This window comes from Microbacterium jepli, assembly GCF_047237905.1.
Taxonomy (GTDB): domain Bacteria; phylum Actinomycetota; class Actinomycetes; order Actinomycetales; family Microbacteriaceae; genus Microbacterium.
Window position 1 is genome coordinate 394,491 of record NZ_JBDFLW010000003.1, and the last position, 57,671, is coordinate 452,161.

A 57,671-nucleotide genomic window follows, 5' to 3' on the forward strand; every position below is an offset into this window, starting at 1 on the left:
TCGAGGCTGGAGGTCGCGACCACGCAGCGCAGCAGGCCGGCCTTCAGCTCCTCCTCCACGAGGGCACGCTGCTCCTTCGACACCGAGCCGTGGTGGGCCTTGGCGAGCACGGGCTCCGCTCCGGCGGTGGAGCCGGCCTGCGCCATCATCGCAGCGGGAACCGTCGCGTCGGGCACCTCGAGGCCGAGGCGGTCGGCGTAGATCTCATTCAGGCGACCGGTGAGGCGCTCGGCCAGCCGGCGGGAGTTCGAGAAGACGATCGTCGACCGGTGCGCGAGGATGCGGTCGACGATCGCCTCCTCGACGTGCGGCCAGACGGACCCCGTGACCTCGGTGTTCTCGGAGCGGATGCGGGAGTCGCCGCCGAACCAGTCGCCGTCGCCGTCGTCCGCCGCCGGCTCGGCCGCCGCAGGAGCCGCCTGTCCGGGTGCAGGGGGAGGGTTCAGCATGTCGTCGACGGGCACGACGACCTGGAGGTCGAACGCCTTCGTCGCCTTCGGTGCGACGATCTCGACGGGAGCGGATCCTCCGAGGAACCGCGCCACCTCATCGATCGGCCGCACCGTGGCGGACAGGCCGATGCGCTGGGCGGGCGCCGTGCTCGGACCGAGCTGGGCGCGCAGGTCGTCGAGGCGCTCGAGGCTCACCGCGAGGTGCGCGCCGCGCTTGGTGGCCGCGACGGCGTGCACCTCGTCGATGATCACCGTGTGCACGCCGGCGAGCGTCTCGCCCGCCGCGCTGGTGAGCATGAGGTAAAGCGACTCGGGGGTCGTGATGAGGATGTCGGGCGGATCGGCCACGAGCTTGCGGCGGTCGGACGACGTGGTGTCGCCCGAGCGCACGCCCACCGTCACCTGCGGGACGGGGATGCCGAGGCGGCGGGCGGACTGCCCGATGCCGACCAGCGGTGAGCGGAGGTTGCGCTCGACGTCGACGCCGAGGGCCTTGAGCGGCGAGATGTAGAGGATGCGCGTGGCCGGCGGGGGCGGGGGAGGCTTCGGCGCGCCGCGCTTGCGACGCACCGGAGCGGGAGCCGCGGCATCCGTCGTCGGCTCCTTCTCGCGGAAGACCCGGTCGATCGCCCAGAGGAACGCCGACAGCGTCTTTCCCGAGCCGGTCGGAGCGACCACGAGTGCGTGCTTGCCCGATGAGATGGCCGTCCAGGCGCCCTCCTGCGCGGTCGTGGGCGCGCGGAACGCGCCGCGGAACCAGTCCGCCGTCGCCGCTCCGAAACGCTCGAGCACATCGGCCATCTCTCTATCTTGGTCGCCCCCTCCGACATCGGGGCGGTGAGAGGACATCGGGGCGGTGAGAGGACGTCGGCGCGTTCGGGCCGCGTCGGGCGCTGGGACGACGCCCCCGTGAGGTCACACGGCCCGCTCCGTCAGCGCGCCGTCCCGCTCCAGGCGCAGCCGGAGATCCAGGCCGAGTCGGTTCAGGAACACGTCGTCGTGGCTGACGACGATCACGGCGCCCCGGTACGCCTCGAGCGCCTCGACCAGCCGGTCGACCGTGTCGAGGTCGAGGCTGTTCGTCGGCTCGTCGAGCACGAGCAGCTGCGGCGGCGGATCGGCCAGCAGCAGCCGGGCCAGGGCGACGCGGAACCTCTCGCCGCCGGAGAGGGTCGACACCGTCCGGTCGACGACGTCGCCGCGCAGGAGGAATCGCGCGAGACGGTTGCGCACGTCGCCGGCGGGCACCTCCGGCGCCGCGGCGCGGACGTTCTCGAGGACGGACGCGCCGTCGTCGAGCCCGTCCCTGCGCTGCGGGAGGTAGCCGACCCGGTCGGTGTGCAGCACCGTGCCGCACGCGTTCCGCCCCGCCACCAGATGCTCGAGCAGCGTCGTCTTGCCCGCGCCGTTCGGCCCGGTCACCGCCACTCTCTCGGGCCCCTGCACGACCCACTCCCGCGTGCCGTCGCCGATCGTGGCGATGCGGCGGCCGGCCGCGACGTCCGGGTCGGGAAGGTCGATGCGGATGCGCGCGTCGTCGCGCACGCGCCGCTCGGCGACGTCGAGAGCGCGCTGCGCCGCCGCCTCGCGGTCGGCCTTCTCTCCGCGCAGCCGTCCCGCCGACACCTGGGCCGCCCCGCGGCGCGCGTTCATCACGATGCGCGGCTCCCGCTTCTCCGCGTAGGCCGTGGCGCCCATCTGTCGGCGGCGGGCCAGCGTCGTCTCGGCCTCGACGCGCTCGCGCTTCTCACGCTTCAGCGTCTGCCGGGCCGCCTTCTCTGCCTGCCGGGCCGCCGCCTGCTCGCCGTCCATCCACGCCCGCCACTGGCTGTACGGACCGCCGAACACGCTCACGGCGTTCTCGTGCAGCTCGGCGGTGGCGTCCATGACGTCCAGGAGCGCGACGTCGTGGCTGACGACCACGAGCGCGCCGCGCCATCCTGAGACCATCCCGGCGAGGCGTGCGCGGGCGTCGCCGTCGAGGTTGTTGGTCGGCTCGTCCAGCAGGGTGATCGGGGCCGCGCGCAGCCGGATGCCGGCCAGCGCCACGAGCACCGCCTCGCCGCCCGAGAGCGAGCCGATGGGGCGGTCCAGCGCGTCGGGCGGGAGTCCGGCGTCGACGAGGGCGGCCGCGGCGCGCGCCTCCACGTCCCACTGCGTGCCGATGACGTCGAAGTGTCCGGGGTCGACGTCGCCGGACTCCACGGCGCGCACGGCGCGGAGCACCTCCTCGATGCCGAGCAGCGCGGCGACCGGGCGACCGACGTCGAGCGTCAGGTGTTGCGGCAGCACGGCGACCTCGCCGGACGCGGCGACCGTGCCCGACGTGGGCTGCAGCTCGCCGGCGATGAGGCGCAGAAGCGTGGTCTTGCCCGAGCCGTTGCGGCCGATGAGCCCCGTGCGGCCGGCGCCGAGCGCCCCCGACACGGAGGTCAGCGCGGCGGAGCCGTCAGGCCAGCGGTACGAGAGCCGGTCGAAGACGATGGACGGGCGAGGTGAGGAATGCGACATGAGTGCTCCGAGGGTTCGCGGGCACTGACGACATCGGGGTCGCGGCTCACCGGCACGACGAAGAGCCGTGGCAGCCGGAGGCGGCGGGATCGACGGTCAGCGCGGGAAGGGGCGCAGACGCGTCGGGATCGACGATCAACGCGTGGTCACTGCGCGTTCGCGACGATCAGAGTCACTGTCATTCCTCACACTCGGGACAGGAGCGAGGCCACGATACCCGAGGTGGGCGCCGCATTCCAGGGCGGGATGCCGCGGCATCCGCTTCAGGCGACCGTGCCGCCGCCCTCCCGGGCCTCGTCGAGGCGCTTGCGCAGGAAGACGTTGACGTCGTCGATCTCCTGGTCGGAGACGCTGTGGGTGAGGCCGGGATAGACCCGGCCGCTGAGGTCGACCCGGCTCGGCAGCCACTGGGCCGTGTGGTCCACCAGCGCGAGCGGGATCACGTCGTCGGCGGTGCCGCGGCCCCAGAAGACCGGCGGACGCCGCTCGGCGAGAGCGCCGTCGCCGGCGAGGTCGCCGGGCGCGACATAGCCGCTGAAGTTGACGACGAAGTCGATGCGCTCGGGCTCGAGGCGGAGCGCCTGCAGCGCGACGGCGGCGCCCTGCGAGAACCCGAGGAGTCCGACGCGAGAACCGGATGCCGCGGCATCCAGCCACTGCAGAACCCCGCGTGCGGCGGCGGTGACCCTCCCGGGGTCGCGTCCGTCGAGGCCCTCGATCGGATACCAGGAGTGCCCCGGCGACGGCCACGGCGGCGCGAGCGGCGCCCGCGGCGCGGCGAGGACGAACTCCTCCGGAAGCAGCCGCGCGAGGGCGAACAGGTCGCGCTCGTCGGCGCCGTAGCCGTGCAGCAGCACGAGCAGCGGACGCCCGGCGCGCTCGCCGGGTCCGGCGGACCAGAGGACGGCGGACGGATCCAGGGGAGCGGTGTCGGAGTCGGCGGCCATGCACCCATCCTCCCAGCCGCCGCCGACGTCCGATCGGGGCCGTGAGGTATACAAGAGGCATGCCGGTGCGCACACCCGATCCCGACCCGAACGACCGCGACGACGAGGGCGCCCGCCGTGATCCGCTCTCGGGTATGAGGGCTGGTCAGGGCCCCCGTGATCTCAACGACGGCGGGTTCGGCTCGCCCGATCGCGGGAGCGCGGCCAACCCCGGGTGGCTCAGCGAGGTGGAGCTCGCCGAGGCGCGCCGGCGCCTCCCGATGCTCTACGTCGAGGCGATCCCCGTGCGCACCGACGGCATGGGCGCCGTCACCGACGTGGGCATCCTGCTCCGCGCGACCCCGATGGGCGAGATCACGCGCACCATCGTCAGCGGACGCGTGCGCTACGGCGAGTCGATCCGCGATGCTCTCTTCCGCCACCTCGAGAACGACCTCGGGCCCATGGCCTTCCCGCTGCTGCCGCCGCAGCCGAACCCGTTCACCGTCGCCGAGTACTTCCCGCTCCCCGGCATGAGCGCCTTCCACGACGACCGTCAGCACGCGGTGTCGCTCGCGTTCGTCGTGCCGGTCACCGGCACGTGCGAACCGCGCCAGGACGCGCTGGAGGTCACCTGGATGTCACCGCAGGAGGCGGCATCCGACACCCTCTCCGCCGAGATGGAGGGCGGCAGGGGCACGCTCGTGCGGCTGGCGCTGGCCAGCGTCGGCGCCCTGCGCTGACACGCGTTCCCCGCCCGGCTGTGTGTTGGGTGTGATCGCGGACACCGGGCCGGCACCGGCGTAGCCTGAACGCATGAGTCCTGCCCGCCGAGCCGCCCGCCGCCGCGCCTTGACCTGGACCGCCGCCGTCGGCGTCCCGGTGCTCGTGGGCGCCGCCATCCTCGTCCCGGTCGCCGCGAGCGGCGCGACGGACCTTCCCGACAAGACGCCGGCCGAGCTGCTCGCCTTCGCCGCGGACAGCGACGTGACCGCGCTGAGCGGCACCGTCGAGCAGTCCTCCGACCTGGGCCTGCCCGACCTGGGTGCGCTGGCCGGCTCCACCGGCGACGACGGCTCCGCGGCCGACGTCGACGACCTGCTCGAGCTGGTCACCGGCTCGCACACCGCAAAGGTCTATCTCGACGGCGACAGCGCCCGCGTGCAGGTGCTCGACCAGCTCGGGGAGCGCAACGTCTACGTGGACGGCGCCTCCGACCAGGCCTGGTTCGTCGACAGCGAGACCCAGACGGCGACGCAGCTCTCCTTCCCCTCCGACGCGAAGCAACACGAGTCGGCTCCGTCCGACACGACACTGCCCACGCCCGAGGCGATGCTCGACCAGGCTCTGGCGCGACTCGATGAGACGACCGACGTCACCGTCGGCACCGACGGGCGGGTCGCCGGCCGCGACGTGTACGAGCTCGTCCTCACGCCGCGCAGCCAGGACACGCTCGTCGGCGAGCTGCGGTTCGCCATCGACGGCGAGACCGGTGCGGCTCTGAGCGCGTCCGTCACCGCCCGCGGCGCCTCCGACCCGGCCTTCGCCGTGGGGTTCACGCAGGTCGACTTCTCTGCTCCGGATGCCTCCGTGTTCGCCTTCACCCCCGGCGACGGCTTCCAGGTCACGCAGAAGGACATCGCACCGCCCGAGGGCGACCACGCGAAGAAGCCGGCGGATGCCGCGGCCCCGACCGTCTACGGCGAGGGCTGGTCGACGGTCGCCGAGCTCCCCTCCCGCGGGTCCGGCGCACTGACCGACCTCGACCCCTCGGAGAGCGCGTTGCTCGACAGCCTCACGACGGCGGTCGACGGCGGTCGCGTCCTGCAGACGTCGCTCCTCAGCGTCATGATCACCGATGACGGACGCGTGCTCGTCGGGGCCGTCCCGACCGACCGTCTCGTCGAGGCCGCCCAGACCGGCAGCTGAGTCCGTGACGACCGCCGACACGGCCGGCTCGCCGGACGACGGACTGGCCGTGCAGACCGTCGGGCTGACCAAGCGCTTCGGCGCGCAGACGGCCGTCGACGGCATCGACCTGGCCGTTCCGCGCGGCTCCGTGTTCGGCTTCCTCGGACCCAACGGATCGGGCAAGACGACGACGATCCGGATGCTGCTCGGCCTGCTCCGCTCGACGTCGGGCCAGGCGCGGGTGCTGGGGGAGGACATGCCGACGTCGCTCGACGCGGTGCTGCCGCGCGTGGGCGCGCTCGTGGAGGGGCCCGCGTTCGCGCCCTTCCTGACCGGCGAGCAGAACCTCCGCCGCTTCGACGCGGCCGACAGGCACTCCGCCGCCCGCACTCGCGACGCGCGGGTCGCCGCGGCGCTCGAGCGGGTCGGCCTCACGCACGCCGCGAAGAAGAAGGCGCACGCCTACTCGCTCGGCATGAAGCAGCGCCTCGGACTCGCGAATGCCCTGCTCATGCCGCGCGAGCTCCTCGTGCTGGACGAGCCGACGAACGGTCTCGACCCGCAGGGCACGCGCGAGGTGCGGGCGCTCATCCGCTCCTTCGCCGCCGACGGCACCACGGTGTTCGTCTCGAGCCACCTGCTCGCCGAGATCGAGCAGCTGTGCACGCACGTCGGGGTGATGAGCGGCGGCCGGCTCGTCGCGCAGGGCACGCTGGACGATTTCCGCGGCGCCGGTGCACTGCCGCGCGTGCGCGTGCGCACCCCCGATGTCGATGCGGCGCGGGCCGTGCTCTCGGAGCGGGGCGTGACGACCGACGCCGGGGACGCGGCATCCGATCTCGACGTCGTCACCGGCACGCTCACGGCCGACACGGTCGCCGAGCACCTCGTCGCCGCGCTCGTCGAGCGCGGTGTGCGCGTGCGCGGCTTCGAACTGCTGGGGCAGAGCCTGGAGCAGCGGTTCGTGCAGCTGACCGGGGAGGGCTTCGATGTCGTCGCCTGAGGCCGGCCGAGGCGGCGGGTCGGGCGGCTCGGGCACGCTCCGGCTGCTCGGAAACGAGCTCTCGACGCAGTTCCGGCGCTGGCGGACGTGGGCCATGCTCGCCGCGCTCGCGCTCATCCCGATCCTCATCGGCGTCGCGCTGAAGCTCGTGGGCGGCTCGTCGCCGGGCCGCGGCCCGGCGTTCCTCGACCAGATCACGAACAACGGCCTGTTCGTCGGACTCGCCGCGGTGACCGTCGCGATCCCGCTGTTCCTGCCGCTGACGGTCAGCGTCGCAGCCGGCGACGCGATCGCGGGCGAGGCGAGCCACGGCACGCTCCGGTATCTGCTGATCGCCCCGGCCGGCCGCGTGCGGCTGCTGATCGTCAAGTACCTCGCCGCGGCGGTGTTCTGCATCGTCGCGGCCCTCACGGTCGTGCTGGTCGGCACGCTCGTCGGCCTCGCGCTGTTCCCGATCGGACCCGTCACGCTGCTGTCCGGCGCCCAGGTCCCGATCGGCGAGGGACTGCTGCGGCTGCTGGCCATCGCCGCGTACGTCGCGGTGTCGCTCCTGGGTCTGTCCGCGATCGGGCTGTTCTTCTCCACGCTGACCTCGGTGCCGATCGGCGCCATGGCCGCGACGGCGATCCTCGCGGTGACGGCGCAGATCGTCGGGGCGATCCCGCAGCTCGACGCGCTGCATCCCTGGCTCTTCACCGACCGCTGGCTCGACTTCGCCGACCTGCTGCGGGCGCCGGTGGTCTGGGACTCGTTCGTCTCGAACGCGCTGCTACAGGGCGCCTACATCGTCGTGTTCGGAGCGGCCGCGATGCTGCGCCTGTCGCGCAAGGACATCCTGAGCTGACGGATGCCGCGGCTGCGGCTCCGGAGGGATCCGGTCGCGGCGAACCGGCTTCAGCCTCCGGTCGCACCCCCGCGCGCACCGGTGGTGAGGCGCCCCAGCTCGGCGACGAACGCGTCGACGTCGTCCTCGGAGGTGTCGAACGAGCACATCCAGCGCACCTCGTTGCGCGCGGCGTCCCAGTCGTAGAAGCGGAAGCGCTCGCGCAGGCGATCGGCGACGCCGTCGGGCAGGGTCGCGAAGACGCCGTTGGACTGCGTCGGCTGCGTGAACGAGACACCGGCGATCGAGCCGTCGGCCAGGCCCGCCTCGACAGCGGTGCGGAGGCGTTTGGCCATGGCGTTCGAGTGCGTGGCGTTGCGCAGCCACAGGTCGTTCTCGAGCAGCGCGATGAGCTGCGCCGAGACGAACCGCATCTTGCTCGACAGCTGCATGTTGAGCTTGCGGAGGAAGGTGAGCCCGGTGGATGCCTCGGGGTCGAGCACCACGATGGCCTCGCCCAGCATCGCGCCGTTCTTGGTGCCGCCGAAGCTCAGCACGTCGACGCCCGCGTCGCGCGTGAAGGCGCGCAGCGGCACGCCCAGCGAGGCCGCGGCGTTGGAGATCCGCGCGCCGTCGAGGTGGAGGCGCATGCCGAGGCTGTGCACGTGGTCGGCGATCGCGCGGATCTCCTCGACCGTGTAGACGGTGCCGAGCTCGGTCGACTGGGTGATGGAGGCCACCAGCGGCTGCGCCCGGTGCTCGTCCCCCCAGCCCCAGGCCTCGCGGTCGATGAGCTCGGGGGTGAGCTTGCCGTCCTCGGCGGGCACGGTGAGCAGCTTGATGCCGGCGACCCGCTCGGGCGCGCCGCCCTCGTCGACGTTGATGTGCGCGGTGGAGGCTGCGACCACGGCGCCCCACCGGGGGAGCATCGACTGCAGGCCCACGACGTTGGCGCCGGTGCCGTTGAAGACGGGGAAGGCCTCGACGCCGTCGCCGAAGTGCTGCGCCATGACCTCCTGCAGGCGGGCGGTGTAGACGTCCTCGCCGTACGCGATCTGGTGGCCGCCGACGGCTGCCGAGATGGCCTCGAGCACCTCGGGGTGGATGCCGGAGTAGTTGTCGGAGGCGAAGCCGCGGACGGCGGTGTCATGGAGGGGCGAGTGCGTCACGCACCCAGCCTAGATCGCCCTCCCCGGCCGCCGTCCCGCCCGCCCGCCCGCCCCGGCCCGCCGCGTGCACAAGTCAGGCATTTCGGTCGCGACGACGGTGACATCCGCCCTGACGGACGATCGGGGGCCGGTTCTGCCTGCGATGTGCACGCTGAGCACGGGGTGGGCAGCCTGCACCAGCCGCGACGGTGGGGGTTTCGCGTGTCGGGGGTTCATGGTTGCCTACCGGTATGAGCAGCGCCGACGACGTCGCAGCGGCCCGACCGGCACCCACTGCGCCCGGGCCGCCGGGCGGCATGCGCACGTTCTTCCACGTCCTCGTCAACACGATGATCGCCAACGTGACGACGAGCTTCCTGTGGTTCGGGCTCACGTTCTGGGCCTACCTCGAGACCCAGTCGGTGCTCGCCACCGGGCTCATCGGCGGCGCCTACATGCTGTTCATCGCGGTGCTCTCGATCTTCTTCGGCACCATCGTCGATCGCCACCGCAAGCACCGCGTCATGGTCATCTCCAGCGTCGTCACGCTCGCGTCGTTCCTCGCGGCGGGCGCGCTGTGGCTGTCCTTCCCCGAGGCCGACATGGCCGACCTGGGTCAGCCGTGGTTCTGGCTGTTCTCGGTGATCATCCTGTTCGGCGCGGTCATCGAGAACATGCGCAACATCGCGCTGTCCACGACGGTCACCCTCCTCGTCCCGGTCGAGCGGCACGCGAACGCCAACGGCCTCGTGGGCACGGTGCAGGGCATGGCCTTCATCGTCACGAGCGTCTTCAGCGGCCTCGCGATCGGCTTGGCCGGCATGGGGTGGACGCTGGCGATCGCCGTGGCCTTCACGCTCGTCGCGCTCGTCCACCTCGTCTTCGTGCGCATCCCCGAAGACAAGCCCGCAGCCGCCGACGGCCGGGCCCCGGCCATCGACCTCCGCGGCAGCATCACCGCGATCCGCGCGGCGACGGGGCTGTTCGCGCTGATCATCTTCTCGACCTTTAACAACCTCATCGGCGGCCTCTACATGGCGCTGATGGACCCCTACGGGCTGACGCTCTTCCCCGTCGAGATCTGGGGTGTCGTGCTCGGCATCAGCGCCACCGGCTTCATCGTCGGCGGACTCGCCATCGCCAGGTTCGGTCTCGGGCGCAACCCGATCCGCACGATGCTTTTCCTCGTCGTCGTGATGGGGGTGCTCGGCGCGCTCTTCACCATCCGCGAGTGGCCCTGGCTGTACCTCGTCGGCATCTGGCTGTACATGTGCCTGATCCCGGGCGTCGAGGCGGCCGAGCAGACGGTGATCCAGAAGGTCGTGCCCTTCGAGCGGCAGGGGCGGGTGTTCGGCTTCGCTCAGGCGTTCGAGGCGGCCGCGGCCCCGATCACCGCGTTCCTCATCGCGCCGATCGCGCAGTTCTGGATCATCCCCTACATGGACTCCGCCGACGGCCGCAGCACCTGGGGGTGGCTGCTCGGAGACGGCGCGGCGCGCGGCATCGCCCTCGTGTTCCTCTTCGGCGGCATCCTGACCGTGCTGCTCGCGGTGCTGGCGTTCCGCACGCGTGCCTACCGGCACCTGTCCGCGCTCTACCAGGACGAAAGTGGATCAGTCCCCGCCGCCGAGGGTGACGACGGTGCCGTTGACGTCGGCAGCATCCGACCGCCACAGTCCGACGAACGCGTCGGAGAGCGTCGACTCGAGACCTGACAGCGCCTTCACGCGGAAGACGACGGATGCTGCGGCCAGCGGCTCTCCGGCATCTCGAGCCGCCTTCGCGAAGCCCTGCCCGACCGCGCGCGCCCAGGCCTCCGAGGCGGCCTTCACCGCCGCGTAGTTCGCGCCCCCGGCCAGTGGCCGCTCGACCGCGGTGGACGAGACGATCGCCTCGCGCGCGCCCGTGGATGCGCGGAGATCGGCGTCGAAGGCGCGGCTGACGTGACGGAGAGCGGTGAGCGACTGCTCCAGCGCGCGGTAGTCGTCGTCGCTCTGACCGGCGAGTCCGCCGCCGCCGCGCCATCCGCCGACGAGGTGGAGTACGCCGTCCACGCGCACGCCGTCCGCCTGCAGCCGGGCGGCGAGGTCGACGACCGACTCCTCCAGCCCGAGGTCGGCCACCTCGACGCGGATGCCGGGCACTGATCGCGCCAGATCGTCCAGCTTCGATCGGTCGCGGCCGACGGCGATGACGTCGGCGCCCGCATCGGTCAGCGCGCGTGCGGCCGCGAGACCGCTCGCGCTCGTCGCGCCCGCGATGAGCACCGTGCGACCGGCGACGCCGCCCGACGCGACGCCGGTCGCGGCATCAGCCGCCGCGGTGACCGCGTCGTCGATCTCAGGCATCGCCGGCGCGGATCCCGGCCGTGGACTCGATCACCGGGCGCATCTTCTTCTCGAGCGCCTCGAAGAACATCGACAGTGGGAACTCGTCGTCGCGCACCTGGTCGGTGAACCCCTTCGGCGGGCCGGACAGCACCTCGTCCGACAGGCCGCGCGCCCACGCCGAGGCCGGGTGCGGGGTTAACGTCGACGACACGAGGTCGTAGGCGGCCAGCCAGTGCGAGGTCTTCGGCCGGTCGATCGACTTCCAGTACAGCTCGTCGATCGCATCGCCCAGGGCCACGACCGCGGCGGGCACGGCGTCCCAGTCGAAGGCGAGGGCGGTGTCGGTCCAGTGCAGCACGCCGCGCTGGTGCAGCCAGGCGAACAGCAGCTGGCCGCCGACGCCGTCGTAGTTGCGCGTGCGCGTGCCGGTGATGGCGAAGCGGAAGATGCGGTCGAAGATCACCGCGTACTGCACCAGTCCGGCGTGCTCGAGCGTCTCCGCCTCGACGGCCGACAGCTCCTCGCCGCCGTCGCGACGCGCGCGCAGGCGCTGCTGGATGGCGACGCTCTCGCGGAAGGCGGTGAGGTCGCAGCGCAGCTCCTCGAGCGAATACAGGAAGTACGGCATCCGCTGCTTGATCATGAACGGGTCGAACGGCAGGTCTCCGCGCATGTGCGTGCGGTCGTGGATGATGTCCCACATCACGAACGTCTTCTCCGTGAGCGCCTGGTCGTCGAGCATGCGCGCGGCGTCGGCCGGCAGGTCGAGCTTCGTGATCTCGGCCGCTGCGCGCACGACGCGACGGTACCGCGCGGCCTCGCGGTCCTGGAAGATGGCGCCCCAGGTGAACGACGGGATCTCGCGCATCGCGACTGTCTCGGGGAAGAGCACCGCGGAGTTGGTGTCGTAGCCGGGCGTGAAGTCGATCAGGCGCAGCGAGACGAACAGCTTGTTGCCGTAGTCGCCGGCCTCGAGCTGGGCGATGAACTCCGGCCAGATGACCTCGACCAGCAGTGCCTCGACCAGGCGGCTCGACGATCCGTTCTGCGTGTACATCGGGAAGACGACGAGGTGGCGGGTGCCGTCGACGCGCTGACGCTGCGGCTGGAACGCGAGGAGCGACTCGTAGAAGTCGGGGATGCCGAACCCCGCGGCATCCCACCACCGGAAGTCCTCCACCAGCGCCTCGAGGTAGGCCGCGTCGTGCGGGAAGGCGGGAGCCAGCGCGCGCACGGAGGCGACGATGGTCGCGACGTGCGTGCGGGCGGCATCGTGATCGGATGCCTCGGGCACCGACCCGTCCGTGGTCTGGAGAGCCTGCAGCGCCGTGGCCGCCACCTTGAGCCCAACCCACGCCGCGGAGGTCTCCGCGAGCGCGGCGTCCTCGACGACCTCGGGCTCTCCGACGATCGAGTGAGCGGCACCGAGGGGCTGCGTCTGGCTGAAGGACATGGGGAACCTCCGATCAGGAAGGGTCGGCCGCGGGCGCGGCGAGGCGGAAGCGCGGGTGCGCAGGATCCATTCTGAGGGAAACGCGTCTGAAAAGGAATTCTTCCGGCTGAAGCGTCGATCGCTGGATATCCTTACGGCCATGGTGGATCACAGCGGCCCGGTGCCCGAAAGACTCGATGCCGTCGACGTCCGCATCGTCGGGGCCATCTCCGAGGACGCGCGGGCGACGCTCGCGCACCTCTCGGCGCGGGTCGGCCTCTCCGTCTCCGCCGTGCAGTCGCGGCTGCGGCGCCTGGAGTCCCGGGGCGTCATCACCGGCTACCGCCCCGTGCTCGACGCGGAGGCGGTGGGTCGCCCCCTGTCCGCCTTCGTCGAGATCACGCCGCTCGATCCCGGGCAGCCCGACACCGCCCCCGAGCTCCTGGAACACCTCGACGCGATCGAGGCCTGCCACTCGATCGCCGGTGACGCCAGCTACATGCTGTTCGTGCGCGTCCCGACGCCGCGTGCGCTGGAGGAGCTCATCCGCGACATCCGCGCAGCGGCCGCGGTCAACACCCGGACGACGATCGTCCTGCAGACCTATTTCGAGAACAGGTCGATCGTGCCGGCGCCCGCCGCCTGACGGAGCCCGCGGCCAGGGCTCGATATACCTCTGGAGACGGATGCCGCGGCCCGGCGTGCTCGCGTAGCGTGACACCGTGTTCCGCCCCCTGACCCCGACGCGCCTGACCGTCGACATCGTCGTGGCCGCGGTGTTCTTCGCGGTCACGAGCTGGTTCCACACGCCGGGATCCGGCACGGTGGAGATCGCGCTGGGGCTGGTCGTCTCGGCGATGATGGCGGCCGCCGTCGGCCTGCGCCGCCTGTCTCCCGTCCTCGCGCTGAGCGTCGCGTGGGTCGGCGCCGGAGTGCAGATGGCGGGCGGGCTCAGCCCGATGCCCAGCAACCTGGCCGTGCTGGCGGTGCTCTACACGACGGCGGCATACGGCACGCGGGCGGTCTTCTGGGTCGGCTTCGCATCGTCGCTCGTGGGTGCGGCGGTCATCACCGTGTACCTCTTCGCCTCCTCGCTCAGCTTCTCGTTCGGCGTCGACGACGCGGTGCTGTCGCTCGCCTTCGTCACCTACGTCGCGGCGACGTTCGGGCTGCTCCTCGCCTGGACGGCCGGCGCGCTCGTGCGCACCGCACTGCGCGCACGCACCACGCGCCGGGCGCAGCAGCGGGCCGAGGCGGAGGCGATGGCCGAGCAGGAGCGGGTCGCGATCGCGCGCGACATGCACGACGTCGTCGCCCACTCGCTGGCGGTCGTGATCGCACAGGCCGACGGGGCGCGGTACGCGGCATCCTCCGACCCGTCGGCGGCACCCGCCGCGCTCGCGACGATCTCGTCGACCGCCCGTGCGGCGCTCGCCGACGTGCGGCTGCTGCTCACCCAGCTCCGTCACCGGGAGGGGGACGGTCCGCAGCCGACGATCGCGGATCTCGAGGAGCTCTACGCCCAGGTGCGCGGCGCCGGTGTGGCCCTCCGTGTCGACGTCGACCCCGCGCCGCCGGGTGAGCCGCCCGCCGCGGTGCAGCTCGCGGTGTACCGCATCCTGCAGGAGGCGCTCACGAACGCCCTGCGGCACGGCACCGGCGAGCCCGTGCTCGTCGGGCTCGCGTGGCATCCCGACCGGGTGCAGCTGACCGTGACCAACCCGGTGCGCCCCGCCGGCCGGCGCGCGGAGGCAGGACACGGCCTGATCGGCATGCGGGAGCGGGCGTCGCTCGTCGGCGGCACCCTCACCGCGGCGGAATCCGACGGCCGGTTCACCGTGACGGCGACCCTTCCGGTCGGCGGACCCGTATGAACGGGGAGCCGATCCGCGTGCTGCTGGTGGATGACCAGGTGCTCTTCCGCGCGGGCATCCGCATGCTCGTCGATTCGCAGCCCGACCTCACGGTGGTGGGTGAGGCGGCCGACGGTCGCGAGGCCATCGCCGCCGTGGGCGCCGCCAAGCCCGACGTCGTGCTGATGGACATCCGCATGCCCGTGATGGACGGACTCGCCGCGACCGCCGAAATCCTGCGGGAGGCCGATCCGCCGCGCGTCGTCATGCTGACGACGTTCGATCTCGATGAGGCCGCGGCTCGGGCGATCCGCGGGGGCGCGAGCGGGTTCCTGCTTAAAGACGCCGAGCCGGAATTCCTCCTGGCCGCCATCCGCACCGTGCACGCCGGGTCGGCCGTGATCGCCGCCGCGGCGACGCGCGACCTCTTCGCCCACTTCGCGGCGCCCACCGCACCGCCGGTCCCGAGAGAGTTCGACGAGCTGACCTCGCGCGAGAAGGAGATCTTCGCCCTCGCGGCGCGGGGGCTGTCCAACGCCGAGATCGCCGAGCGGGAGTACCTCTCCGAGGCCACCGTCAAGACGCACGTCAGCCGCATCCTCGGCAAGCTCGGGCTGCGCGACCGGGTGCAGCTGGTGGTCTTCGCCTTCGCCCACGGTCTGGCGACCGCGGCGGACTGAGGGCGCGTGGCCGGTCTCGGCCGCGGCGTCCCGCTCCGCCGTGCGCGGGCCCGGGCGTCGCAGGCCCCGCTTAGGGTGAAGAGCGTGACCGGCCTCGTCCTCCGCGCTGCGGCCTGCGCCGGAGCCCTCGGACTCACCGTGGCCGCCCTCAGCGGGTGCGTGCCCGAGCCGCGCGCAGTCGAGGCCGGCCCGACGACGGCCGCAACCGCCACCGCGCGGCCGAGCCTCACCCCGACGCTCTCCTGCGCCGAGCGGATCGTCGCCGAGCTCACCCCCGCCGAGCGCGCCGGACAGCTCATCGTCGCGGGCCTCGGGTCGAACGAGGACGTCGGCCTGCTCGACCCGCTCGTGGCCTCGTACCACCTGTCCGGGGTCGTGCTGCTCAGCGGCTGGGATGGCGGAGCCGCCGCCGCCCGCGCCGCCGCCGACCATCTGCAGTCGCTCGCGGGCGATGACACCGGCGGGCTCGGGCTTCTCGTCTCGGCGGATCAGGAGGGCGGGCAGATCCAGCAGCTCCGCGGCCCGGGTTTCGGCGACCTGCCCTCGGGCGTCGAGCAGGGTCTTCTCCCCGTGGACGCTCTGCGGCAGTCCGCCCGCTCGTGGGGCGCCGAGCTGGCAGCGGCCGGGGTGAACCTGAACCTCGCGCCCGTCGCCGACACGGTGCCCGCCGATCTCGGCCGCGGCAACCCTCCGATCGGCGGCTACGGCCGGCAGTACTCGAGCGATCCGGTGGCCGCGGCATCCTCCGTCCGTGCCTTCGTCGAGGGGATGACGGAGGCCGGCGTCGCCACCACGGTCAAGCACTTCCCCGGCCTCGGGAGGGTGACCGGCAACACCGACGTGACAGCGGAGGGGACGACCGACACCGTCACCGGCGCGGGCGACGTCGGGCCTTTCGCGGCGGGCATCGACGCGGGCGCCGGCGTCGTCATGATGAGCAGCGCGTTCTACACGCAGCTGGATCCCGCGAGCGAGGCGGTGTTCTCGCGCCCGATCGTGACGGGCCTTTTGCGCGGACAGCTCGGCTTCGACGGGGTCGTCATGAGCGACGACATCGGCGTGGCCGCGGCGGTGTCCTCGACGGCCGTGGAGGAGCGGGCGACGAGGTTCGTCGCCGCCGGCGGCGACATCGCGCTCACCGCCGACCCCGCGGCCGTCGCGCCGTTCCACGACTCCCTCCTGGCCGCGATGACCGCCGATCCCACGTTCGCCGACCGGGTCGAGGAGTCCGCGACGCGCGTCGTGCGTCTCAAGATCGACCTGGGTCTCGCCACCTGCGGCTGAGCGCGGATCATCCTCCGGATGTAGGCGACGACGATCGGATGCCCCGCTCGGCCGATGTGCGAAGGGCACCGCGATTCCTAGCGTCGAGGTATGCGAATCTCCTCCTCCGACCTGGGCCTCGCGGCCCGCGTCCAGCAGCTGACCAAGTCCTATGGCGACGGCGAGCACGCCGTCCACGCGCTCGCCGGCGTCTCGGTGGGCCTGCGCCGCGGCGAGTTCACCGCCGTGATGGGCGCCTCGGGTTCAGGGAAGTCCACGCTCATGCACATCATGGCCGGGCTGGACGCGCCCTCCGGCGGCCGCGCGTGGATCGGCGACACCGAGCTGACCGGCATGTCCGACCTCGACCTCACGATCCTGCGGCGGCGCCGTGTCGGCTTCGTGTTCCAGGCGTTCAACCTGGTGCCGACGCTCGACGCCCTCGGCAACATCCTGCTGCCGTTCGACCTCGACGGCCGCACGCCCACCGCCGGCGAGCGCGCCCGCATCGACGGGCTCATCGAGACGCTCGGGCTCGGCGGTCGGCTGCGGCACCGTCCGCATCAGCTGTCGGGCGGGCAGCAGCAGCGGGTGGCCATCGCCCGCGCCCTGGCGACCGGCCCCGACCTCGTCTTCGCCGACGAGCCCACCGGCAACCTCGACTCCGCGAGCAGCCGCGAGGTGCTCGGCCTGCTCGCGGCCGCCAGCCGCGACCACGGACAGTCCATCGCGATGGTCACGCACGACCCCGTGGCAGCCGCTCACGCCGATCGCGTGCTATTCCTCGGCGACGGGCGCCTCGTCGCCGACAAGCCCCGGCAGAGCGCGGAGGAGATCAGCGCGTACATGCTGGCGTCCGACCGGGCGAGCGGCGGGGCGTCGGCCCCGACGCACGGCGAGGGCCTGACGGGCGCGCCGGGCGCCGACCTCGCGTCCGGCGCGCCGGTCGCGGCAGGCAGCGGGGTGACGGCATGACCGCGGTGGCCGCCGCTCCGCGCCTCGCACCGCGCAGCGGGCACTCCACCGCCGGGCCCGGGGCCGCGGCATCCGCTCCGCTCGGCTGGATCCGCGAGCGGGGGATGGGCGCGACCATCCTCGTGTCCGGGCTGTCGGCGGGATTCGGCGTCGTGCTCCTCAGCACGACCGGCTACCTCTCGGCCCTGCTCCGCGCCAACCCGTACGTCGGCGACAGCGAGATGCTCGCCTTCATCCTCGGATTCCTCACCGTGCTCCTGGTCGGCGTGGCCGTCTACGTCGCGGCGATCGTCACCGCCAACACCTTCGCGACCGTCGTGGCGGGACGCACGCGCCGCATCGCGCTGATGCGTCTCATCGGAGCCTCTGCGCGGTCGCAGCGGCGGGAGGTCGCTCAGCAGGGCCTCGTGGTCGGTGCCGTCGGCGCCTTCCTCGGGCTCATCGCCGGCACCGTGCTGTCGGCGGCCGGTGTCGGCGTCGCCTCGGCCCTCCTCGGCGTCGGCGACCTCGCGTACGCGGTCGTGCAGCCGGTGCTGCTCGTACCGGCCGTCGTCGTGACGCTCACCACGTGGGCCGCCGCGTGGGCGGGGTCCCGTCGTGTGCTGACCGTGACGCCGCTGCAGGCGCTGAGCGGCACGATCGAGGCTCCGCGCGCCGAGGTCGGCCGCCGCACGGGCCGCACCGCCGCGGCGGTCGTCCTCCTTCTGGCCGGCGGGGCGCTGCTCGCGGGCGGTGTGGTCCTCGGGCTCATCACGCCCCTCGGCGTGGTCGTCGCCTTCGCCGGCGGCATCCTCTCGTTCACCGGACTCGCCGTCGGGGCGACCTTCCTCATGCCGCCCGTGCTCCGGGCGACGGGGCGCCTGTTCGGGCGGTCCGTGCCGGCGCGACTGGCGGCGGAGAACGCCCTGCGCTATCCGGAACGGTCGTCGCGGATGGCGATCGGCGTCGTCATGGGTGTCACCCTCGTCACGATGTTCGCGGTCGCGACGGAGTCGGTGAAGGCGATGCTGACGGCGACGGCCGGAGGCGAGCTCGACGCCGACATGGCGACCCTCATCGACTCGTTCAGCGCCGTGATGATGGTGCTCGTCGGCTTCTCGGCCGTCATCGCCGCCGTCGGGCTGGTGAACCTGCTGACGATCGGCGTCGTGCAGCGTCGGCGCGAGCTCGGACTGCTGCGCGCCCTCGGACTCAGCGGCGGCCAGGTGCGCCGCATGGTGCTCATCGAGGCCGCGCATATCGCGATCTCCGCACTCGTCACGGGCCTGGTGCTCGGCACCGTCTACGGCTGGGCGGGCGCGCAGTCGCTGCTGGGCACGGTGCCCGTGTCCGCAGACTCCGGACCGGTCTCGACGCTCGTGGCTCCGGCCGTGCCCCTGTGGCCGATCGTGGCCGTGGTGGTCGGGACGGCGATCCTCACCCTGGTGGCCGCGGTCGTCCCGACCCGCCTCGCGACGCGGATCGCGCCCGTGGAGGCCATCGCGGACGTCGGTTGAGAAGAGGACGACGGATGCTGCGGCCCGGGGCCTGCGGCATCCGTCGTCTTCCCGGTCAGTCGGTGGCGTCCGGGGCCGACAGCTCGGGGTCGTGCGCCCACGAGGGCGCCAGCGCCTTCACCCGCGCCTCGCGCCACTGCCACATCGTCCACAGGACGGGCCAGAGGGCGGGTGCGGTCGGGCCGCCGAAGACGAGGCGGTCGCGCCACAGCGTCTTGCTCGGATCGCCGGGTGCGGGGGCGACGGCCATCTGGTGGTCCCACACGTCGAGGCTCGACAGCGGGCCGGTGAGCGGGATGCCGCTGTCGCGGAAGATGCGCACCGGGCCGTTCGCGTCCTCGGTGAAGCGGTCGCTCGCCGCGATGATCTGCCGCCCCATCGGGATGGCGCCCGCGAGCGACAGCTGCACGGGCACCTCGGCGCCGGACTCCCACGACGTCGGCAGGCCGTCGGGGATGACCGGGCTCATCTCCATGAGCGGTCCGTAGAGCTCCGCGACCGCGCGGGGCGAGTGCAGCGCCCGCCACACCGCATCGGCGTCGCAGTCGATGACGAACTTCAGCAGGATGCGCATGCCTCATCCTGACACCGCCCGCGGTCGGCGGGCGCCATCGGCGGCATGGTGTACCGGTCGCTGGGAGGGCGCCGCTCGCGGTGCCCGTCGGTACCTCGACCGCCACCTCCCGCCCCACGCGTCGCGACGCTCCCGACGACCGGTACGCGCCCCTCGGGGATGCGCCCCGCCCTAGGCTGACGGGGTGCCGCAGCCCTTCGCCCAGTCGCGCTACCAGGTCCGCTTCGAGTGGGGCACGGAGGGGCTCGACCGGCTCGCGCCCGCCGACATCGTCGTGGTCATCGACGTGCTGATGTTCTCGACGGCGATGACGGATGCTGCGGCCCGCGGCATCGCGGTCGGCTTCGACGACGATGCGGTGACAGGTTCCGCCAACGGCGCTCCGGTGGCCGCGCGCGCGGCGGAGTCGGACGCTCTTGTGCTGATCGGGTGCCTGCGCAACGCGTCGGCGGTGGCCGAGGCTGTCCTGGTCGAGCAGCGCCGCCGCGGTGAGCGCACCAGCATCTCGCTGATCGCGGCGGGGGAGCGCGACCCGGCCGGCGTGCGCTTCGCCATCGAGGACCTCCTGGCCGCCGGCGCGATCGGCGACGCGCTCTCGCTGCGGGGCGTCGACCACACCTCGCCCGAGGCCGCTTTGGCGATCGAGGCGTTCCGCGGGCTGCGCGGAGCCCTGCGCCACCTGCTCACCGCGGGAGGAACGGGTCAGCGGCTGATCGCGAAGAATGAGCGCGGCCGCGTCGTCTCGGCGACCACTCTCGACGACCTCGACGTGGTGCCGGTGCGGATGGACGACGGGTTCCGGGCGCTCGGGGCCGGCACCGCGGACGTCTAGCGCGGCGTCAGCGCCGCCCGCCTCGTCGCCGTGCTGATCTCGCGCCGCCGCCAGTCGAACAGGTGGCGGTCGTCGAACTGCGGGGCGCACTTCACGCACGAGGTCGCGCGCGTGGGAGCCCGGTGCCGGTAGGCGACGTGACCCGCAGGGCAGGTGCCGATCCACGGAGCGAGTTCGGTCGCGGTCTCGCCGTGGTGCGTCACCCCGCCGACGTAGCCGAGTTCACGCGCGATCTTCTTCCAGCGGGCGCCGTGCCCCGCATCGGGACCGGCCAGCGCGTGGGCCACCTCGTGCAGCAGCGTCTGGTGGTTGTCGTCGTCCTCGTAGCGGGCCGCGAGGTAACGCGAGACGGTGATGCGCTTGCGCGTGTAATCGCACTGGCCCGCGCGGCGCTTGGCGTTGTCGAAGGCGAACGACCACGAGGCATCCAGATGCAGACGCACGAGCGCCTCGCCCCAGTGACGCACGCGATGCAGTTCCGACATGACTCCGACGCTAGATCAGACCTCGGACACCGAGGGCGTTCGAGCGCTCAGCCGGCGACCGTGGTGCGCATGCGGCGCCGGTCGGCGGCGTCGATGGCGAGCAGGGTCGACTCGAGCTGGTCGTCGCGAGCGCCGGCATCCTGGCGCAGGAAGAGCGCGCGCTTGAAGTCGGTGCGGGCGAGGTCGAACTCCTCGGTGTCGAAGTAGACCTTACCGCGGTGCTGGTAGGCGAACGCGGCGATGCCCGACCAGTTCTGGCCCTCGGCCTCGTCGGCGCACATGGTGAGCTCCTGCTCGGCGGCGGCGTACGCGCCGCGCACGTGCAGCACCGACGCGTGCAGGATGCGCGAGCGCAGCAGGTCCTTCCGCGTACCGGCCATGCGGGCGACCCGGACGGACTGCTCGGAGATGACGAGCGCCTCGTCGAGCCGGTCGAGCACCTTCAGCAGCCAGACGCGCTCGAGCAGGGCTGGCAGGCTCCGCTGCTCGCCGATCTCGTCGAGACGCTGTTTGCAGTCGCGCGCGTCGACGATCTCCCGCAGGGTGTCGGCGTCATATCCGCGGATATAGCTCACTGTCGGCTCCGTTCCTGCCCGGCGATGTGTGCGCTGATGCCCTCACAGTCTGCCCGCGATCGCCCCGTCGGGCCGGTGGGCACGCCGCTCCGTCGCCCTCTCGGATTCCCTCCGCCGGACATTACGGCGGGTCCGCGGGCCGACACGCCGTCCAGCGGATGCTGCGGCCCGGCGTGTCGCGCGGCCGGCCCGCCGGAATGCCCGTGCACGGAAGTACGGACGGGCGCATCAGCGCTCGAAGAGGGATGCCGCGGGTCGCGGTGACGGCGTGGCATCCGCGTCCGTGACGATGCGGGCGCCGCGCATGAACTCGACCAGCTCGTCACCCTGAGCAACCTTTGCCGGATGCGGGCCGGCCGCCATCAGCCGCGGGAGCCACGTCGTCGGCAGTGGAGAGGGGGAGGCGGCCACGACGAGGTTGCCGAACCGGCGCCCCTTGAGCACCTGCACCTCGGCGAGTACCGCGACCGACGGCAGCACCGCGTGCACGGTGGCCACCTGCCGGCGAGCGAAGGCGAGCCCGGAGCCGTCGGCCACGTTGATCAGCAGCACGCCGTCGGGTGCGAGCAGGCCGGCGGCGAGGCGGTAGAACTCCACCGAGGTCAGGTGCGCCGGGGTCTGCGAGCCCGAGTAGACGTCCGATACCAGCAGGTCGACCGCACCGGTCAGGGCGGCGGGCAGCCGGGTGAGGCCCTCCCGCGCGTCGCCGATGCGTGTGCGGATGGCCGCGCCGCGGGGGAGCGGCAGCGTCTCCTTCACGAGGTCGACCAGCGCCTGCTCGAGTTCGATCACCTGCTGCCGCGACCCCGGACGCGTCGCCTCGATGTAGCGCGGGATCGTCAGCGCCCCCGCCCCGAGGTGCACGGCGGTCAGCGGCTGCCCCGGCATCCGCAGCTGGTCGATGACCGCGGCCATCCGTCCGACGTACTCGAAGTGGAGGTGCCGCGGATCGTCGAGGTCGACGTGCGACTGCGGCGTCCCGGCGACGTCGAGCTCGTAGCCGGTGGTGAAACCCGAGGGCACGATGCGGGCGATCGTCCCGTCGGAGAGCCGCCGATGCGGGTGGTCGTCGGGCTCCACCCGGGCGCGTGCCATGCGCTCAACGCTAGCGTCCGCCCCCACGCGACGGCGCCCCGCGTCCCGCACGCCGCCCGCTAGCGTGAGGGCGTGACCGGCATCGACCTCAACGCCGACCTCGGCGAGACGGTCGACGGTGTGCCCACCGCCGACGATGAGGCCATGTTCGCCCTCATCTCCAGCGCGAGCATCGCGTGCGGCGGGCACGCGGGCGACGAGGCCTCCCGCCGCGCCTCCGTCGAGCGCGCCGCACGCTTCGGGGTCGCCGTCGGCGCGCATCCGTCGTACGCCGACCGGGCGGACTTCGGGCGCACCCGACATGACGACATGGACCCGCGGATGCTGCGCGCCGAGGTCGCCCGTCAGCTCGACGCCCTCGCGGGTGACGGAGCGGACATCCGCTACGTCAAGCCGCACGGCGCGCTGTACCACGCGGTCTCGACGCTTCCCGAGCAGGCGGCGGCCGTGGCGGCCGTGGTGGCCGACCTGTCGGAGAGGGCGGGGCGCAGCATCCCGATCCTGGGACTCGGCGGAGAGATCGAGCGGGCCGCGACGGTCGCCGGACTCGGGTTCGTGCGCGAGGCGTTCCTCGACCGGGGCTACCTTCCGGACGGCGGACTCGTGCCGCGGGGCCGGCCCGGCGCGCTGCTCGACGACCCCGCGCGCGTCGCGGCCCGCGCCGTGCGGCTCGTGCGCGACGGCGTCGTCGACGCGGTCGACGGCTCCGACGTGGTGGTGGCGGCCGCGTCGCTGTGCGTGCACGGCGACAGCCCGGGCGCCGTCGCCATGGCGCGCGCGGTGCGGGCGGCCCTCGACGGCGCCGGCATTGCGGTGCGGGCCCCGTGGTGACCGACGTGCGCGTGCTGCCGATGGGAGACCGCGCGCTGCTGATCGAGGTGGACGACCTCGCCGCCGTGCTCGACCTGCGCGCGCGGCTCGACGCGGCCCGGCCGGACGGCGTGCGCGACCTGGTGCCGGCGGCGCGCACCGTGCTGATCGATCTCGACCCGCGCGTGCTGCCCCTCGCCGCCGCCCGCGCCTGGGTGGAGCGCACGGCCGCCGCAGACATCCCACCCGTCGCGCGCGACGCCACCGGCGCGAAGGTCGAGCTGCGGATCCGCTACGACGGCCCCGATCTCGACAGCACGGCCGCGCTCCTCGGACTCGATCGCGCTGCGCTGATCCGCGCCCACCGCGACGCCGCCTGGACCGTCGCCTTCACCGGCTTCGCACCCGGTTTCGGCTACCTCGTCGCCGACGGGTGGCCCCACGACGTGCGGCGGCTCGACAGCCCGCGCACGCGCGTCCCGGCCGGTGCCGTGGGCCTCGCGGCCGGCTTCACCGGCGCCTACCCCCGAGACACCCCGGGCGGCTGGCGCCTCATCGGCACCCTCGATCCCACCGACACCGCGTCGCTCTTCGATGCGGATGCCGCGTCCCCTGCCCGCCTCTCACCGGGGACGTCGGTGCGCTTCCGCGAGGTGCAGCCGTGACCGCCGCCGACCCCGGACGGTCCGAGGGAGGTCTCCGCATCGACGCTCCGGGACTCCTCACGACCGTGCAGGACCTCGGCCGCGGCGGGCTCGCCTCGCTTGGCGTCTCGCGTTCGGGCGCCCTCGACCGCGGCGCCCTCCGCGCGGCGAACCGCCTGCTCGGCAACGACGAGGGAGCGGCGGTCCTCGAGATCACCCTCGGCGGCTTCACCGCGACCGCGCTCGCCCAGCTGTGGGTCGCGGCCGCCGGCGCGTGGGGACGGCTGCGCATCGCCGGCCGCGACGTCGACCCGTATGCCGCGCACCCCTGGCCGGCGGGGGAGGAGCTCACGTGGGAGCCCTTCGCCGCGGGCCTGCGGGGCTACCTCGCCGTGCGCGGGGGCATCGACGTGCCGCTCTCGGTGGGGTCCCGGTCGACCGATCTGCTCGCCGGACTCGGGCCGGCGCCGCTGCGGGCGGGAGACGTGGTCGCCGTCGGCACTCCGGCGGGGCCGATTCCCGTGGGGGAGCTCATGCCGTGGAGCCCGCCGCACGACACCGCCATCGAGGTGCCGCTGGCCGCGGGTCCGCGGGCCGACTGGTTCGACGCTTCCGCCCACGCCCTGCTGTTCGAGCGGACATGGACGGTGAGCGCTCAGGCCGATCGGGTCGGGGTGCGCCTCGACGGACCGCCCCTGCCGCGCATCGTGCCGGGGGAACTCCCGAGCGAGGGGATGGTGCCGGGCGCACTGCAGGTGCCGCCCGACGGGCGACCGGTGGTCCTCCTGGCCGACGGACCCGTGACGGGCGGCTATCCGGTGATCGCCGTGGTGGCGGATGCTGCGCTCGACCTGTTCGCGCAGGTGCGGCCGGGCACCGGCATCCGCTTCCGGCACGCGCGCTGAGCGGGCACGGCGTCACCAGCGGCGCAGCAGCGGGTCGACGGCGTCTCGGGCAGCGGCAGGCAGGGCGGAGATGACCGCCTCCCGGACGGTCATCTCGGCCCCGCGTCGCTCGCCGTCGGCCACCGCCTCCGGATCCGTCGTCCTGGCGTGGTCGAGCGAGGGCGTGTGCACGGTGAAGGCCTCGACGTCGAACACGCCGATCCGGTGGCGGATGGATGCCGCGGCCGCCGACAGTTCACCGGCCCTGCCTGCTTCGCCGCGCGCGGAGGCGACCGCGCACAGGCCTTCCAGACCGAAGGCGACGCCCTCCTCGTGGTGCAGGCGGACGGCATCGAGAAGGGTGCGCACGAATCGCGTCTCGGCCTGGTCCACCTCACCCCGGAGCAGCAGAAGGCGGCCGATCTGGTTGCCGGCGATCGACCGGGTGAACAGGTCGCCGCCCGCGTCGGCGACGGCCTCCGCCTTCTCGAAGTGGTCGACCGCCTCCCCGAGCGGGCCGCGCAGCCAGGCGACCCGCCCCAGCGACACCTCTGTGATGGCCTCGCCCCAGGCGTTGCCGAGGGCGTGCAGCTGCGCCACCGCCTCCGCGAGCTCCCCGGCAGCCGCGTCGACGTCGGGCTGCGGCAGCTGCACACGTGCGGTCGCACGTGCGGCGAGCGTCATCGCTGCGGCATCGTCGTCCCCGCTCTCGCGGAACAGGCGCAGGCACTCGGTCAGCCCGGCGACCACCTCCTCGGCCGGCCGTTGCCACATCTCGCCCCACAGGGCGTAGAACCACGCCACCGCGCGGGTGTGGGCGGTGATCGGCGCCTCCTTCGACAGCAGCTCGAGCATCCAGACCCGCACGCCGCCGAACAGCCCCATGATCCACCAGAAGATGAGGAGATCCCACGCGACGTCGCCGGCGTCGTCGAGGCGACCGGTGTGGACCAGGTGGCGCACCGCGGCGCGCAGATTCGCCAGTTCCAGCCCGAGCTCCGCGAGGGCTTCGGCCTGCCGGGGTCCGCGAAGGCCGGGGGCGATCCGCCGGACGAGCGCGCTGTAGTGCGCGGCATGGGCGGCGCGCATCGCCTCGACGCCTCCGGATGCCTTGAGCCGCTCGAGGGCGTATTCGCGCACGAGCGACAGCAGCGAGAGCACGGGTCGGCCGTCGACCTCCGATTGGGTCACGAGCGATCCGTCCACGAGCGCCGCGACCCCCTCCAGGACCGAGCCCTCCCACGGCCTGTTCGACCCGACCGCCTCGACCGCGTCGAGCGTGAACCGCTCGGCGAAGACCCCGAGATCGTCCAGCAGGGCGCGGTGCGCGGGGGCGAGCAGGCTGACGCTCCAGTCCAGGGTCGCCCGCATCGTCCGGTGCCTCTCGGGGAGGTCGCGCACCGCCGCCGTCAGGACGGGCAGGCTTCGCGAGAGCCGCTCCGCCAGAGCCTGCGGTGTCAGCGTGCGCACCTTGGCCGCCGCGAGCTCGATCGCCAGCGGCACGCCCTCCAGCCGGCGGCAGACGTCCATCACCGCGCCGGCGTTGTCCTCGGTGAGAGCGAACAGCGGCTTCGCGGCCTGCGCGCGGTCGACGAACAGGGCGACGGCGCTGGACCGGGACGCTCGCTCCAGTGTGCGGGGGGCGTCGTGCTCGGGCACGCTCAGGGCCCCGACCTCGATGACGCGCTCGCCTCGGATGCGCAGCACCACGCGGCTCGTGATGAGGAAGGTGGCCGTGGGCGCGACGGTGAACAGTCGCACCAGGAGCGGCGCGGCATCCACGATCTGCTCGAAGTTGTCGAGGACGAGCAGCACCGTCCGGTCCTCGAGCGCCCGCGAGATGCGCTCCTCCAGAACCGCCTCGCCGTTGTCCCTGATGCCGAGCGCGTAGGCGATGGTGGGCAGCAGCAGGCCGGTCTCCAGGACGTTCTCCAGGCCGACGAAGTACGTGCCGTCGGGGAACAGGTCGGTGCAGGCGGCAGCCGCCTCGATCGCGAGGCGGCTCTTTCCGATGCCACCCGGCCCGATGAGACTCAGGACACGATCGCGGCGCAGATCGAGCAGCGCGCGCAGCGCCGCCACCTCCGCCTCCCGCCCGATCGTCGGCGTGTACGTGACGGGCACCCGCGAGACCAGGCCCCCTGCCGCCGGGTCGGGCATCGGAGACGCGGTGCTCTGGTCGAAGCGTTCCGCAAGCAGCGTGGCCAGATCGCCGGCGACCTGATCCTCCAGCTCCGTCGCCGATTGGAACGACATGTAGGCGGCGGTGTCGTCGTCCCGGATGCGGTCGATCAGCGCTCGCAGCCGCGGCTCGCGCGCGACGGACTCGCGGATGTAGATGAGCTTCGGCATGCCCGGTGGCGCGAGGCGGTACTCGTCCTCGAGCCCCGAGACGTCCTCCCCGGGCGCGACCCAGCCGTAGCTGTCGCCGTACACACCCACGAACACGTCGCTCTGGGTGAGATAGGAGCGGTACAGCTCGCGTGGCGGATGGGGGCGGGCGCCGAGCTCGAACATGACCGGCGCCAGCCGCAGACGCTCGATGGCGGCACGCACGGCGACTCGCTCGTCTGCGAGCTCGCGCAGCGTCGAACTGACGAACACCCGGATCCGCTGATCGGGGGTGCGGATCACGGGATGCCTCATCGCATCCATGCCGACATCATGGCCTCAAAGACGTCGATCCGGCCAGTGCGGGCACTGCGATCCTGCATGTTTCCGGGTGATCGCGCGGTTATACCGCAGGATGGGGAGGTCGTCAAGAACCGGACTGGACACGGCGCGTCATCCGCCGTATAGTTGTTCTTTGCGCTCCCATTCCCCTGCCCTCATATGGTGGTCGGCGGCGCTTTCGCTCCCCCGTGCATATTGCGGCGCGCGCTGCGAAGGCTTCGGGGATGACTGAGCACTCCACCTGACCACAAGGAACTGAGCCCCTGACCCGGGCTTCTCGGAGGTTATCCCCTTGGCTGCTGCGCACAACGCATCCAACCCCACCACCAACATCAAGAACGGCCGTGGCGCTTCGCGCCTGTCGTTCGCGAAGATCTCCGACACGCTGGAGGTCCCCGACCTCCTGGCCCTGCAGACGGAGTCCTTCGACTGGCTCGTCGCGAACGACGCGTGGAAGGAACGCGTCGCCGCGGCCAGGGCCGCCGGTCGCACCGATGTTCCCGAGATCAGCGGCCTCGAGGAGATCTTCGAGGAGATCTCGCCGATCGAGGACCTGAGCGAGACGATGCAGCTCTCGTTCACGAACCCCTACCTCGAGCCCGAGAAGTACTCCATCGAGGAGTGCAAGGAGCGCGGCAAGACGTACGCGGCCCCGCTCTACGTCGAGGCCGAGTTCATGAACCACCAGACCGGTGAGATCAAGACGCAGACCGTCTTCATGGGCGACTTCCCCCTGCAGACCGGCAAGGGCACGTTCATCATCAACGGCACCGAGCGCGTCGTGGTGTCGCAGCTCGTGCGCTCGCCCGGCGTGTACTTCGACAAGACGCCCGACAAGACGTCCGACAAGGACATCGTCTCGGCCCGCGTCATCCCGAGCCGCGGCGCCTGGCTCGAGTTCGAGATCGACAAGCGCGACCAGGTCGGCGTGCGCATCGACCGCAAGCGCAAGCAGTCCGTCACCGTCTTCCTCAAGGCCCTCGGCCTCACGACCGAGGACATCATGGCGGAGTTCGCCGGCTTCGACTCCATCGAGGAGACGCTGAGCAAGGACACGATCCTCACCAAGGAGGACGCGCTCCGCGACATCTACCGCAAGCTCCGTCCGGGCGAGCAGGTCGCCGCCGAGGCCGCCCGCGCGCTGCTGGACAACTTCTACTTCAACGCCAAGCGCTACGACCTGGCCAAGGTGGGTCGCTACAAGATCAACCAGAAGCTCGGCCTGGACACCCCGCTGGCCGAGTCGGTGCTCACCGTCCAGGACATCGTCGCGACGATCAAGTACCTGGTGCGCCTGCACCGCGGCGACACGACCTTCGACGGTCTGCGCGGCGGCAAGCCGGCCGAGATCCGCCTCGACACCGACGACATCGACAACTTCGGCAACCGTCGCATCCGCGCGGTGGGCGAGCTCATCCAGAACCAGGTGCGCACCGGTCTGTCCCGCATGGAGCGCGTCGTCCGCGAGCGCATGACCACGCAGGACATCGAGGCGATCACGCCGCAGACCCTGATCAACGTGCGCCCCGTCGTCGCCGCGATCAAGGAGTTCTTCGGAACGTCGCAGCTGTCGCAGTTCATGGACCAGAACAACCCGCTCGCGGGTCTGACCCACAAGCGCCGCCTGTCGGCCCTGGGCCCCGGCGGTCTGTCGCGTGAGCGCGCCGGTGTCGAGGTCCGCGACGTCCACCCGTCGCACTACGGCCGCATGTGCCCCATTGAGACCCCGGAAGGCCCGAACATCGGTCTGATCGGCTCGCTCGCCTCCTTCGCGCGCATCAACGCGTTCGGGTTCATCGAGACGCCGTACCGCAAGGTCGTCGACGGCAAGGTCACCGACCAGATCGACTACCTCACCGCGTCCGAGGAGAACGACTACATCGTCGCCCAGGCCGGTGTCGCGCTGAAGGCCGACGGCGGCTTCGCCGACGAGCGCGTGCTCGCCCGTCGCGGAAACGGCGGCGAGGTCGACCTGTTCCACGCCGAGGAGATCGGCTACATGGACGTCTCCCCGCGCCAGATGGTGTCGGTGGCGACCTCGCTCATCCCGTTCCTCGAGCACGACGACGCCAACCGCGCCCTCATGGGTGCGAACATGCAGCGTCAGGCCGTTCCGCTCCTGCGTTCCGAGTCGCCGGTCGTCGGCACCGGCATGGAGGGCTACGCGGCCGTCGACGCCGGTGACGTCGTCACCGCCGAGCGTGCCGGTGTGGTCCTGGAGGTCTCGGCCGACGTCGTGACCGTGCAGCTCGACGAGGGCGGCACGCAGGACTACTTCCTGCGCAAGTTCGACCGCTCCAACCAGGGCACGAGCTACAACCAGCGCGTCGTGGTCTCGGCCGGCGAGCGCGTCGAGAAGGGCGAGGTCATCGCCGATGGTCCCGCGACGGAGAACGGCGAGCTCGCGCTCGGCAAGAACCTCCTCGTCGCGTTCATGACCTGGGAGGGCCACAACTTCGAGGACGCGATCATCCTCAGCCAGAACCTGGTGAAGGACGACACCCTCTCCTCGATCCACATCGAGGAGTACGAGGTCGACGCCCGCGACACGAAGCTCGGCAAGGAGGAGATCACCCGTGACCTCCCCAACGTCAGCCCCGACCTGCTGAAGGACCTCGACGAGCGCGGTGTCATTCGCATCGGCGCCGAGGTGCGTCCCGGCGACATCCTCGTCGGCAAGGTCACGCCCAAGGGTGAGACCGAGCTGTCGGCCGAGGAGCGCCTGCTCCGCGCGATCTTCAACGAGAAGAGCCGCGAGGTGCGCGACACGTCCCTGAAGGTGCCCCACGGCGAGCAGGGCACGATCATCGCGGTCAAGGAGTTCAACGCCGAGGACGGCGACGACGAGCTCGGCTCGGGCGTCAACCGCCGCGTCGTGGTCTACATCGCTCAGAAGCGCAAGATCACCGAGGGCGACAAGCTCGCCGGACGCCACGGCAACAAGGGCGTCATCGCGAAGATCCTTCCCGTCGAGGACATGCCCTTCCTCGCGGACGGCACCCCGGTCGACGTCATCCTCAACCCGCTCGGAATCCCCGGCCGCATGAACTTCGGCCAGGTGCTGGAGCTCCACCTCGGGTGGATCGCCAAGCAGGGCTGGAAGGTCGAAGGCACTCCGGAGTGGGCGGCGAAGCTGCCCGAGCAGGCGTTCGAGGCCCCGGCCGGCACCAAGGTCGCGACCCCGGTGTTCGACGGCGCCTTCGAGGACGAGATCGCGGGTCTGCTCGACTCCACGATCCCGAACCGCGACGGCGACCGCCTGATCGACTCGACCGGCAAGACGCTGCTGTTCGACGGCCGCTCCGGCGAGCCGTTCCCGGCCCCGATCTCCGTCGGCTACATGTACATCCTGAAGCTGCACCACCTGGTCGACGACAAGATCCACGCCCGTTCGACCGGTCCGTACTCGATGATCACCCAGCAGCCGCTCGGTGGTAAGGCGCAGTTCGGCGGTCAGCGCTTCGGCGAGATGGAGGTGTGGGCCCTCGAGGCCTACGGCGCCGCCTACGCGCTGCAGGAGCTCCTGACGATCAAGTCCGACGACATCCTCGGCCGAGTGAAGGTATACGAGGCGATCGTCAAGGGCGAGAACATCCAGGAGCCCGGCATCCCCGAGTCCTTCAAGGTGCTCATGAAGGAGATGCAGTCGCTCTGCCTGAACGTCGAGGTCCTCTCGGCCGACGGCACGGCTGTCAACCTCCGCGACACCGACGACGACGCCTTCCGCGCTGCCGAGGAACTCGGCATCAACATCTCCAGCCGCTTCGAGTCTTCGTCCATCGACGAGATCTGACCCGGCCCACAGCGACAGAATTCCCACACAGGAGAACTGAGAACTAGTGCTCGAATCGACTACTTTCGACCAGCTGCGCATCGGCCTGGCCACGGCTGACGACATCCGTCGTTGGTCCTACGGCGAGGTCAAGAAGCCCGAGACCATCAACTACCGCACGCTGAAGCCCGAGAAGGACGGCCTCTTCGGAGAGCAGATCTTCGGACCTTCGCGTGACTGGGAGTGCGCGTGCGGCAAGTACAAGCGCGTCCGCTTCAAGGGCATCGTCTGCGAGCGCTGCGGCGTGGAGGTCACCAAGTCCTCCGTCCGTCGTGAGCGCATGGGCCACATCGAGCTCGCGGCGCCCGTCACCCACATCTGGTACTTCAAGGGCGTCCCGTCGCGCCTCGGGTACCTGCTGGACATGGCGCCCAAGGACCTCGAGAAGGTCATCTACTTCGCCGCGTACATGGTGATCTCCGTCGACGAGGAGGCCCGCCACCGCGACCTCCCCACGCAGGAGAACAACATCCGCCTCGAGCTGAAGACGCTCGCGGACCGCCGCGACGCGCGCATCGCCGCTCGCCTCCAGAAGCTGGAGGAGGAGCTCGCCGCGCTCGAGGAGGAAGGCGCCAAGGCCGACCAGAAGAAGAAGGCTAAGGACGCCGCCGAGAAGGAGATGGCCTCCGCGCGCAAGAACGCGGACGACCAGATCACGCGCCTGGAGAAGGTGTGGGAGGACTTCCGCACCCTGTCCGTCGGCGACCTCAAGGGCGAAGACGAGATCTTCCACGAGCTCCAGGACCGCTTCGGTCAGTACTTCGAGGCCCACATGGGCGCCGAGTCGATCAAGCGCCGACTCGAGGCCTTCGACCTCGCCCAGGAGTCGGACGACCTGCACCTGCAGATCTCCGAGGGCAAGGGCCAGCGCAAGATCCGTGCGATCAAGCGCCTGAAGGTCGTCAACTCGTTCCTGCAGACGGGCATGAGCCCGGCATCGATGGTCCTTGACGTCGTCCCGGTCATCCCGCCGGAGCTGCGCCCGATGGTGCAGCTCGACGGTGGCCGCTTCGCGACCTCCGACCTGAACGACCTCTACCGTCGCGTGATCAACCGCAACAACCGCCTCCGTCGCTTGATCGACCTCGGTGCCCCCGAGATCATCGTCAACAACGAGAAGCGGATGCTGCAGGAGGCCGTCGACGCGCTGTTCGACAACGGCCGCCGCGGCCGTCCCGTCACGGGCACCGGCAACCGCGCCCTGAAGTCCCTGAGCGACATGCTCAAGGGAAAGCAGGGTCGCTTCCGCCAGAACCTGCTCGGCAAGCGCGTGGACTACTCGGGTCGTTCGGTCATCATCGTCGGACCCCAGCTCAAGCTGCACCAGTGCGGTCTGCCCAAGCAGATGGCCCTGGAGCTGTTCAAGCCGTTCGTGATCAAGCGCCTGATCGACCTCGGTCACTCGCAGAACATCAAGGCCGCCAAGCGCGCCGTCGAGCGCACGCGTCCCGAGGTCTGGGACGTGCTCGAGGAGATCATCCGCGAGCGTCCGGTCCTGCTGAACCGCGCGCCCACGCTGCACCGCCTCGGCATCCAGGCCTTCGAGCCTCAGCTCGTGGAGGGCAAGGCGATCCAGCTGCACCCGCTCGTCTGCGCCGCGTTCAACGCGGACTTCGACGGTGACCAGATGGCCGTCCACCTCCCGCTGTCGGTGGAGGCGCAGGCAGAGGCCCGTATCCTCATGCTGGCGTCGAACAACATCCTCAAGCCGTCCGACGGCCGTCCGGTCACCCTGCCCTCGCAGGACATGATCATCGGTCTGCACCACCTGACCACGGTCAAGCAGGGTGCCGCCGGCGAGGGTCGCGTGTTCGGCTCGGTGGGCGAGGCGATCCTGGCCAAGGACGAGGGAACCCTCGACCTGCAGGCCAAGGTCCGCATCCGTATCCCCGGCCTCGCGTTCCTCGAGGGCGAAGCGCCCGACGGCTACGACCGTCACGGTCTGGTGGACGCATCGCTCGGTCAGGCGATCTTCAACGACACGCTCCCCAAGGGCTACCCGTTCGTGCGGGAGCAGGCCGACAAGGGCAAGCTGTCGCAGATCGTCAACAAGCTCGCCGAGGAGTACCCCAAGGTCGAGGTCGCCGCATCGCTCGACCGGATCAAGGACGCCGGATTCTACTGGGCCACCCGTTCGGGTGTCACGGTGGCGCTGTCCGACATCCTCACGCCCCCCAACAAGGGCGAGATCGTCGCGGGCTACGAGAAGCAGGCCGCGAAGGTCCAGGCTCAGTTCGAGAAGGGTCTCACGACCGACGCCGAGCGTCGCCAGGAGCTCATCAAGATCTGGACCGAGGCGACGGATGCCGTGCAGAAGGCCATGCGCGACAACTTCCCCGAGGACAACACCATCAACCGCATGGTGTCGTCGGGTGCTCGTGGTAACTGGCTGCAGATCCGCAACATCGCGGGTATGCGCGGCCTCGTGAACAACCCCAAGGGTGAGATCATCCCCCGTCCGATCATCTCCTCGTACCGCGAGGGTCTGTCGGTGGCGGAGTACTTCATCGCGACGCACGGTGCCCGCAAGGGTCTGGCCGACACGGCCCTCCGTACCGCCGACTCGGGCTACCTCACGCGTCGACTCGTCGACGTCTCGCAGGATGTCATCATCCGCGAGGAGGACTGCGGCACGTCCAAGGGCCTTGAGCTGCCCATCGCAGCCCTGGGCGCCGACGGCACGCTGGTCAAGGACGCGAACGTGGAGAACTCGGTGTTCGCCCGGACGCTCGCGTCCGAGGTCGTCAGCCCCTCCGGTGAGGTGCTGGCCGCTGCGGGAGACGACGTGGGCGACGTGCTCATCAACCGTCTGGTCGAGGCCGGCGTGGAGAACATCAAGGTCCGCTCGGTGCTGACCTGCGACTCCGCGGTCGGCGTCTGCGCGCAGTGCTACGGCCGTTCGCTCGCGACCGGCAAGATCGTCGACATCGGCGAGGCGGTCGGTATCATCGCCGCCCAGTCGATCGGCGAGCCCGGCACGCAGCTCACCATGCGCACCTTCCACACGGGTGGATCGGCCTCGGCCGACGACATCACCCAGGGTCTGCCGCGCGTGCAGGAGCTGTTCGAGGCGCGCACCCCCAAGGGTGCGTCCCCGATCGCCGAGTCCGACGGCCGCATCACGATCGACGAGACCGACAAGGCCAAGAAGGTCATCCTCACGCCCGACAACGGCGACGAGCCGATCGTCTACCCGGTGCTGCGTCGCGCTACCCTCCTCGTCGAGGACGGCCAGCGCGTCACGGTCGGTCAGCCGATCCTGGTGGGCACGCTCGACCCCAAGGAGGTCATGCGCGTCATGGGCGCCCGCGAGGTGCAGCGTTACCTCGTGAACGGCGTGCAGGGCGTCTACCGCTCGCAGGGTGTGCCGATCCACGACAAGCACATCGAGGTCATCGTCCGTCAGATGCTCCGCAAGGTGACGGTCGTCGACCACGCCGACACGACGCTTCTCCCGGGTGAGCTGGTGGACTTCAAGAAGTACCAGCAGATCAACCGCGAGGCGGTCGGAGAGGGCAAGCGTCCCGCGTCGGGCCGCCCCGAGCTGATGGGCATCACGAAGGCGTCGCTCGCGACGGAGTCGTGGCTGTCGGCCGCTTCCTTCCAGGAGACGACCCGCGTTCTCACGCAGGCCGCGATGGAGGGCAAGAGCGACCCGCTCCTGGGCCTCAAGGAGAACGTCATCATCGGAAAGCTCATCCCCGCCGGAACGGGTCTCGCGAAGTACCGCGACGTCACCGTCGAGGCGACGGAGGAGGCCAAGAGCGAGCGGTACCCCAACCGCATCTTCGCCTCGGACGGCGCCTACAGCGACGCCGACCTGAGCTACGTCGACTTCGACAGCTTCTCGACGGACGACTTCACGCCCGGAACGTACAACTGATCGTCAGCATCCGCTGATCGACACCGAAGGGCCCCGGTTCGCGCCGGGGCCCTTCGGCGTCCCCGCCCGCGTGCCGCTGTCGGCGCGTCGTCGCCGCGCGTCTAGCGTGGTGAGGGGAGGGGATCGTGGCTCGCATCGGTGGACGCAATCTGTGGATCGCGATTCCGGCGGGGATGCTGTGCGCCGGCGTCGTCGGCACGCTCGCGTACCTCGCCGTCCCGATGGTCCCGCACGCGGTCTCGTGGGTGGGTGACATGGCGTACAACGCCACGCACCTGCCGCCGCCCGACGTGGAGGAGGGGACGGCGCAGAGCTTCGCGACGGTGGAGGGCTCGGACTGCCGCGCGCTGTACCCCGACGATCTGTGGTCCGAGCTCGTCTGGACGCCGAAGGTGCTGCTGTCGCAGACGGCGGCCGCCCCGGCCGGCATCGACCAGTCCGTCGTCGACGCGGTGCGTCCCGACGTGCGCGTCACCTGCACGTGGACCGTCGGGGGAACGCGATCGATCTCCACCACGCTCTCCGCCGTGGCGGCCGACGCCGCCCCGACAGCGAAGGCGTCGCTGACGGCCGCCGGCTACCGGTGCGACGAGGCCGACGGCCTGCGGTGCACCCGCACCGACGGCTCCGTGGTGAACGAGAGCGTGCTGCGCGACGGCCTGTGGATCACGACCGTCGAGACGGCGTGGCATCCGGTCGACTACTCGGCCCGCGTCGCCACGCACGTCTGGGGCTGAGCGGACTCACCCGAAGATGTGGGCGATCACGCTGTCGGTGTAGCCGCTCGGCGCGAGGTTCGACCATGTCGTGTCGATGAGGATGCCGTCGCGGTAGAAAAGGGTCCGGCCGTCCTGCACCGGATACTGCGCGTTCTGCCAGGTCTTCTCGCAGCGGGTGCCGCCGTCGGGGGTGTAGCAGGTGAAGCCTTGGGTGGTCGCGAGGGCGTTCAGGGAGTCCAGCGCGGGTCCGCGGTCCACGCGCGAGACGGCGGTGACCAGGCCCGTCGTGTCGGCGGAGGGGTTCCTCCAGACGCACACCAGCGACCCGTCGGTCTGCACACCCGACGGACCCATGGCGGGGTCGTTGAGCGGCGTCCCCTCGAGCTGCGCCAGCACGGAGTCCGACAGCATCCCGCGGCAGTCGTCCGGCACCGCCGCCACCCGCGTGGTCGGCGTCGCGGACGGGGTCGCGACCGGAGAGGCGGAGGGTGCCTGCGAGGTCGGCGCGACGGTCACGGTGCCCGGGACGGCCGCCGTCCCCGTGCCCGGCTCCGCGACGCATCCGGCCAGCAGCACCGCGAGGAGGAGAGCGGATGCCGCGGCCACCGCCCGCGCCGCTGGAAGACCCATGGCGCTCACCCTAGGGTCGGCGCGTCCGCGGCGGGCCGCAGCGCGCCGACGGCCGCGTGCACGGCTCAGACCCGCAGCATGTCCCACTTTCTGCACAACTCGCCGCGGCGGCGCGCAGAAAGTGGGACACGGAGAGCCCGACGACACGTCGCGATACGCGGGCTCGACACACGGCGGCACGCCTGCAGGGACGGATAGAGACCCCGCGGTAGCCTCGCCCTGCGGGATTCGGCCCGCGGCGTGAGGAGCAGCATCCCATGAGTGACCCCAGAGCGACATACGGCGAACCGGTCGAGGAGCCCAGGGACGTCGACGACGTCGTCGGGCGAGCGCACGAGGGGCTCGCCGACGCGGAGGCGGCACGGCGCGAGGCGGCCGACCGCGACACCGTGGAACGCGAAGCCGCCGCGCGCGACGCCGTGCACGACGACGAGCTGCAGGCGTCCCGCGCCGAGTCCGACGCCGACCGCACCCACGTCGACCACGCCAGCACGGCCACCGCAGCGGCGCCGGCCGCTCCGAGCGGCCGCTGGGACGACTCCGACGACCTCGACCCGATGTACGCGCAGCACGCCGACGACGCCGCCGAGAACGAGCCGCGCACGCACCGCATCGACACGCGCGACGACGTCATCGCCCGTGACGCCGCCGACGCCCCAACCGTCGCCGTGGCACCCGTCGCCGGGGGAGCCGCCGCGGTCGCCGCCGAGCGCACGCCCGAGCCCCTCTACACGTCGCCGTCCGCGCCGCAGCCGATTTTCGTGCAGGCGCCCGAGCAGCCGCGCCCCCGCGGCAACCGCGGCGCCGCCGGTGCCATCGGGCTGCTCGCGGCCCTCGTCTTCGCCGCGCTCTACCTGGCCGCCTGGCTCGGCTTCGGATACATCACGGGCGAGGTGAAGGCCGCCGACCTCGGCAGCGCGGCGCTGAGCCCGCTCACGCGCGCCGACTTCTGGGTGCCCGTCGCCGTGTTCTTCCTCGGCTTCTGGTTCCTCGGGGCCATCATCAACCGCGGACGATGGGGCCTCTGGGTGATCCTGGGCATCCTGGTGGGCGTCGTCAGCTACGTCGGCCACATCCTCGGGCAGCTCTTCCAGGCTCCGTTCTGGACGCTCACCGCCTCGCAGGGCAACCAGATCGTGCAGGACCAGTTGCTGGCCCCGCTCGCGATCGTCGCTTTCGTCCTCGGTCGGGAGCTGACCATCTGGTTCGGCGCCTGGGTGTCCTCGCGCGGCAAGCGCATGACCGAGCTCAACAACGAGGCGCAGCGCGAGTACGAGCGCACGCTCGAGGCGGGTCCCCAGCTCGTCCGCGCCTGACGTGAGCGGCCCCGAGGGTCCGTCCGCGACGCCGGTGCACCCGGCGGTCGCGCTGGCTCTCGGCGCGGCCGGCTACGTCGCGCTGGTGATCTTCGGTCTCGGCATGACGAGTCTCGTGCTCGATCGGGACGTGATCGCCGTCCCGGGCCTCGGACAGGCGCCGGGTGTGATCGGCACGGTCCTTTCCGCGATCGGCTTCGCGGGCGGCGTGTGGCCCTGGCTGCGTATGACGCGACCGTCGTACGGCGGTGCGGGCGTCTCGGCCGTGCTGGCCTACCTCGGCTACATCGCCGGTGTCGCGGTCGGCGGGGTCTTCAGTGGAGCGGACGCCGCGGCGGCGTTCTCGGCTGCGGGAGGCGTGGCCATCTCCTGGTTCGGACTCGTGGTGGCCGCCGCCGCCGGAGCCTCGGCCTGGGGAGCGCTGACCCTCGTCCGCACGCACGCGGAACGCCCCCGCTGGCCGTGGGAGTCCGACGAGGACGAATGACGGATGCCGCGGCATCCCCGCATCCCTCCTCCGGGCGGATAGCCTGAGCCTCGTGGAGCGGTCGCTCGAGACGCAGGTCAGCCAGGCGGTCGACGCCTGGCTGCGCTGGCTGCCGCGCTGGGAGCCGTCCACCCACCGCGGCCGCGTCGCACCGTGCCGCCGGTGCTTCGGCTCGCCCGTCCTCTCGGCCGCCGGGCTGGGAGCGGATGTGCCGCACGGCGTGCAGCACGGCCTGTCCACCCGGATCAAGACGATCGTCGACCACGCCGTCGCCGAGTACACGGCGCTCAACCTCCCGATGCTGCAGGCCGAGCTCGACCAGCAGGCGGCGCGCAACCGCGCCCGCACCTATCGCCCGGCCGAGGGGCTCGAGCCGGAGTACGAGGGCATGCCGCTGGATCCGGAGCCGAATCCGGAGGCGCCGTTCCTCTTCACCCTCGCCGGACTCGCCGAGGAAGCTGACGCCACCGTCCCCGACCTCCCGCCGCTCACACCCGAGGCGAAGGCCGCACTGCGCCAGGAGGTCGGTCTCGCCGACGACTACGCGAACATGATCGGCCGGGAGGTGTGCGCGATCCTCCTGCACCACCGCCTGCGCGTCCAGTCCGCGATCGGCCAGTACGTCGAGCCGCAGATCGAGGCGATGCTCGAAGAGCTGACCCGGTCGCTGGACGCCCCGTTCGATCCGCGGGAGCCGGAGCGCGGCGAGGGCTGAGGCGTCGGCGGGGGAGCTGCCGCAGCGGGTTCGCCGCGGCATCCATTCCCTCTCGGCCCGTGCGCAGAGGTGGCTTTGCTACCATGCACGAGCCCCGCAAGGAATCGCGCACCGCTGCGGAATCGGCACCCGACCAGCGCGCGTTCCGGCATCTGGGGGTGGCGAGGGTGAGCACACGCCTTCCCTCCGCGCCCCCGATCCTCCCCGGACTGACATACGTGCGGCCCCTCGGCTCGGGCGGCTTCGCCGACGTATTCCTCTATCAGCAGGACATGCCGCGGCGCAGCGTCGCGGTGAAGGTGCTCCCGAGCGACGTGCGCGACCCGGATCTGCTGCGCATGTTCAACGCCGAGGCGGATGTGCTCGCGCACCTCTCGGCGCACCCCTCGATCGTCACGGTCTACCAGGCCGGCGTCTCGGCCGACGGGCGCCCCTACATCGTCATGGAGTACTGCCCCGGGTCGCTCGTGCAGCGGTACCGGATCGAGCGCATCCCCGTGGAGGAGGTGCTCGCCATCGGCGTGCGGATGTCGGGGGCGCTGGAATCCGCGCACCGGGCGGGCCTCGTGCACCGCGACGTGAAGCCCAGCAACATCCTCATGACCTCCTTCGGCGCGCCGGTGCTCGCCGACTTCGGCATCTCGTCCTCCCTCGCGCGCGGCACCGACGAGGAGGTGCTGGCGATGTCGATCCCGTGGAGCGCACCCGAGGTCGTCGCCGAGCACACCACCGGCACCGTCGCGAGCGAGGTGTGGAGCCTCGCCGCCACCGTGTACTCGCTGCTGGCGGGTCACAGCCCGTTCGAGCGCCGGGAGGGCGGCCAGAACACGCGCGAGCAGCTCCGGCGGCGCATCGCCCGCGCGGGCTACACCGACATCGCACGCACCGACGTGCCCGCGGAGCTGCAGGCGGTGCTCGCCCGCGCGATGAGCCGTGATCCGAAGGAGAGGTACGCCACCGCATGCGCCTTCGGCGAGGACCTGCAGGAGGTGCAGCGCGGGCTCGGGCTGGCAGCCACGCCACTGGAGATCCCGGCCGACGAGTGGGAGCCGGCGTCGGGCGAGGTCGACTTCTCCGACGGGATGCTGCGGGGCCCGACGCGATCGCGTCTCGAGCGGGAGACCCGCCGGAAGGCCCCCGCGGCCACCGGCATTCGCAGCCGCGACGAGGACACCGCGATCGCGTCCGCGCGTCCGCCGCGCCGACGGCCGTCGCCGTGGGTCTGGGCGGCGCTCGCCGCGGTGGTGGCTGTCGGCGCCGTCGTCGTCGCGCTCGTCGTGACAGGCGTGCTCTGATGCGCAGGCGCTCGCTCGTCGGGTGGAGCGCCGCGGGCGTGGCCGCCGCGCTGGTGATCGGCGTGAGCGTGGTGTGGCCGGGGCTCGACGCCCGCGAGACGCCCGAGGTCGACACCTCGGTGTGGGCACTCCAGACCGGCGAGGGCCGGCGGTACGCGCGCGTCAACACCGCCATCGGCGAGCTCGACACCGTGCGGACGGCCGACAGCCCCTCGCAGATCCTCGCGGCCGGCGACGACGCGTACCTCCTGTCCGACAGCAGCAGCCGGATCACCCGCATCGACCCGGCGCTGCCGATCGACCTGACCGAGGACGCGCTGAGCGCCTCGCCCCAGACTCCGCCGGGCACCACCGAGGTGGCCGGCGCCGGCGACTTCGTCGCCTACCGCACCGATGCCGGAGAGGTCTACGCCGGGCGGCTCTCCCGCGGCGACACGGGGAAGGTGAACCCCTTCCCGGGGCAGGCCGACGATGCGCCGCAGTACAGCGCGGATGCGATCGCGGTCGACGATCGCGGCATCCTGTTCGCCTACTCGAGCCGTGAGAAGGCGGTACTCCGCTACGACATCGGCTCCTCGACCGTCCTCGGCAGCGACCCGCTCGACGCCGACATCGCCGGGCCCGCCGTCACCGCCGCGGGCGAGGACTGGGCGGTCGTCGACACGGAGTCCGGATCGGTCCGCCTGCGCGGCGTCGCCGACGCCGTGCAGACCGGGCTGACCAACCCGGTTGTCGGGGAGGCCGCCACGGCCGGCTCGGCGATCTACCTCGCCGACGAGACGCGGCTGCTGGCCGTGCCGGTCGACGGAGCGTCGCCGCGCGTGGAGCACGAGGTGGCGTCCCCCGGCACTCCCGCGGAGCCCGTCGTGCGCGACGGCGACGTGCTCGCCGCGTGGCTGCCGCAGGGGAGCGGCGCCGGGACGCTGTGGCGATCAGGGCAGACGGCCGAGCCACTGGACTATGCCGGGAAGGAGATCGGCGAACAGCGGCGGCCGGTGTTCGTGCAGACGCGCGACGCCGTGATCCTCAACGAGACGCGCTCGGGCTGGGTGTGGACGGTGCCCGACGGCCGCCTCGTCTCCTCCAGCCAGAACTGGAGTCTGGACGACGAGGCCGAGCAGGCGACCGTCCCCAGCCAGGAGGAGGTGAGCGTCGTGGTCGACCCGAAGCCGCCGGTCGCCGAGCCCGACGCCTTCGGCGTGCGCCCCGGTGCCCTCGTCTCCCTGCCCGTCCTGCTCAATGACCACGATCCGAACCTGGACGTGCTGTCGATCGACCCGGAGTCGGTGACGGGGCTCGACCCCGGCTTCGGGACGGTGTCGCTCACGGACGACGATCAGCGGCTCGCCGTGCGCGTGTCGCCGACGGCCTCGGGCGCGGCCACCTTCCGCTACGCCGTGACCGACGGCACCACGTCGACGGGCCTCCCCTCCGATCCCGCGACCGTGACCTTGACGGTCGTCGGAGCCGACGCGAGCTCACCGCCGCAGTGGTGCGGGGTGAAGGACTGCCGTGCGCCGTGGCCGACACCCCAGGTCGCGCGCAACGGCACCGTCACGGTGCCGGTGCTCCCCGGGTGGGTCGACCCGGAGGGCGATCCGATGTTCCTGCTGTCCGTCGCGAACGAGTCCGGGGTCGGGAGCGTGGCCGCCACACCCGACGGCCAGGTGGTCTACCAGCACCGGGACGACGGCGACTCCGATGCGCAGAACATCGAGCTGACGGTGACGGTCTCCGACACGACCGGCGAGCAGGCGACGAAGACGCTCGTCGTCGCCGTCTCGGGCGAACCGAAGATCGCGGTGCAGTCCTTCGCCGTGCTCGACACGGTCGGCGCAAGCCTGACCGTCGACGTCGCGCCGCACGTCACCGGTACCGCAGGCCAGCTGTCGCTCTCCAATGTGCGGATGCTGGACGACTCCGCCGCGACCGCGACGGTCGTCGGCGGCAGCACCACCTTCGACTTCGCGTCCCGCGACCCCGGCACGTTCCAGGTCGGCTTCAGCGTGACCGACGGGAACACGGAGGCGAGCGGCACCGCGCGCATCACCCTGCTTCCCGCCGACGCGTCCGCGGAGCTGTCGACCGCGCCGGTGGTCGCCTTCGTCCGCCCGCAGGAGGATGCCACGCTCGACGTGTTCGCCGCGGTCTCCAACCCGACGCGGCGCGTGCTTCTGCTCAGCGACGCGGTCGCCCGTGCCGACGACGGCGCGACGATGGCCGTCGACGTCGTCGGCCAGAACGACCTGCGCGTCTCCGGCTCCACGGCGAGCGGCGCGCCCGGGCGGCTCGGCACGGTGACCTACACGGTGAGCGACGGCACCGACGACGACGGCGCCAGCGTCGAGGGCACCGCCAGTGTCTACCTCCTGCCGCCGGCGCCGGCGCTCGCCCCCATCGCCGTCGACGACAGCGTCGTGGTGCGCGCGGGAGCCCAGATCGACATCCCGGTGCTCGACAACGACGTCGCGCCCGCCGGCGGGCGACCGCAGCTCGATCCCGGCACCGTCGTCTCCTCCTCCACGGCGGCGCTGGCGTTCGCGTCGGGTGATGCTCTGCGCTACCTCGCTCCCACCGAGCCCGGTCTGTACAGCGTGGAGTACGTCGTCTCCACGCCGGGCTCGCCCGCGCTCACGGACCGTGCGCGGGTGCGCGTGACGGTGCTCGCCGACGACGCCAACCGGGCGCCGCTGCCGGAGACCCTCGAAGGCCGGGTGCGGGCCGGACAGTCGACCGAGATCGCCTTCGACGCCTTCGGGGTGGACCCCGACGGCGACGCCGTCCGGCTCGACCGCATCGTCAGCCAGCCCGACGTGGGGGCGGCGACGATCTCGGCCGACGGGGAGTCGATCGTCTACACCAGCGTCGCCGGACGCCCCGGCCAGTTCTCCTTCCGCTATCGGGTCGTCGACGCGTTCGGCAGGACCGGCGACGCGACGGCCCGCGTCGGCGTGCTGGACGCCGAATCCGACCCGAGCCCGGTCACGTTCAGCGACTACGTGCAGGTGCAGGCGGGCGAGGGCAACTCGATCCGCGTGAGTCCGCTCGCGAACGACCTCGATCCGACCGGCGGCCGGCTCGAGATCACCGGTGTGCGGCCCGACCTGCCGCAGACGCTCGAGGACGGGTCCGAGAGCCCGCTCTACGCCGCACAGGCGGACCGCATCCGCAGCCGGAGCTCCACCACCGTCACCTTCGAGGCCGGCGCGGAGCCGACGACGATGTCCTTCCTCTACGACGTCGAGTCGGCCTCCGGCAACACCGGCCGCGGACTGATCGTCGTCCGCGTCGTCCGCGAGAGCGTGCCGGACTATCCGGTCGTCGCCGACACGGTTCTCACTGTCGAGGACCGCGACAGCTTCGTCGACGGCGTCGACGTCCTCACCGGCCGCGTCGCGTGGTCCGGCGGCGACACCGCGGCCCTCACCGTGGGGCTGTGGGGCGATCAGGGCGACGTCGCCGTGTCGGGTCGCCGGGTCAGCGGCCCCCTGCCGGCCGACAGCCGCGTCATCCCGATCTCGGTCACGGGCGAGGGCCGTGACGGTCCGGTGACCACGTACGCCTTCCTGCGGGTGCCGGGCGAGAGCGACGGCGCACTCACCCTTCGGACGGGCCTGCCCGACATCCGCGTCACCGAGACCGAGTCGGTGGCCTTCGACATGGCGAGCCTTGTGGCCGTCCCGCGCGGTCGCACGCTCGAGGTGGGCGCCGAGGTGCGGGCGTCCGGTGCGCGAGCGGAGGCGACCTGCGTGCCGGACGGCGGCACGTCCGTGCGCTACGCCTCCGGGTCGCAGTCGCCGTGGGTCGACGCCTGCCAGGTGCCCGTGCGGCTGGACGGGCAGGACGAGTTCACCTACGTCTCCGTGCCCATCACCGTCGTGCCGCTGGATCCGCAGCCGGAGCTCCGCCCGGCATCCATCACCGTCGGTCCGGGGGAGACGGCGACCTACGACCTGCGCGAGATGACCCGCTGGCAGCTGCGCGAGGACTGGGAGAGCATCCGCTATGCCGCGGAGTACGCCGGCACGCAGTTCACGGTCGCGCTCGAGGGCTCGGTGCTCACCGTCACGGGCTCCGACCGCGCCGTGCCGGGCACGGAGGAGGCCGTGATCGTCACGGCGCCGAGCCACCCCGCGGTCGCCTCCGCCCGGCTCCTCCTGCGGGTGGGCGCGTCGCCGTCCACTCTGCCGGCCGGCGGATCCACCACCGCCCAGTGCTCGGAGGCGGCGGGCAGCTCGTGCGTGATCCCCGTCGTCGGAGTGCCCGGCGAGCTCAACCCCCTGCCGGGCACGCCCCTCGAGGTCACCGGCGTGCGCGCGACGGGCGCCTGCGACGGCGTGGCCTTCGAGGTCGCCTCCGCGACCGAGGTCCGTGCGACGTGGACCGCGGACACCGCGGGCATGACCTGTCCCGCGACCTTCTCGGTGCGCGACGCCCAGGGGCGCGCCACGAACTCCGAGCGGGACGGGCAGCTGCTGCTCGACCTGCAGGGGTTCCCGCGCGCGCCCGCCGCGCTCACGCAGACGGCCTTCGCGGACGGCGGCGTGACGATGCAGGTCGATCCCGGGGAGGCGAGCGCGGCGTATCCCGCCCTCGCCGGCTTCTCGCTCCGCTATCAGGGCACCGAGGTGGCCTCCTGCACCCCCGACGGCGTGTGCCCGCTGGTCGCAGCCCCGAACAGCGAGCCGCGCGTGTACGAGGCGTTCGCCGTCAACGCCGTGGGCACCTCGGCGACGTCCGTGCGGGCGACGGGATGGGCGTACGACGTCCCGGCCGCTCCGGCGGGCATCACCACCGCCCCCGTCGTCACGCGCGGCGACGGCGGCGTCGTGTCGATCGACATCGCGCAGGTCGATCCCGACACGGGGTCGCTCGAGATCTCGAGCCCCGTCGGCGACACCGTGCGGGTCGACGTCGCGCCCGGTCAGGTGAGCGTGCAGATCCCCTCCTTCCGCGTCGGCGCCAACACGGGGACGCAGATCACGCTGACCCCGTACTCCCGCTACGAGCCGCCGCCGGGCCTCGGCGGACGCCCCTTCGGCGCCTCGGCGACGGTCGTCGGCAGCGGCGTCGGTGCGCCGCTCGCGCCCACGCTGGCGCTGTCGGCGGCGTCGGACGGCGACGGCACGTCGACCGTCACCGCGACGGCCACGGCCACGGCGAACGGTGACGGCTCCGACCTGCGGTTCGGCATCGTCCGCGACGGACAGTCGTGCACGACGACCGCCGGCGGGCAGCGCGCGACGTTCTCCGGCCTTCCGGACGGCGAGGAGTACACGTTCGTGATGTGCGCCGAGTCGCGTGTCGGCGGACGCGTGTTCGGCACGACGTCGACGTCGGCGACCGTCCGCGCGGTGCAGAGCGCGGCCGCGCCGCGCGGATGGACGTTCACCGTCGACGGAGCGCCGGACGTGGGGGACGGCAGCGCCCGCTGGTACGTCCGCGACAGCCCGTCCTCACCCGAGCAGCCGCCGCGCAACAACGACGCGGTCATCACCGGCTTCCCCTCCACCGTGTTCGACCGCGACCCCGGCTTCACCGTGCAGTACCGCCACCGCGACTGGGGCACCGTCAGCGAGGCGGCGGCCCTCGTGCCCGCGTCCGGCTCTGCTCCCTACCAGGTGCGCGCGAGCTGGGGGGTGGAATCCTGCGTCGGGGGATCGGCGCTCGTCTTCACCCGCGACTCCTCCCGGGCGCCCGACGGGACGACGGCCGACATCGCGTTCGACACCCGCAACGCGGTCTATCTGGCCGCCGACGGCACGGTCGTACCCGAGAGGGTCGCCGGCATCGTCCCGGTCGGCACGTCGACGATCGAGGGCATCGCGGTCACGGTCGACTGGTCGAAGCAGGGATGGGATCTGGATGCCGCGACGGCGACCATCTCGGCACGCTGCCAGCCGAACCTGCCGCCGGCGCCCTGAGCACAGCCGCCCCTCCCGCTTTCCCGACCCGACATCCCGAGGATCCCGCGCATGACCATCACCACCGAACAGGCCACCTGGTTCTCGCAGACCTTCGCGCAGATCGCCGACAACGTCGAGCGCGCGGTGCTGGGCAAGCGCCACATCGTCGAGCTCGTGCTGACCGCGATGGTCAGCGGTGGTCACGTGCTCCTGGAGGACGTGCCCGGCACGGGCAAGACGTCGCTGGCACGCGCGCTCGCGCAGTCCGTGCAGGGCACCAACACGCGCATCCAGTTCACCCCCGACCTCCTGCCCGGCGACATCACCGGCATCACCGTCTACGACCAGAAGACGGGGGAGTTCGAATTCCACTCCGGACCCGTCTTCGCCAACATCGTGCTGGCCGACGAGATCAACCGCGCGAGCCCGAAGACCCAGTCGGCCCTCCTGGAGGTCATGGAGGAGGGGCACGTCACCGTCGACGGCATCACCCGCCCCGTGGGCACGCCGTTCCTCGTGCTGGCGACCCAGAACCCCGTCGAGCAGGCCGGCACCTACCGCCTGCCCGAGGCGCAGCTCGACCGCTTCCTCATGCGCACCTCGCTCGGCTACCCCGACCATGCCGCGACCGTGCGCATCCTCGGCGGAGCCGCGACCCCGACCGCCGACCTGGCGCCGATCATCGCGCCGCAGGCGCTGGCCGGCATGGCCGATCTCGCCTCCGACGTCTACGTCGACGCGCTCGTCCTCGACTACGTCGCGCGCCTCGTCGACGGCACCCGCTCGGCCGACGAGGTGCGCCTCGGCGTCAGCATCCGCGGCGCGCTCGCCCTCACCGCCGCCACCCGCACCCGCGCCGCCTCGCTGGGCCGCACGTTCGCCACGCCCGACGACGTCAAGGCGCTGGCCGTCGCCGTGCTCTCGCACCGCCTGATCCTGCACCCCGAGGCGGAGTTCGACGGAGTCACCGCCGAGGCCGTCATCGGGCAGGTGCTCCTGGACGTCCCGCCACCGAGTCAGCGCGAGACCGTATGAGCCGGAATGACGCCCGTCTCACCCGCACCTCCGCCGTCACCGACGGACGCACCCTCACCGACGTCACCTCCACGCAGCGGGGCGGCGGGCTCGTCGACGCCGCCGTGCGCGCCGCCCGCGCGCGCCGGGCGCTCGCGGAGGGCGCGGATGCCGCGGCCCGCTGGATCGCGGGGACGGTGCGGCCGTCGGGGGTCATCCTCGCGGTGGTCGCCTCCGCGGGCCTCGCGTGCGGCGTCGTGTTCGGCTGGGTGGAGTGGATGGTGGCCGGCGCGATCGCGCTGCTGCTGCTCGCGATGGCGATCCCCTTCCTGTTCGGCGTCCGGTCCTACCGCGTCGATCTCCGGCTGCCGCACCTCCGCATCATCGCCGGGACGAGCGTGACGGCCGGCATCACCGTGACGGGCGACGGCACGCGTATCGCCCTGCCCGGCCGCATCGACATCCCGGTGGGTGACGGCCTCGTCGAGTTCGGCGTTCCGCTGCTGCGCCCCGGCCACGTCGTGGAGGAGACGCTCGAGCTCCCGCCGCAGCGCCGCGGCGTGATCGTGGTCGGACCGGCGACGACCGTCCGCAGCGACCCCCTCGGGCTCCTGCGCCGCGAGCACGCCTTCGACGACGAGTACCGCCTGTTCGTGCACCCGCGGACGGTGGCCCTGCCGTCCACCAGCGCCGGACTGCTCCGCGATCTCGACGGCAGCCCGACGCGACGCCTGGTGGACGCGGACATGTCGTTCCACGCGATCCGCGAGTACGCCTCCGGAGACTCCCAGCGTCAGATCCACTGGAAGTCGACCGCGAAGACCGGTCAGCTGATGGTGCGGCAGTACGAGGAATCGCGGCGCTCCCGCATGGCCGTCGTGCTCGGCGTCGCCGGTGAGGAGTTCGCCGACGACGACGAGTTCGAGCTGGCGGTGGGCTGCGCGGCGTCGCTGGGCCTGCGCGCGATCCAGGACGCCCGCGAGATCGACGTCGTGGTGGGAGCCGAGATCCCGCGCGTGGTGAAAGGGCGGCTGCGGGCCATCCGGCATCTGCCCGCGGCATCCCCTCGGGTGCTGCTCGACTCCTTCAGCGGCGTCGACATCCTGGACGACACGATGCGCGTGGAGGACGTGTGCGCCCTCGTCGCCGAGGGGAGCGACCGGCTGTCCATCGCGGTGGTGGTGGTCGGATCGACCGTCGATGCGAACCGTCTCCGTCAGGCGGCCCTGGCCTTCTCCGCCGACACCGTCGTGGTCGGCGTGCTCTGCGACGAACGCGCCCACCCTCGGCTGCGCACGCTCGGGGGCATCCCGGTGCTCACGGTCGGAACCGTCGAGGACCTCGCGGGCCTCCTGCACCGGGGGGCCACCGGATGAGCGCGGGAGCGATGCGCGGCCGTCCACGCCGTCTGCGACGCGACGCGCTCGCGGTGAACGCGGGTGGGGCGGTGTACGTCGCCGTGATGACGGTGCTCGCCGCCGTCGCGGCGTGGCCGATCTACCGGTCGGCATCCCTCGTGCTCCTCGTCGCCGTGTCTGCGGTCGTGGCCGGAGGCATCGCCGCGCTCGCCCACCGGCGCGGATGGTCGGCCGGCCCCGTCGCGGCCGTGCTGGCGGGCTCCGTGCTGGTGCTGGGCGTGCCCCTCGCCGTGCCGTCGCGGCTCGGCGGTCCGGGCGACCTCCTCGCGGGTCTCGCCGAGACCGCGAGCGGCGCCGTCCTGGGGTGGAAGGACCTCGTCACCGTCGACCTCCCGGTGGGGACGTACCGCAACCTGCTGGTGCCGGCGCTCATCGTCTTCCTCGCCGGGGTCTGCGCCGCGCTTCTGCTGGCGTGGCGGCCGGGCCGTCTCGCATACGCCGCGACGGCGGTCACCGTCGCGATGGTGTCGTTCGGCCTCTTCTTCGGGCGCACGAACACGAGCGCCGACCTCGTCGTCGGACCCCTGACCCTCCCCGCGCCCGTCGAGACCGCGGTGGGTGCCGGAGCTCTCGTTGCCACGCTCCTGTGGGCGGCGCACCGCACCCGCAGGGAGCGGCTGTTCGCGCTCGAGCGGGCCGCGGCATCCTCGGGAGTGCACCTCACCCGAGGCGCCTCGCGCACCGATCGCCGACGCGCGCTCCTCGGCGCGGGGATGATCGCCGTCGCGGTGCTGATCGTCGTGGCCGTCGTCCCGGCGGCCGCGCAATACCGGGAGCGCGACGTCCTGCGCGCCGCCGCCGGCCCGGAGGTCGACATCTCGCGGGCGGTCAGCCCCCTCAGCGCGTACCGGAGCCTGTTCGCCGACGACCGGGCCGACCAGGTGCTCTTCACGGTGACGTCGGAGGGCGCCCTCCCCGACCGTGTCCGGCTGGCGACGCTCGACGCGTACGACGGCGAGGTGTTCCGCAGCGGAGACGACGACGGGAGCCGTTTCGTGCGCGTCCCGTCGGTGCGCGACGCGGGAGAGGGGGCGCCCGTCGAGGCGACCGTGTCGATCGGCGCGCTCACCGGCATCTGGATGCCGACCGCGGGCCGCCTGACCGGTGTGCGGTTCGGCGGCGACCGGGCGGCGGCGCTGGCCGACCGCTTCTACTACGACGACGCGGCGGAGGCCGGGGTCCAGACCGCCGACGGCGGCCTCGCGGAGGGCGACACCTACGACCTGACCGCCGTGGAACGGCCGGCGCAGGCGCTCGCGGACGCGACCGCGCCGGGCGTCGGCGACGGCGTGCCCGCGCCCGAGAGTCTGCGTGCGTGGGTCGACGAGCATGCGACCGGCTCCGACGGAGCGGCGCTCGCCGGGCTGGTGGCGCTGCTGCGCGAGCGGGGATTCCTCAGCCACGCACTGACGGCGACGCGGGACCCTTTGCCCCTCTGGGCGCAGCCGCTGCCCGGCTACGTCTTCCAGCCGAGCGCGGCCGGGCACTCCCTCGCCCGCGTCGACGAGCTCTTCGCGGAGCTCCTCGCGCGCGAGGCCGACCCGCGAGCGGAGGCCACCGGCAACTACGTCGCCGCGGTCGGCGACGACGAGCAGTTCGCCGTCGCCACGGCCCTCATCGCCCGAGAGCTCGGCTTCCCCTCCCGGGTGGTGCTGGGGGCACGGCTGGAGTCCGCCGACCCCGGCGTCAGCACGTGCGACGGCGGCGTGTGCCGCGCGCAGGACCTGTCCGCCTGGACCGAGGTGCGATCATCGTCCGGCGAGTGGATCCCCGTGGACGTCACCCCGCAGTACGCCGTCGCGCCCAGCCTCGAGCAGACCGAGCTGCGCGACCCGGAGAACCCGACGGAGGTGCGCCCCGACGGGGTGACCGACGTGGTCCCCCCGCCGCCCGTCCAGGACGACGATGCGCGGGACGACGCGCGCCCCGATGCAGGGCCCGATGTCGCGTGGCTCTGGTCCGTGCTGCGGACGACGTCCATCGTGCTGCTCGTGCTGCTCGTGCTGTGCGGCCCCCTCGTGCTGATCGCGGCGGCGAAGGGCGTGCGTCGGCGATCGCGCCGTCGCATCGCGGCACCCGCCCGGCGCATCGCGGAGGGGTGGGAGGAGTATCTCGACGCCGCGACGGACGCCGGACGCGCCGTGCCCGCGGAGTCGACCCGCGGGGAGGTGGCGGCCGCTCTCGCCACCCCCGGGGCGGGTGCCCTCGCCGCGGGCGCCGACCGCGCCGTGTTCTCCGACCGCCCGCCGACGGAGGAGGAGGCCGTGGAATACTGGCGACTCGTCGACGCCGACCGGCGATCGCTGGTCGGCGGACGAGGCGTGGGGCGCCGTCTGCAGGCGGCCGTATCGTTGAGATCGTTCCTGAGGTTCCTGGCACCGGCGCCGCGGCGCACGGTTCCGCCCGTGATGGAGAGGGGGAGGCGCAGCACGTCGGCACGTGCGCGCCCATCGACATGAACGCATCGGCTGCGGGCGACTCGGTCGGCCTGACTCTGGGCCTGACCACGGTCCTGCTCTCCCTGGCCCTCTACGTCTGGACAGCCCTCGCGCTGTCCGCGGTGTTCCGCAAGTCGGGGGAGGAGAGCTGGAAGGCGTGGGTCCCGTTCCTCAACACCGCGGTGCTCCTCACCCTCGGCGGCTTCTCCGGGTGGTTCGTGCTCCTCGTCCTGCTCCCCGTGCTCGGGCAGCTCGTCCTGTACGTGATCCTCGTGATGGCGCTCCACCGCATCAACGAGGCATTCGGCTTCGGCGTCGGGATGACGGTGCTCGCCGCGCTGCTCCTCCCCGTCTGGGCGAGCGTCGTCGGCTTCGGCTCGGCGCGCTGGGTGGGCTCCGACCGCGCAGCCCCGTACCGCGCCGGTCCGGGAGCGGAGCGCGCCGTCGTCGCGCCCTCCGGCCGCGCCGCTTCCCTGGCGACCCCGCCCCGGCCGCCTGCGCCGCCCGCCGCACGCGGCTATGCGCCGCCGGTCGTGCCGGGCTACGGGCCGCCCGCCCTCCCCGGGCAGGGTTCCGCGGCCGGGTACGTGCCGGGGTCGCCGCCCCGCGTCGCTCCGGGCTATGCGCCCCCCACCTCCCCCCGCTCCGGGTACACGCCGCCCGTCGGGGCGCCGGCGACGGCCCCCTCCGCCGGGTCGGACCCGAGCCCGTGGGCACCGCCCGCGAACACCGACGACGGTGTCGTCCCCGGCCCGCGTCGACGGGGCGAGCACCCGGAAGACCTCGAGGTCTCGGCGATCGCACCCGGCATCGTCCCCCCGCAGTCCGCCGTCTCGGCGGCGCGCGCGCAGCGCAAGGGATGGGACGAGGAGGATGCTGCGGCCGCCCCCATCGACGTCGTGCCCGGTGCGCGCAGCTCGGTGCCGCCCCTGCCTCCGGCCCCGCTCGTCACGCGCGTGCCCGCCCGCGGAGCGGAGCCCGAGGAGGAGCCGTGGGCTCCTCGGCGCTCGCCGCAGCCGGACGTCTTCCCGGACTCGACCGACGAGGTCTCGGCGATCGCCTCAGCGCCGCGCGCGGGCGAACCGCGTCCGGCCGCCGCGTCGGTGTCGGCCGCACCCGAGCCGGCGGTCGCGCCGGTGTCAGCCGCACCGACCGATGAGGACGAGGATCTCGACCAGACCGTGATGGTCCACCGTCGCCGCACGGAGTGGGAGCTCGTCCCGCCCGGCGGCGCTCCGGTCGCCATCAGCAGCGAGGTGGTGATCCTCGGCCGGCGTCCCTCGGCGGACGGCGCGTACCCGTCGGCTCAGCTCCTCCCGCTGATCGACGAGACCCGCACGGTGTCCAAGACCCATGCTCGTCTCGAGCTCACCCAGGACGGGTGGGTCATCACCGACCTGGCGTCGACGAACGGCGTGCTGCTGACGACGGAGGACGGCGCCGAGCAGGAGGCCGCGTCCGGTGTCCCGCTCCCGGTCGGTGAGCGCTTCCACCTCGGCGACGCGGAGGTGCGTCTCCGCCGCACCGGCGAGTGACCGCCGACGACGCGGCCGATCCCCCCGGCGCCGAGGACGCGACGGAGATCGGCCACCGCCCCCCGGCCGCGGCGGAGATCGACGGCTCGACCGTCATCGCGCGGCGTGAATCCCGGCGCCGCTCGGAGCGCGAGGCCGCGGACCCTGCCGCCCCGCCCTCGGCGCCCGTCCCCACGGTGTCGGTCGCCGGAGGGTCCGCCCCGTCCGTAGGCGACGCGGACGGGGGAGTGGGGGTGCCGCAGCGGGTGTACGCGCCTCGGACGTCGCCGTCCTCCGCGTCACCAAACTCCCGCGCCGGCCGGACGACCGCGGCCGCACCGACCCTCCGCCGTCGCACGCGTACCCGTCCGGCGCCCGTCTCCTCCGCGCGCCGCGACGCGCGGAGACTGGCGCTCGTGCTGGTGGCCGCGGCATCCCCGGTCGTCATCGGCGTCACCCTGCTGCTGGTGCTCCTGCTTCCCCGCTGACGCGACGGCGCAGGATCCGCCGACGTTTGCCGCCCCTCCGGATCTCGCGTATCATGGAGAGGTGTGCGCTCACGCGCGCCCTGCAGCGTGCCTCGGTGCGATGCGGAGCCGCCGCCGCACCGTCTCAGGGAACCGACCTGCGAACAGGTCAACCCCCACGGCATATCCACCACTCACGCGACCATCATCCGTCGTGCGGTGGATCAACGTGAGGCTCCGCGGCACGGATCGACGATCCGCGATGCGGGCCGGGAGAACACGAACGCTGTCACCGTGCAGCACAACAAGGAGAGAACGTGCCAACCATTCAGCAGTTGGTTCGGAAGGGTCGCTCGCCGAAGGTCACCAAGACCAAGGCTCCCGCGCTCAAGTCGAACCCGCAGCAGGCCGGGGTCTGCACCCGCGTCTACACGACCACGCCCAAGAAGCCGAACTCCGCGATGCGCAAGGTCGCCCGCGTCAAGCTCCGCAACGGCACCGAGGTCACCGCCTACATCCCCGGCGAGGGTCACAACCTGCAGGAGCACTCGCTCGTGCTCGTCCGCGGCGGTCGCGTCAAGGACCTCCCCGGTGTCCGCTACAAGATCGTCCGCGGCGCCCTGGACACCCAGGCGGTCAAGAACCGTAAGCAGGCTCGCAGCCGCTACGGCGCGAAGAAGGGCTGAGTCAGATGCCTCGTAAAGGTCCCGTCACCAAGCGCCCGGTCGTCAACGACCCCGTCTACGGTGCTCCGATCGTCAGCCAGCTGGTGAACAAGATCCTCGTCGACGGCAAGAAGTCGATCGCCGAGTCGATCGTCTACACCGCCCTGCGCGGCGTGGAGGCCAAGAACAGCCAGGACGCCGTCGCCACCCTGAAAAAGGCGCTCGACAACGTGCGCCCGACCCTCGAGGTCAAGAGCCGCCGCGTCGGCGGCTCGACCTACCAGGTGCCGATCGAGGTCAAGCCCCACCGTGCGAACACGCTGGCCCTGCGCTGGCTCGTGAGCTACGCGAAGGCCCGCCGCGAGAAGACCATGATCGAGCGTCTCCAGAACGAGATCCTCGACGCCTCGAACGGCCTGGGAGCCGCGGTCAAGCGCCGCGAGGACACCCACAAGATGGCCGAGTCGAACCGCGCCTTCGCGCACTACCGCTGGTAACCAGCTGCGTTTCGTCTCGCTTCGCTCGCTCAACGACCGGTCGTTGAGCGAGCGAGGCACGAGCGAGACGAAACGCCCCACCCACCACACGTAAGGAAGACACCCCGTGGCACAAGACGTGCTCACCGACCTCAACAAGGTCCGCAACATCGGCATCATGGCGCACATCGATGCCGGCAAGACGACGACGACCGAGCGCATCCTGTACTACACGGGAACCAACCACAAGATCGGCGAGACGCACGACGGCGCCTCCACGACCGACTGGATGGAGCAGGAGCAGGAGCGTGGCATCACCATCACGTCCGCTGCTGTGACGTGCTTCTGGGACAAGAACCAGATCAACATCATCGACACCCCGGGCCACGTGGACTTCACGGTCGAGGTCGAGCGCTCGCTGCGCGTCCTCGACGGCGCGGTCGCCGTCTTCGACGGCAAGGAGGGCGTCGAGCCCCAGTCCGAGACCGTGTGGCGTCAGGCCGACAAGTACAACGTCCCCCGCATCTGCTTCGTCAACAAGATGGACAAGCTGGGCGCCGACTTCTACTTCACCGTCGACACCATCATCAACAAGCTCAAGGCGAAGCCCCTCGTTATCCAGCTGCCCATCGGGACCGAGAACGACTTCGTCGGCGTCGTCGACCTCGTCGAGATGCGCGCACTGGTGTGGGCCGGAGACGCCAAGGGTGATGTCACCATGGGCGCCAAGTACGACGTCCAGGAGATCCCGGCCGACATGGCCGATGTCGTGGCGAAGTACCGCGAGCAGCTGCTCGAGACCGTCGCCGAGACCGACGAGGAGCTTCTCGAGAAGCACTTCGGCGGCGAGCCCCTGACGGTCCCCGAGATCAAGGCCGCGATCCGCAAGCTGACGGTCAACTCGGAGATCTACCCCGTGCTCTGCGGCTCGGCGTTCAAGAACCGCGGCGTGCAGCCGATGCTCGACGCGGTCGTGGACTACCTGCCGTCGCCGCTGGACGTGCCCGCCATCGAGGCGCACGACCCGAAGAACGAAGAGATCGTCATCGAGCGTCACGCCGATCGCGACGAGCCCTTCACCGCGCTCGCGTTCAAGATCGTGACGCACCCCTTCTTCGGTCGTCTGACCTACATCCGCGTCTACTCGGGTCACCTCGACTCGGGTGCGCAGATCGTCAACTCGACGAAGTCCAAGAAGGAGCGCATCGGGAAGATCTTCCAGATGTACGCCAACAAGGAGAACCCGGTGCCCTCGGTCACCGCCGGTCACATTTACGCCGTGATCGGTCTCAAGGACACCACCACCGGTGACACGCTGTCCGACAGCGCGCACCAGGTCGTCCTCGAGTCGATGACGTTCCCGGAGCCGGTCATCGAGGTCGCCATCGAGCCCAAGACCAAGGCCGACCAGGAGAAGCTGGGTCTCGCGATCCAGAAGCTCGCGGAGGAGGACCCGACGTTCCGCGTCGAGCAGAACTCCGACACCGGTCAGACCGTCATCAAGGGCATGGGCGAGCTGCACCTCGACATCCTGGTCGACCGCATGAAGCGGGAGTTCAAGGTCGAGGCCAACGTCGGAAAGCCCCAGGTGGCCTACCGCGAGACGATCCGCAAGACCGTCGAGAAGCACGATTACACCCACAAGAAGCAGACGGGTGGATCGGGCCAGTTCGCCAAGATCCAGTTCACGATCGAGCCTCTCGAGGTCACGGCCGACAAGACGTACGAGTTCGAGAACAAGGTCACCGGTGGCCGCATCCCGCGCGAGTACATCAGCCCGACCGACCAGGGCTTCCAGGACGCCATGAACGTCGGCGTGCTGGCGGGCTACCCCATCGTGGGTGTCAAGGCGATCCTGCTCGACGGCGCCTCGCACGACGTCGACTCCTCGGAGATGGCGTTCAAGATCGCCGGTTCGATGGGCTTCAAGGAGGCACTCCGTCGCGCCGATCCCGTGATCCTCGAGCCGCTCATGTCCGTCGAGGTGCGCACCCCGGAGGAGTACATGGGCGACGTCATCGGCGACCTGAACTCCCGTCGCGGGCAGATCCAGTCGATGGAGGACGCCCAGGGTGTCAAGGTCGTGCGGGCGCTCGTGCCGCTGTCCGAGATGTTCGGCTACATCGGCGACCTGCGCTCCAAGACCTCCGGCCGCGCCGTCTACTCCATGGAGTTCGACAGCTACGCCGAGGTGCCCCGCAACGTCATGGACGAGATCGTCCAGAAGACCAAGGGCGAATAAGTCCTCTGGATGCCGGGGGCCCCGGCCCCCGGCATCCAGCCCTCATAACTTCACAGACTCGCAGTACCTCTCTCCACTAATGTGGAACCCATCCCCGTAGAGACCCGGTCGCAATCCAGCGCCCGGAGCATCTACACGAATGTCCTAGGAGGACCCAGTGGCTAAGGCCAAGTTCGAGCGGACCAAGCCGCACGTGAACATCGGAACGATCGGTCACGTCGACCACGGCAAGACCACGCTCACCGCAGCGATCTCGAAGGTGCTCGCCGACAAGTACCCGTCGGCCACCAACGTGCAGCGCGACTTCGCGTCCATCGACTCCGCTCCCGAGGAGCGTCAGCGCGGCATCACGATCAACATCTCCCACGTGGAGTACGAGACGCCGAAGCGCCACTACGCGCACGTCGACGCCCCGGGTCACGCCGACTACATCAAGAACATGATCACCGGTGCCGCTCAGATGGACGGCGCGATCCTCGTGGTCGCCGCTACCGACGGCCCGATGGCTCAGACGCGTGAGCACGTGCTGCTCGCCAAGCAGGTCGGCGTGCCCTACCTGCTGGTCGCGCTGAACAAGTCCGACATGGTCGACGACGAGGAGATCCTGGAGCTCGTCGAGCTCGAGGTCCGCGAGCTGCTGTCGTCGCAGGACTTCGACGGCGACAACGCGCCCGTCGTGCGCGTCTCCGGCCTCAAGGCCCTCGAGGGCGACGCCGAGTGGGTCGACAAGATCGTCGAGCTCATGGAGGCCGTCGACGAGTCGATCCCCGACCCGGTGCGCGACAAGGACAAGCCGTTCCTCATGCCGATCGAGGACGTCTTCACGATCACCGGTCGTGGAACCGTCGTCACGGGCCGCGCCGAGCGTGGCACCCTGGGCATCAACTCCGAGGTCGAGATCGTGGGTCTGCGCCCGACGCAGAAGACGATCGTCACCGGTATCGAGATGTTCCACAAGCAGCTCGACGAGGCATGGGCCGGCGAGAACTGTGGTCTGCTCCTGCGCGGCACCAAGCGTGACGACGTCGAGCGCGGCCAGGTCGTCGTGAAGCCCGGTTCGGTCACCCCGCACACCAACTTCGAGGGCACGGCGTACATCCTGTCCAAGGAGGAGGGTGGCCGTCACAACCCGTTCTTCACGAACTACCGCCCGCAGTTCTACTTCCGCACCACCGACGTCACCGGCGTCATCACGCTGCCCGAGGGCACCGAGATGGTCATGCCCGGCGACACGACCGACATGACCGTTGAGCTGATCCAGCCCATCGCCATGGAGGAC

Annotated in this window: 44 protein-coding genes (2 of these 44 cut by a window edge); 32 read left to right on the plus strand and 12 right to left on the minus strand. The window is 71.8% G+C overall.

Annotation, left to right across the window (positions count from 1 at the left end; all coding sequences use genetic code 11):
* From ABC304_RS02510 to ABC304_RS02520, 3 genes are all read right to left on the minus strand, one after another.
* A protein-coding gene (locus ABC304_RS02510) for an Lhr family ATP-dependent helicase (RefSeq protein WP_412928738.1) crosses the window boundary here: on the minus strand, positions 1–1,253 show its start. It extends 3,643 nt beyond the left edge of the window; 1,253 of the gene's 4,896 nt are visible here — the first part of the coding sequence; the start codon lies at positions 1,251–1,253; its stop codon lies beyond the left edge, outside the window.
* A gap of 114 nt (positions 1,254–1,367) precedes the next feature.
* Positions 1,368–2,963: an ABC-F family ATP-binding cassette domain-containing protein gene (locus ABC304_RS02515; protein WP_412928739.1), complete on the minus strand. Its 1,596-nt coding sequence runs from the start codon at positions 2,961–2,963 to the stop codon at positions 1,368–1,370.
* A gap of 263 nt (positions 2,964–3,226) precedes the next feature.
* Positions 3,227–3,910: an alpha/beta hydrolase gene (locus tag ABC304_RS02520; RefSeq protein ID WP_412928740.1), complete on the minus strand. Its 684-nt coding sequence runs from the start codon at positions 3,908–3,910 to the stop codon at positions 3,227–3,229.
* A gap of 59 nt (positions 3,911–3,969) precedes the next feature.
* Here ABC304_RS02520 and ABC304_RS02525 point away from each other — a divergent pair, with 59 nt between their 5' ends.
* The 4 genes from ABC304_RS02525 to ABC304_RS02540 all read left to right on the plus strand — a co-directional run bounded on the left by ABC304_RS02525 (position 3,970) and on the right by ABC304_RS02540 (position 7,647).
* The gene (locus ABC304_RS02525; RefSeq protein ID WP_315269678.1) at positions 3,970–4,632 is read left to right on the plus strand and encodes an NUDIX hydrolase family protein; all 663 of its coding nucleotides are present in this window, start codon (positions 3,970–3,972) and stop codon (positions 4,630–4,632) included.
* Between the two features lie 73 nt (positions 4,633–4,705).
* Positions 4,706–5,818 carry a LolA family protein gene (locus ABC304_RS02530; protein ID WP_412928741.1) on the plus strand — a complete coding sequence of 371 codons (1,113 nt, stop codon included), beginning with the start codon at positions 4,706–4,708 and terminating at the stop codon, positions 5,816–5,818.
* Positions 5,819–5,822: 4 nt separating this feature from the next.
* On the plus strand, positions 5,823–6,803 hold the full coding sequence (locus tag ABC304_RS02535) for an ABC transporter ATP-binding protein (protein ID WP_412928742.1): 981 nt from the start codon (positions 5,823–5,825) through the stop codon (positions 6,801–6,803).
* On the plus strand, positions 6,790–7,647 hold the full coding sequence (locus ABC304_RS02540) for an ABC transporter permease (protein WP_412928743.1): 858 nt from the start codon (positions 6,790–6,792) through the stop codon (positions 7,645–7,647). Before ABC304_RS02535 ends, ABC304_RS02540 begins: the two co-directional genes overlap by 14 nt.
* Before the next feature lie 50 nt (positions 7,648–7,697).
* On the opposite strand, the gene ABC304_RS02545 is transcribed toward ABC304_RS02540, so the two are convergent.
* Positions 7,698–8,795, minus strand: a complete 1,098-nt coding sequence (locus ABC304_RS02545) for a threonine aldolase family protein (RefSeq protein ID WP_412928744.1) — start codon at positions 8,793–8,795, stop codon at positions 7,698–7,700.
* 230 nt (positions 8,796–9,025) lie between these two features.
* Between ABC304_RS02545 and ABC304_RS02550 the strand changes: the two genes are divergently transcribed.
* The gene (locus ABC304_RS02550; RefSeq protein ID WP_412928745.1) at positions 9,026–10,489 is read left to right on the plus strand and encodes an MFS transporter; all 1,464 of its coding nucleotides are present in this window, start codon (positions 9,026–9,028) and stop codon (positions 10,487–10,489) included.
* Here the strand turns inward: ABC304_RS02550 and ABC304_RS02555 are convergent.
* Positions 10,388–11,122: an SDR family NAD(P)-dependent oxidoreductase gene (locus ABC304_RS02555; RefSeq protein WP_412928746.1), complete on the minus strand. Its 735-nt coding sequence runs from the start codon at positions 11,120–11,122 to the stop codon at positions 10,388–10,390. The genes ABC304_RS02550 and ABC304_RS02555 overlap by 102 nt on opposite strands.
* Entirely contained in the window at positions 11,115–12,557 is a 1,443-nt protein-coding gene (locus tag ABC304_RS02560; protein ID WP_412928747.1) for a DUF6421 family protein, read from the minus strand. The genes ABC304_RS02555 and ABC304_RS02560 overlap by 8 nt, the downstream gene beginning before the upstream one ends.
* 139 nt (positions 12,558–12,696) lie before the next feature.
* Here ABC304_RS02560 and ABC304_RS02565 point away from each other — a divergent pair, with 139 nt between their 5' ends.
* From ABC304_RS02565 to ABC304_RS02590, 6 genes are all read left to right on the plus strand, one after another.
* Entirely contained in the window at positions 12,697–13,182 is a 486-nt protein-coding gene (locus ABC304_RS02565; RefSeq protein WP_412928749.1) for an Lrp/AsnC family transcriptional regulator, read from the plus strand.
* A 76-nt stretch (positions 13,183–13,258) separates the two neighbouring features.
* Positions 13,259–14,410, plus strand: a complete 1,152-nt coding sequence (locus ABC304_RS02570) for a sensor histidine kinase (protein ID WP_412928750.1) — start codon at positions 13,259–13,261, stop codon at positions 14,408–14,410.
* Positions 14,407–15,069, plus strand: coding sequence for a response regulator (locus ABC304_RS02575; protein WP_412928751.1), 663 nt, complete (start codon positions 14,407–14,409; stop codon positions 15,067–15,069). Before ABC304_RS02570 ends, ABC304_RS02575 begins: the two co-directional genes overlap by 4 nt.
* Before the next feature lie 84 nt (positions 15,070–15,153).
* Positions 15,154–16,353 carry a glycoside hydrolase family 3 N-terminal domain-containing protein gene (locus ABC304_RS02580; protein ID WP_412928752.1) on the plus strand — a complete coding sequence of 400 codons (1,200 nt, stop codon included), beginning with the start codon at positions 15,154–15,156 and terminating at the stop codon, positions 16,351–16,353.
* 90 nt (positions 16,354–16,443) lie between these two features.
* On the plus strand, positions 16,444–17,307 hold the full coding sequence (locus ABC304_RS02585) for an ABC transporter ATP-binding protein (protein WP_412928753.1): 864 nt from the start codon (positions 16,444–16,446) through the stop codon (positions 17,305–17,307).
* Entirely contained in the window at positions 17,304–18,803 is a 1,500-nt protein-coding gene (locus tag ABC304_RS02590; RefSeq protein ID WP_412928754.1) for an ABC transporter permease, read from the plus strand. The genes ABC304_RS02585 and ABC304_RS02590 overlap by 4 nt, the downstream gene beginning before the upstream one ends.
* A 55-nt stretch (positions 18,804–18,858) precedes the next feature.
* On the opposite strand, the gene ABC304_RS02595 is transcribed toward ABC304_RS02590, so the two are convergent.
* On the minus strand, positions 18,859–19,377 hold the full coding sequence (locus tag ABC304_RS02595) for a hypothetical protein (protein WP_412928755.1): 519 nt from the start codon (positions 19,375–19,377) through the stop codon (positions 18,859–18,861).
* A 184-nt stretch (positions 19,378–19,561) separates the two neighbouring features.
* Here ABC304_RS02595 and ABC304_RS02600 point away from each other — a divergent pair, with 184 nt between their 5' ends.
* Positions 19,562–20,209 (plus strand): 2-phosphosulfolactate phosphatase, encoded by a 648-nt coding sequence (locus tag ABC304_RS02600; RefSeq protein ID WP_412928756.1) that lies wholly within the window; start codon positions 19,562–19,564, stop codon positions 20,207–20,209.
* Here the strand turns inward: ABC304_RS02600 and ABC304_RS02605 are convergent.
* The 3 genes from ABC304_RS02605 to ABC304_RS02615 all read right to left on the minus strand — a co-directional run bounded on the left by ABC304_RS02605 (position 20,206) and on the right by ABC304_RS02615 (position 22,364).
* Positions 20,206–20,694 carry a SprT-like domain-containing protein gene (locus tag ABC304_RS02605; protein WP_412928757.1) on the minus strand — a complete coding sequence of 163 codons (489 nt, stop codon included), beginning with the start codon at positions 20,692–20,694 and terminating at the stop codon, positions 20,206–20,208. The two genes, ABC304_RS02600 and ABC304_RS02605, sit on opposite strands and share 4 nt — an antisense overlap.
* Positions 20,695–20,741: 47 nt before the next feature.
* Positions 20,742–21,269 carry a hypothetical protein gene (locus ABC304_RS02610; protein ID WP_412928758.1) on the minus strand — a complete coding sequence of 176 codons (528 nt, stop codon included), beginning with the start codon at positions 21,267–21,269 and terminating at the stop codon, positions 20,742–20,744.
* A 228-nt stretch (positions 21,270–21,497) separates the two neighbouring features.
* Positions 21,498–22,364, minus strand: a complete 867-nt coding sequence (locus ABC304_RS02615; RefSeq protein ID WP_412928759.1) for a spermidine synthase — start codon at positions 22,362–22,364, stop codon at positions 21,498–21,500.
* Between the two features lie 72 nt (positions 22,365–22,436).
* On the opposite strand from ABC304_RS02615, the gene pxpA reads away from it, so the two are divergent.
* Genes pxpA through ABC304_RS02630 form a run of 3 tightly spaced genes read left to right on the plus strand, consistent with a single transcriptional unit; the run spans position 22,437 to position 24,723 of the window.
* Positions 22,437–23,195, plus strand: coding sequence for a 5-oxoprolinase subunit PxpA (gene pxpA, locus ABC304_RS02620; protein WP_412928760.1), 759 nt, complete (start codon positions 22,437–22,439; stop codon positions 23,193–23,195).
* Positions 23,189–23,839 carry a 5-oxoprolinase subunit B family protein gene (locus tag ABC304_RS02625; protein ID WP_412928762.1) on the plus strand — a complete coding sequence of 217 codons (651 nt, stop codon included), beginning with the start codon at positions 23,189–23,191 and terminating at the stop codon, positions 23,837–23,839. The genes pxpA and ABC304_RS02625 overlap by 7 nt, the downstream gene beginning before the upstream one ends.
* On the plus strand, positions 23,836–24,723 hold the full coding sequence (locus ABC304_RS02630; RefSeq protein WP_412928763.1) for a 5-oxoprolinase subunit C family protein: 888 nt from the start codon (positions 23,836–23,838) through the stop codon (positions 24,721–24,723). The genes ABC304_RS02625 and ABC304_RS02630 overlap by 4 nt, the downstream gene beginning before the upstream one ends.
* A 12-nt stretch (positions 24,724–24,735) precedes the next feature.
* Here the strand turns inward: ABC304_RS02630 and ABC304_RS02635 are convergent, their stop codons facing one another.
* Positions 24,736–27,336, minus strand: coding sequence for an ATP-binding protein (locus tag ABC304_RS02635; RefSeq protein ID WP_412928764.1), 2,601 nt, complete (start codon positions 27,334–27,336; stop codon positions 24,736–24,738).
* A gap of 331 nt (positions 27,337–27,667) precedes the next feature.
* On the opposite strand from ABC304_RS02635, the gene rpoB reads away from it, so the two are divergent.
* The 3 genes from rpoB (at position 27,668) to ABC304_RS02650 (ending at position 35,827) form a co-directional block, all read left to right on the plus strand.
* Complete coding sequence (rpoB, locus tag ABC304_RS02640; protein WP_412928766.1) at positions 27,668–31,168, plus strand: DNA-directed RNA polymerase subunit beta; 3,501 nt, start codon at positions 27,668–27,670, stop codon at positions 31,166–31,168.
* 46 nt (positions 31,169–31,214) lie between these two features.
* Positions 31,215–35,090: a DNA-directed RNA polymerase subunit beta' gene (gene rpoC, locus ABC304_RS02645; protein WP_412928767.1), complete on the plus strand. Its 3,876-nt coding sequence runs from the start codon at positions 31,215–31,217 to the stop codon at positions 35,088–35,090.
* Between the two features lie 125 nt (positions 35,091–35,215).
* Complete coding sequence (locus ABC304_RS02650) at positions 35,216–35,827, plus strand: hypothetical protein (protein ID WP_412928769.1); 612 nt, start codon at positions 35,216–35,218, stop codon at positions 35,825–35,827.
* A 6-nt stretch (positions 35,828–35,833) separates the two neighbouring features.
* On the opposite strand, the gene ABC304_RS02655 is transcribed toward ABC304_RS02650, so the two are convergent.
* Complete coding sequence (locus ABC304_RS02655; protein ID WP_412928770.1) at positions 35,834–36,439, minus strand: hypothetical protein; 606 nt, start codon at positions 36,437–36,439, stop codon at positions 35,834–35,836.
* A 257-nt stretch (positions 36,440–36,696) separates the two neighbouring features.
* Between ABC304_RS02655 and ABC304_RS02660 the strand changes: the two genes are divergently transcribed.
* The 14 genes from ABC304_RS02660 to tuf all read left to right on the plus strand — a co-directional run.
* Positions 36,697–37,755, plus strand: a complete 1,059-nt coding sequence (locus ABC304_RS02660; RefSeq protein ID WP_412928771.1) for an ABC transporter — start codon at positions 36,697–36,699, stop codon at positions 37,753–37,755.
* A 1-nt stretch (position 37,756) separates the two neighbouring features.
* Positions 37,757–38,242, plus strand: coding sequence for a DUF6121 family protein (locus tag ABC304_RS02665; RefSeq protein WP_412928772.1), 486 nt, complete (start codon positions 37,757–37,759; stop codon positions 38,240–38,242).
* Between the two features lie 52 nt (positions 38,243–38,294).
* On the plus strand, positions 38,295–38,957 hold the full coding sequence (locus ABC304_RS02670) for a spermidine/putrescine ABC transporter substrate-binding protein (RefSeq protein ID WP_412928773.1): 663 nt from the start codon (positions 38,295–38,297) through the stop codon (positions 38,955–38,957).
* 167 nt (positions 38,958–39,124) lie between these two features.
* Positions 39,125–40,252 (plus strand): serine/threonine-protein kinase, encoded by a 1,128-nt coding sequence (locus ABC304_RS02675; protein WP_412928775.1) that lies wholly within the window; start codon positions 39,125–39,127, stop codon positions 40,250–40,252.
* The gene (locus tag ABC304_RS02680) at positions 40,252–46,176 is read left to right on the plus strand and encodes an Ig-like domain-containing protein (protein ID WP_412928776.1); all 5,925 of its coding nucleotides are present in this window, start codon (positions 40,252–40,254) and stop codon (positions 46,174–46,176) included. Before ABC304_RS02675 ends, ABC304_RS02680 begins: the two co-directional genes overlap by 1 nt.
* Positions 46,177–46,227: 51 nt before the next feature.
* Positions 46,228–47,193 (plus strand): AAA family ATPase, encoded by a 966-nt coding sequence (locus ABC304_RS02685; protein ID WP_412928777.1) that lies wholly within the window; start codon positions 46,228–46,230, stop codon positions 47,191–47,193.
* Positions 47,190–48,548, plus strand: coding sequence for a DUF58 domain-containing protein (locus tag ABC304_RS02690; protein WP_412928778.1), 1,359 nt, complete (start codon positions 47,190–47,192; stop codon positions 48,546–48,548). The genes ABC304_RS02685 and ABC304_RS02690 overlap by 4 nt, the downstream gene beginning before the upstream one ends.
* Positions 48,545–51,049: a transglutaminase-like domain-containing protein gene (locus ABC304_RS02695; protein WP_412928779.1), complete on the plus strand. Its 2,505-nt coding sequence runs from the start codon at positions 48,545–48,547 to the stop codon at positions 51,047–51,049. Before ABC304_RS02690 ends, ABC304_RS02695 begins: the two co-directional genes overlap by 4 nt.
* Entirely contained in the window at positions 51,046–52,563 is a 1,518-nt protein-coding gene (locus ABC304_RS02700; RefSeq protein ID WP_412928780.1) for a DUF5684 domain-containing protein, read from the plus strand. The genes ABC304_RS02695 and ABC304_RS02700 overlap by 4 nt, the downstream gene beginning before the upstream one ends.
* Entirely contained in the window at positions 52,560–53,030 is a 471-nt protein-coding gene (locus tag ABC304_RS02705; protein WP_412928782.1) for a hypothetical protein, read from the plus strand. The genes ABC304_RS02700 and ABC304_RS02705 overlap by 4 nt, the downstream gene beginning before the upstream one ends.
* Positions 53,031–53,326: 296 nt before the next feature.
* Positions 53,327–53,695, plus strand: a complete 369-nt coding sequence (gene rpsL, locus ABC304_RS02710) for a 30S ribosomal protein S12 (RefSeq protein ID WP_017201609.1) — start codon at positions 53,327–53,329, stop codon at positions 53,693–53,695.
* Between the two features lie 5 nt (positions 53,696–53,700).
* Positions 53,701–54,171, plus strand: a complete 471-nt coding sequence (rpsG, locus tag ABC304_RS02715; protein WP_127094609.1) for a 30S ribosomal protein S7 — start codon at positions 53,701–53,703, stop codon at positions 54,169–54,171.
* Positions 54,172–54,277: 106 nt separating this feature from the next.
* Positions 54,278–56,392: an elongation factor G gene (gene fusA, locus ABC304_RS02720; RefSeq protein ID WP_412928783.1), complete on the plus strand. Its 2,115-nt coding sequence runs from the start codon at positions 54,278–54,280 to the stop codon at positions 56,390–56,392.
* A gap of 157 nt (positions 56,393–56,549) precedes the next feature.
* Positions 56,550–57,671, plus strand: partial view of an elongation factor Tu gene (tuf, locus tag ABC304_RS02725; protein WP_412928784.1) — the 5' portion only. Its footprint extends 72 nt past the window's final position; only the first 1,122 of its 1,194 coding nucleotides appear in the window; its start codon is at positions 56,550–56,552; its stop codon lies beyond the right edge, outside the window.

Coding starts and splice junctions, on each gene's coding strand:
- ABC304_RS02515 (WP_412928739.1), bottom strand. CDS start 2,963: ATGTCGCATTCCTCACCTCGCCCGTCCATCGTCTTCGACCGGCTCTCG.
- ABC304_RS02700 (WP_412928780.1), top strand. CDS start 51,046: ATGAACGCATCGGCTGCGGGCGACTCGGTCGGCCTGACTCTGGGCCTG.
- ABC304_RS02540 (WP_412928743.1), top strand. CDS start 6,790: ATGTCGTCGCCTGAGGCCGGCCGAGGCGGCGGGTCGGGCGGCTCGGGC.
- ABC304_RS02525 (WP_315269678.1), top strand. CDS start 3,970: ATGCCGGTGCGCACACCCGATCCCGACCCGAACGACCGCGACGACGAG.
- ABC304_RS02555 (WP_412928746.1), bottom strand. CDS start 11,122: ATGCCTGAGATCGACGACGCGGTCACCGCGGCGGCTGATGCCGCGACC.
- ABC304_RS02595 (WP_412928755.1), bottom strand. CDS start 19,377: ATGCGCATCCTGCTGAAGTTCGTCATCGACTGCGACGCCGATGCGGTG.
- ABC304_RS02560 (WP_412928747.1), bottom strand. CDS start 12,557: ATGTCCTTCAGCCAGACGCAGCCCCTCGGTGCCGCTCACTCGATCGTC.
- rpsG (WP_127094609.1), top strand. CDS start 53,701: ATGCCTCGTAAAGGTCCCGTCACCAAGCGCCCGGTCGTCAACGACCCC.
- ABC304_RS02660 (WP_412928771.1), top strand. CDS start 36,697: ATGAGTGACCCCAGAGCGACATACGGCGAACCGGTCGAGGAGCCCAGG.
- ABC304_RS02550 (WP_412928745.1), top strand. CDS start 9,026: ATGAGCAGCGCCGACGACGTCGCAGCGGCCCGACCGGCACCCACTGCG.
- ABC304_RS02655 (WP_412928770.1), bottom strand. CDS start 36,439: ATGGGTCTTCCAGCGGCGCGGGCGGTGGCCGCGGCATCCGCTCTCCTC.
- ABC304_RS02695 (WP_412928779.1), top strand. CDS start 48,545: ATGAGCGCGGGAGCGATGCGCGGCCGTCCACGCCGTCTGCGACGCGAC.
- ABC304_RS02680 (WP_412928776.1), top strand. CDS start 40,252: ATGCGCAGGCGCTCGCTCGTCGGGTGGAGCGCCGCGGGCGTGGCCGCC.
- ABC304_RS02690 (WP_412928778.1), top strand. CDS start 47,190: ATGAGCCGGAATGACGCCCGTCTCACCCGCACCTCCGCCGTCACCGAC.
- ABC304_RS02590 (WP_412928754.1), top strand. CDS start 17,304: ATGACCGCGGTGGCCGCCGCTCCGCGCCTCGCACCGCGCAGCGGGCAC.
- ABC304_RS02575 (WP_412928751.1), top strand. CDS start 14,407: ATGAACGGGGAGCCGATCCGCGTGCTGCTGGTGGATGACCAGGTGCTC.
- ABC304_RS02530 (WP_412928741.1), top strand. CDS start 4,706: ATGAGTCCTGCCCGCCGAGCCGCCCGCCGCCGCGCCTTGACCTGGACC.
- ABC304_RS02615 (WP_412928759.1), bottom strand. CDS start 22,364: ATGGCACGCGCCCGGGTGGAGCCCGACGACCACCCGCATCGGCGGCTC.
- ABC304_RS02605 (WP_412928757.1), bottom strand. CDS start 20,694: ATGTCGGAACTGCATCGCGTGCGTCACTGGGGCGAGGCGCTCGTGCGT.
- ABC304_RS02520 (WP_412928740.1), bottom strand. CDS start 3,910: ATGGCCGCCGACTCCGACACCGCTCCCCTGGATCCGTCCGCCGTCCTC.
- ABC304_RS02565 (WP_412928749.1), top strand. CDS start 12,697: ATGGTGGATCACAGCGGCCCGGTGCCCGAAAGACTCGATGCCGTCGAC.
- ABC304_RS02685 (WP_412928777.1), top strand. CDS start 46,228: ATGACCATCACCACCGAACAGGCCACCTGGTTCTCGCAGACCTTCGCG.
- ABC304_RS02585 (WP_412928753.1), top strand. CDS start 16,444: ATGCGAATCTCCTCCTCCGACCTGGGCCTCGCGGCCCGCGTCCAGCAG.